Source organism: Shewanella sairae (assembly GCF_023283535.1).
Classification (GTDB): domain Bacteria; phylum Pseudomonadota; class Gammaproteobacteria; order Enterobacterales; family Shewanellaceae; genus Shewanella; species Shewanella sairae.
On sequence record NZ_JAKILT010000010.1, the window covers coordinates 57,672 to 115,342 of the forward strand.

At 43.1% G+C, this 57,671-nt stretch carries 47 protein-coding genes and 1 pseudogene (2 of these 48 cut by a window edge); 19 read left to right on the top strand and 29 right to left on the bottom strand.

Annotated elements, in window-relative coordinates:
- From L2748_RS06070 to L2748_RS06080, 3 genes are all read left to right on the top strand, one after another.
- Positions 1-1,445, top strand: the 3' portion of a protein-coding gene (locus L2748_RS06070; protein WP_220781123.1) for a 6-hydroxymethylpterin diphosphokinase MptE-like protein. Its footprint begins 1,027 nt before the window's first position; only the last 1,445 of its 2,472 coding nucleotides appear in the window; its start codon lies off the left edge, out of view; it ends in the stop codon at positions 1,443-1,445.
- Positions 1,446-1,569: 124 nt separating this feature from the next.
- On the top strand, positions 1,570-2,049 hold the full coding sequence (locus L2748_RS06075) for a DUF2947 domain-containing protein (protein ID WP_220781124.1): 480 nt from the start codon (positions 1,570-1,572) through the stop codon (positions 2,047-2,049).
- A gap of 42 nt (positions 2,050-2,091) precedes the next feature.
- The gene (locus L2748_RS06080; RefSeq protein ID WP_220781125.1) at positions 2,092-2,652 is read left to right on the top strand and encodes a chalcone isomerase family protein; all 561 of its coding nucleotides are present in this window, start codon (positions 2,092-2,094) and stop codon (positions 2,650-2,652) included.
- A gap of 19 nt (positions 2,653-2,671) precedes the next feature.
- Here L2748_RS06080 and L2748_RS06085 read toward each other — a convergent pair whose 3' ends face one another.
- On the bottom strand, positions 2,672-3,568 hold the full coding sequence (locus L2748_RS06085) for a DUF6268 family outer membrane beta-barrel protein (protein ID WP_220781126.1): 897 nt from the start codon (positions 3,566-3,568) through the stop codon (positions 2,672-2,674).
- Positions 3,569-3,878: 310 nt separating this feature from the next.
- Positions 3,879-4,493 carry a TetR/AcrR family transcriptional regulator gene (locus L2748_RS06090; protein WP_220781127.1) on the bottom strand — a complete coding sequence of 205 codons (615 nt, stop codon included), beginning with the start codon at positions 4,491-4,493 and terminating at the stop codon, positions 3,879-3,881.
- A gap of 202 nt (positions 4,494-4,695) precedes the next feature.
- Here L2748_RS06090 and L2748_RS06095 point away from each other — a divergent pair, with 202 nt between their 5' ends.
- Positions 4,696-5,820 carry an efflux RND transporter periplasmic adaptor subunit gene (locus L2748_RS06095; RefSeq protein WP_220781128.1) on the top strand — a complete coding sequence of 375 codons (1,125 nt, stop codon included), beginning with the start codon at positions 4,696-4,698 and terminating at the stop codon, positions 5,818-5,820.
- A 6-nt stretch (positions 5,821-5,826) separates the two neighbouring features.
- Positions 5,827-8,922 (top strand): efflux RND transporter permease subunit, encoded by a 3,096-nt coding sequence (locus L2748_RS06100; RefSeq protein ID WP_220781129.1) that lies wholly within the window; start codon positions 5,827-5,829, stop codon positions 8,920-8,922.
- Between the two features lie 2 nt (positions 8,923-8,924).
- On the opposite strand, the gene L2748_RS06105 is transcribed toward L2748_RS06100, so the two are convergent.
- Positions 8,925-9,176 (bottom strand): HP1242/YdcH family protein, encoded by a 252-nt coding sequence (locus tag L2748_RS06105; RefSeq protein WP_220781130.1) that lies wholly within the window; start codon positions 9,174-9,176, stop codon positions 8,925-8,927.
- A 228-nt stretch (positions 9,177-9,404) separates the two neighbouring features.
- Here L2748_RS06105 and L2748_RS06110 point away from each other — a divergent pair, with 228 nt between their 5' ends.
- Positions 9,405-11,408 (top strand): methyl-accepting chemotaxis protein, encoded by a 2,004-nt coding sequence (locus tag L2748_RS06110; RefSeq protein WP_220781131.1) that lies wholly within the window; start codon positions 9,405-9,407, stop codon positions 11,406-11,408.
- 163 nt (positions 11,409-11,571) lie between these two features.
- Positions 11,572-12,147 carry a hypothetical protein gene (locus L2748_RS06115; protein ID WP_220781132.1) on the top strand — a complete coding sequence of 192 codons (576 nt, stop codon included), beginning with the start codon at positions 11,572-11,574 and terminating at the stop codon, positions 12,145-12,147.
- 121 nt (positions 12,148-12,268) lie between these two features.
- Here the strand turns inward: L2748_RS06115 and L2748_RS06120 are convergent, their stop codons facing one another.
- The 5 genes from L2748_RS06120 to purL form a co-directional block, all read right to left on the bottom strand.
- The gene (locus L2748_RS06120; protein ID WP_220781133.1) at positions 12,269-13,522 is read right to left on the bottom strand and encodes a dicarboxylate/amino acid:cation symporter; all 1,254 of its coding nucleotides are present in this window, start codon (positions 13,520-13,522) and stop codon (positions 12,269-12,271) included.
- A 253-nt stretch (positions 13,523-13,775) separates the two neighbouring features.
- Positions 13,776-13,892, bottom strand: coding sequence for a cytochrome bd-I oxidase subunit CydX (gene cydX / locus L2748_RS06125; protein WP_220781134.1), 117 nt, complete (start codon positions 13,890-13,892; stop codon positions 13,776-13,778).
- Positions 13,893-13,907: 15 nt separating this feature from the next.
- Positions 13,908-15,047, bottom strand: a complete 1,140-nt coding sequence (gene cydB, locus L2748_RS06130; protein WP_220781135.1) for a cytochrome d ubiquinol oxidase subunit II — start codon at positions 15,045-15,047, stop codon at positions 13,908-13,910.
- A 15-nt stretch (positions 15,048-15,062) separates the two neighbouring features.
- Positions 15,063-16,619 (bottom strand): cytochrome ubiquinol oxidase subunit I, encoded by a 1,557-nt coding sequence (locus L2748_RS06135; RefSeq protein WP_220781136.1) that lies wholly within the window; start codon positions 16,617-16,619, stop codon positions 15,063-15,065.
- Between the two features lie 1,223 nt (positions 16,620-17,842).
- Positions 17,843-21,724, bottom strand: a complete 3,882-nt coding sequence (gene purL, locus L2748_RS06140) for a phosphoribosylformylglycinamidine synthase (protein WP_220781158.1) — start codon at positions 21,722-21,724, stop codon at positions 17,843-17,845.
- A gap of 306 nt (positions 21,725-22,030) precedes the next feature.
- Between purL and mltF the strand changes: the two genes are divergently transcribed.
- Positions 22,031-23,470 (top strand): membrane-bound lytic murein transglycosylase MltF, encoded by a 1,440-nt coding sequence (gene mltF, locus L2748_RS06145; protein ID WP_220781137.1) that lies wholly within the window; start codon positions 22,031-22,033, stop codon positions 23,468-23,470.
- A gap of 138 nt (positions 23,471-23,608) precedes the next feature.
- Here the strand turns inward: mltF and L2748_RS24425 are convergent, their stop codons facing one another.
- Positions 23,609-23,731, bottom strand: a complete 123-nt coding sequence (locus L2748_RS24425) for a hypothetical protein (protein ID WP_276516289.1) — start codon at positions 23,729-23,731, stop codon at positions 23,609-23,611.
- A 148-nt stretch (positions 23,732-23,879) separates the two neighbouring features.
- On the opposite strand from L2748_RS24425, the gene L2748_RS06150 reads away from it, so the two are divergent.
- Positions 23,880-24,017: a hypothetical protein gene (locus L2748_RS06150; RefSeq protein ID WP_220781138.1), complete on the top strand. Its 138-nt coding sequence runs from the start codon at positions 23,880-23,882 to the stop codon at positions 24,015-24,017.
- Between the two features lie 16 nt (positions 24,018-24,033).
- Here the strand turns inward: L2748_RS06150 and tadA are convergent, their stop codons facing one another.
- The 4 genes from tadA to guaB form a co-directional block, all read right to left on the bottom strand.
- A complete protein-coding gene (gene tadA / locus L2748_RS06155; RefSeq protein ID WP_220781139.1) occupies positions 24,034-24,561 on the bottom strand; it encodes a tRNA adenosine(34) deaminase TadA in 528 nt (175 codons plus the stop codon).
- A 155-nt stretch (positions 24,562-24,716) separates the two neighbouring features.
- Positions 24,717-26,648, bottom strand: coding sequence for an acyltransferase family protein (locus L2748_RS06160; protein WP_220781140.1), 1,932 nt, complete (start codon positions 26,646-26,648; stop codon positions 24,717-24,719).
- A 174-nt stretch (positions 26,649-26,822) separates the two neighbouring features.
- On the bottom strand, positions 26,823-28,400 hold the full coding sequence (gene guaA / locus L2748_RS06165; RefSeq protein ID WP_220781141.1) for a glutamine-hydrolyzing GMP synthase: 1,578 nt from the start codon (positions 28,398-28,400) through the stop codon (positions 26,823-26,825).
- Between the two features lie 122 nt (positions 28,401-28,522).
- Complete coding sequence (gene guaB / locus L2748_RS06170) at positions 28,523-29,995, bottom strand: IMP dehydrogenase (protein WP_220781142.1); 1,473 nt, start codon at positions 29,993-29,995, stop codon at positions 28,523-28,525.
- A 119-nt stretch (positions 29,996-30,114) separates the two neighbouring features.
- On the opposite strand from guaB, the gene xseA reads away from it, so the two are divergent.
- The 4 genes from xseA to L2748_RS06190 all read left to right on the top strand — a co-directional run bounded on the left by xseA (position 30,115) and on the right by L2748_RS06190 (position 34,337).
- Positions 30,115-31,461, top strand: coding sequence for an exodeoxyribonuclease VII large subunit (gene xseA, locus L2748_RS06175; protein WP_220781143.1), 1,347 nt, complete (start codon positions 30,115-30,117; stop codon positions 31,459-31,461).
- 131 nt (positions 31,462-31,592) lie between these two features.
- On the top strand, positions 31,593-32,744 hold the full coding sequence (locus L2748_RS06180) for an acyltransferase family protein (RefSeq protein ID WP_220781144.1): 1,152 nt from the start codon (positions 31,593-31,595) through the stop codon (positions 32,742-32,744).
- 79 nt (positions 32,745-32,823) lie between these two features.
- Positions 32,824-33,432: a DUF998 domain-containing protein gene (locus L2748_RS06185; protein ID WP_220781145.1), complete on the top strand. Its 609-nt coding sequence runs from the start codon at positions 32,824-32,826 to the stop codon at positions 33,430-33,432.
- 2 nt (positions 33,433-33,434) lie between these two features.
- Positions 33,435-34,337, top strand: a complete 903-nt coding sequence (locus L2748_RS06190) for a hypothetical protein (RefSeq protein WP_220781146.1) — start codon at positions 33,435-33,437, stop codon at positions 34,335-34,337.
- Between the two features lie 87 nt (positions 34,338-34,424).
- On the opposite strand, the gene L2748_RS06195 is transcribed toward L2748_RS06190, so the two are convergent.
- From L2748_RS06195 to rlmN, 9 genes are all read right to left on the bottom strand, one after another.
- Positions 34,425-34,796 carry a hypothetical protein gene (locus L2748_RS06195; protein ID WP_220781147.1) on the bottom strand — a complete coding sequence of 124 codons (372 nt, stop codon included), beginning with the start codon at positions 34,794-34,796 and terminating at the stop codon, positions 34,425-34,427.
- A gap of 468 nt (positions 34,797-35,264) precedes the next feature.
- The gene (gene der / locus L2748_RS06200; RefSeq protein ID WP_220781148.1) at positions 35,265-36,737 is read right to left on the bottom strand and encodes a ribosome biogenesis GTPase Der; all 1,473 of its coding nucleotides are present in this window, start codon (positions 36,735-36,737) and stop codon (positions 35,265-35,267) included.
- A gap of 86 nt (positions 36,738-36,823) precedes the next feature.
- Complete coding sequence (gene bamB / locus L2748_RS06205; protein ID WP_220781149.1) at positions 36,824-38,011, bottom strand: outer membrane protein assembly factor BamB; 1,188 nt, start codon at positions 38,009-38,011, stop codon at positions 36,824-36,826.
- An 11-nt stretch (positions 38,012-38,022) separates the two neighbouring features.
- The gene (locus L2748_RS06210) at positions 38,023-38,643 is read right to left on the bottom strand and encodes a YfgM family protein (RefSeq protein ID WP_220781150.1); all 621 of its coding nucleotides are present in this window, start codon (positions 38,641-38,643) and stop codon (positions 38,023-38,025) included.
- Between the two features lie 15 nt (positions 38,644-38,658).
- Complete coding sequence (gene hisS / locus L2748_RS06215; protein WP_220781151.1) at positions 38,659-39,933, bottom strand: histidine--tRNA ligase; 1,275 nt, start codon at positions 39,931-39,933, stop codon at positions 38,659-38,661.
- A gap of 138 nt (positions 39,934-40,071) precedes the next feature.
- Positions 40,072-41,187: a flavodoxin-dependent (E)-4-hydroxy-3-methylbut-2-enyl-diphosphate synthase gene (gene ispG / locus L2748_RS06220; RefSeq protein ID WP_220781152.1), complete on the bottom strand. Its 1,116-nt coding sequence runs from the start codon at positions 41,185-41,187 to the stop codon at positions 40,072-40,074.
- Positions 41,188-41,212: 25 nt separating this feature from the next.
- Positions 41,213-42,193 carry a RodZ domain-containing protein gene (locus L2748_RS06225; protein ID WP_220781153.1) on the bottom strand — a complete coding sequence of 327 codons (981 nt, stop codon included), beginning with the start codon at positions 42,191-42,193 and terminating at the stop codon, positions 41,213-41,215.
- The gene (gene pilW, locus L2748_RS06230; protein ID WP_220781154.1) at positions 42,193-42,981 is read right to left on the bottom strand and encodes a type IV pilus biogenesis/stability protein PilW; all 789 of its coding nucleotides are present in this window, start codon (positions 42,979-42,981) and stop codon (positions 42,193-42,195) included. Before pilW ends, L2748_RS06225 begins: the two co-directional genes overlap by 1 nt.
- A 32-nt stretch (positions 42,982-43,013) precedes the next feature.
- Positions 43,014-44,135, bottom strand: coding sequence for a dual-specificity RNA methyltransferase RlmN (rlmN, locus tag L2748_RS06235; protein ID WP_220781155.1), 1,122 nt, complete (start codon positions 44,133-44,135; stop codon positions 43,014-43,016).
- Between the two features lie 160 nt (positions 44,136-44,295).
- On the opposite strand from rlmN, the gene L2748_RS06240 reads away from it, so the two are divergent.
- Together L2748_RS06240 and L2748_RS06245 are read left to right on the top strand one after the other, a co-directional pair.
- On the top strand, positions 44,296-45,369 hold the full coding sequence (locus tag L2748_RS06240; RefSeq protein ID WP_220781156.1) for a CNNM domain-containing protein: 1,074 nt from the start codon (positions 44,296-44,298) through the stop codon (positions 45,367-45,369).
- A gap of 147 nt (positions 45,370-45,516) precedes the next feature.
- The gene (locus L2748_RS06245; RefSeq protein WP_220781157.1) at positions 45,517-47,292 is read left to right on the top strand and encodes a bifunctional metallophosphatase/5'-nucleotidase; all 1,776 of its coding nucleotides are present in this window, start codon (positions 45,517-45,519) and stop codon (positions 47,290-47,292) included.
- 105 nt (positions 47,293-47,397) lie between these two features.
- Here the strand turns inward: L2748_RS06245 and L2748_RS06250 are convergent, their stop codons facing one another.
- From L2748_RS06250 to L2748_RS06260, 3 genes are all read right to left on the bottom strand, one after another.
- Positions 47,398-47,904, bottom strand: coding sequence for a GNAT family N-acetyltransferase (locus L2748_RS06250; protein WP_220781159.1), 507 nt, complete (start codon positions 47,902-47,904; stop codon positions 47,398-47,400).
- Between the two features lie 129 nt (positions 47,905-48,033).
- Positions 48,034-48,336 carry an NrfJ gene (locus L2748_RS06255; RefSeq protein ID WP_220782945.1) on the bottom strand — a complete coding sequence of 101 codons (303 nt, stop codon included), beginning with the start codon at positions 48,334-48,336 and terminating at the stop codon, positions 48,034-48,036.
- 174 nt (positions 48,337-48,510) lie between these two features.
- The gene (locus tag L2748_RS06260; protein ID WP_220782946.1) at positions 48,511-48,732 is read right to left on the bottom strand and encodes a DUF3820 family protein; all 222 of its coding nucleotides are present in this window, start codon (positions 48,730-48,732) and stop codon (positions 48,511-48,513) included.
- A gap of 611 nt (positions 48,733-49,343) precedes the next feature.
- Between L2748_RS06260 and L2748_RS06265 the strand changes: the two genes are divergently transcribed.
- The 4 genes from L2748_RS06265 to L2748_RS06280 all read left to right on the top strand — a co-directional run bounded on the left by L2748_RS06265 (position 49,344) and on the right by L2748_RS06280 (position 52,046).
- Positions 49,344-50,084: a division plane positioning ATPase MipZ gene (locus tag L2748_RS06265; protein ID WP_220782947.1), complete on the top strand. Its 741-nt coding sequence runs from the start codon at positions 49,344-49,346 to the stop codon at positions 50,082-50,084.
- Positions 50,044-50,520 (top strand): CopG family transcriptional regulator, encoded by a 477-nt coding sequence (locus L2748_RS06270; RefSeq protein ID WP_220782948.1) that lies wholly within the window; start codon positions 50,044-50,046, stop codon positions 50,518-50,520. Before L2748_RS06265 ends, L2748_RS06270 begins: the two co-directional genes overlap by 41 nt.
- A 190-nt stretch (positions 50,521-50,710) precedes the next feature.
- On the top strand, positions 50,711-51,535 hold the full coding sequence (locus tag L2748_RS06275) for a M90 family metallopeptidase (protein ID WP_220782949.1): 825 nt from the start codon (positions 50,711-50,713) through the stop codon (positions 51,533-51,535).
- A 40-nt stretch (positions 51,536-51,575) separates the two neighbouring features.
- Positions 51,576-52,046, top strand: a complete 471-nt coding sequence (locus L2748_RS06280; protein WP_220782950.1) for a nuclear transport factor 2 family protein — start codon at positions 51,576-51,578, stop codon at positions 52,044-52,046.
- A gap of 296 nt (positions 52,047-52,342) precedes the next feature.
- On the opposite strand, the pseudogene L2748_RS06285 reads toward L2748_RS06280, so the two are convergent.
- The 4 genes and pseudogenes from L2748_RS06285 to L2748_RS06300 form a co-directional block, all read right to left on the bottom strand.
- A pseudogene (locus tag L2748_RS06285) lies at positions 52,343-53,599 on the bottom strand (malate synthase A); the annotation flags it as partial.
- A 1,229-nt stretch (positions 53,600-54,828) separates the two neighbouring features.
- The gene (locus L2748_RS06290; RefSeq protein WP_220782952.1) at positions 54,829-56,613 is read right to left on the bottom strand and encodes a GGDEF domain-containing protein; all 1,785 of its coding nucleotides are present in this window, start codon (positions 56,611-56,613) and stop codon (positions 54,829-54,831) included.
- A 6-nt stretch (positions 56,614-56,619) separates the two neighbouring features.
- Positions 56,620-56,832 (bottom strand): hypothetical protein, encoded by a 213-nt coding sequence (locus L2748_RS06295; protein ID WP_220782953.1) that lies wholly within the window; start codon positions 56,830-56,832, stop codon positions 56,620-56,622.
- Between the two features lie 89 nt (positions 56,833-56,921).
- A protein-coding gene (locus L2748_RS06300) for an SAM-dependent methyltransferase (RefSeq protein ID WP_220782954.1) crosses the window boundary here: on the bottom strand, positions 56,922-57,671 show its 3' portion. The gene runs 57 nt beyond the window's last position; 750 of the gene's 807 nt are visible here — the last part of the coding sequence; the start codon falls outside the window, past its right edge — the gene reads right to left on this strand; the stop codon is at positions 56,922-56,924.

Genomic DNA, 57,671 nt, shown 5'->3' on the forward strand with positions numbered 1-57,671 from the left:
ACGCTAAAGGAACGGTCGAAGCTAAGTCAGGGATAAATAATAGTTTTATAGGAGAATGGGTTGAAACCTATGCAGGAAATAATGCAGAAACACCTATACAGCTTGTTTACGCAGCAGCTGCATTATCGGAAGAGGCATTATTATTTCCTGAAGTTGAGATAATTAACCTGTCAGAAAATGCAGCAAAGCTAAAAGGGATTAGCCATAAGTGCATTGAAACTATAGAGCTCGTTCCGGCTCAAATATCTCCTTTCGAGTTGTTAAAATTAATACCTGACCATCAACAAAGTAAAGCAAGCCACCTTAAAGACATGTTTGTACAACTCGGTAAATCAATTGATGAGTTAAAAGTAATCAAAGAGCTTGCTAAAAAAGCGATTGCACTTAACCTACAAGCAAAGTCGGTTAGTACACAATCCAATAGAAATCGCAGTATTATTGCAAAAGTCGATAAAATTGAAAAAAGACTTAATGGAGAACATAACGAAGTATCCCAGGCTATAAAGTTTTATGGGTATTATGAATTTTCAAAGTTTTTAACAACTAAAGAAGCAAGTAGCTGGTCTGAAGAACATATGCACAATATGACTCATCAATATTACAATGCCTTCGAGACCTTTGCTGATGAAATGAGCCATAAGCTCCAAAAAACAATAAGCTTAGTTAAAGCCAGACAAAGCGAGCTAACTGTAGATCCAGATCTTGCGACTCTAGTTAACCATTGGCGTGACAACAATCAACCAGGCAGAGTACTTGTAGTCGAACAACTAAGAACCAAGTTAAAATTGCCATACGACAGTCATTCAGATCAACTTCAGCAAATAACCGCAGAATATCAGTCACAGCTGACTTCAATGAAGCACCCTTATTTTTCACTTGATAAGTTAAATACCTCATTACATAACACCTTTACTAAAATCTCAGACTTATATAAGAGCAAAAACAAATCGGGTTTAAGCCAGGTCGTAACCAGTATTGAACCTTTAGTTGAAGATGATTGTTTAGCACAGCGACTCTATTATTTAGCACAAAGCTACCTTGCTATCCTTAACGATGACAATCAAACAGCGCTCTCTTGTTTACAAGCAATTGAACCAGACAATCAAACAGAAGTAGAGCAAAAACAGATTTTAGTACTAGCACTAAAGCTCCACAATATTGATTTAGCTGAACAAACGTTAGAGCAAATAATTAGTTACAGCGATGAATACTTGCCACAATATGCCCATGTACTCACACTGCAAGGTAAAAACCAGCAAGCACTCAATACCTATTTAGACTTTCTAGATAAGTATCCTACTGATATTTCAGTGCTGTTGAAACTGGGTATTTTTCTCGCTGAAATGGGGCAAATTGATGGTGCCCGCGCAAGCTTTAATCAAGTATTGAGCATAGATCCAACCAACTTAACCGCGTCAGATTATCTACAACAATTGCAAGGCTAATCAGAAACCAGCCAACCAATAGCAGCGACTAATACAAAAAAGTCATCATGGCGCTGCTATTGGCGCAACTTGCAAGGTATAATGCCGGCGTTTTCCTTATTAATATCCTTGCAAGAGAGGCGCTGTGGCACATACCTATATTCCATTTGAACAATACAAACGTAAGTGGATCTTTAATCATAAAGACCTTCCTGTGACTGATGAAGACAAGGCGCTAATCATGCCGCTTGACCAAAAATCATCGATGGAAGTTTGGAATAAATGGATTAGCAACAAAAGCAGCCGTACAGAGCAGTTCACCAAAGGTGACTGGGCAGCCAAAGACAGTGCTTGGGTAATAACTGAAGACTGGCAAGCCCCATGGGACAGTGAGGAAGCCGCTCTGCCTGAAGGTTTCAGTGAGCACTTCGATTGGGCTGATGATACTCCAGTTTATTTCTGCTACGAAAAATACCAAGTGATTGAAACTCGTTGGGATGTGTTTGTCCGTAACTGGAAGTGCTTTTTGTTCTTTGACGATGGCCCATTATTGATTTCAGCTAAACAAAAACAAGCGGCTATATTCCACCAAAGTGGTCAATTCCAATTGGGTACGCGCGGCTAAATGTAGGCGCATTATTTAATAAGAGATGAATAAGATATTATGATGAAATCCGTTTCTACCCTACTACTTGCTACAAGCGTATTACTGTCATCATCACTGCAGGCTCAAGAAATTTCTGGTGTGCAGCTTGACGATTCAATTAATATCGAAAACCAAACACTATTGTTAAATGGTGCTGGTGTGCGTAGCAAATTCTTTATCGATTTATACGTCGGTAGCTTATATGTGCCGCAAGCAATTGATAACGCTCAAGCAGCACTCGCTGCCCCCAGTGTTGCAGTGCGCCTGAACATCACTTCAGGCATGATCACTGCCGATAAAATGAAAGACGCCATCAATGAAGGTTTTGATGATGCAACTGACGGCAATACCACAGCGATTGCAGCCAAAATCGAGCAGTTTATGGGGCTATTTAGCGCTGAGATTGTTGAAGGTGACCAATTTACGCTGCTTGCAGATAAAGCCACTGGCGTGACCGCTTATAAAAATGGTCAAGCTCAAGCAACAATTGCTGGTGAAGATTTCCGCCAAGCTGTACTTAAGATATGGTTAGGTAGTGAACCTGCCCAAGACAGCTTAAAAGACGCTATGTTGGGCAAGTAACAGACACTTTAGCGTCTAGTTAAAACTTAAATGTCACATCCAAGGCCGCTGCGCCTTGGTTGTCGATATCTTCCTTACTGTTCTGCGGGTTTAACTCTAATTCGCCATTAAAGAAATAGCCTACATAAGCATTAACGCTTACCGAACGGGAAATATCCCAGCCGACTCTAGCAAAACTGACCCACTCATCAATTTCTGCGGTATCTTTTTCATCTGCAATTAAAAAGCGGCTGGTTCTCTTAGAAGTACCAAAACCCACATTCCAATCAGAACTCAATTGATAACTCAGCTCTAGACCTGCCGGGCCGCTAAAGCCTGCTGAAAAAGGGTTACCTAATTTCAAATTTTCAGTGATCTGCCAGTTTACCGCCAAAAATGGCACGGTTCTGACTTCATCGATATCATTTAAGTAAGCGACGCCGAAACCTAACATATCACCTGAATTAAAACGGTACATACCCGATAACACCGCACCATAACTGGCCGCATTACTGGCTGACGCCGTATCGGCATAAGCATATTGCAGCTTAGGCGCTAACATAAACATCCAGTTTTTATTGGGGCGATAGGACAAAGATAAACTGGCGCGGTAACGCTCAATTTTATCCCAGGTTTGAGTGTTGTCTTTTAAACTCGGCGAACGCCAGTCGTAATCTAGGTTGTCGTAACCAACACCTGCACCGATAAACCATTTTTTTCCAAGTGGCATACCGGTTTTAAAATCAAACATCCATTGGTCACGCTGCAGTTCATTACCTTGATAGCCGACATCAGCTGTACCGGTCGTGATCCGCGAGGCACTAAAAGTAAATGGACTCGGTCGATAAGAAGATTTTTGCTGCTCTTGCGCTAACAAAGTTGGCGAAGCCACCAAACTTGAAACGGCAAGCACACTCAATGCCAAAGGCTTATTCATATTGCTAACTCCATTAGCTAATCATTATTAAAATCGGGAACGCTTAACGATTCAGTAAAGCTCAGTTAAGTACTTTACTCTACGCTGACGTCAAGCTGTAGGATCATTTTGTATCCAACTATTTTTACACGCCTTTCTTATTATAAGAAGGTCGCTAAACCTGACTTCTAATTCAGTGATCGACTATCGTATTAAAAGGCGCGCTTACAACAAGTCTAGTGACAAAAAACAACAAAGGAGCACTAAGCTCCTTTAATAACATTGCCGCTAATTGGTGCTACAGCCCAAAACAAGCTTGGGGAAAAACCAGTTAAACCGTTTTATAAGCCTTTAAAAACATCTCTACCGTGTCATTGATATATTGCTCACGCTCGGCCAGTAAATCGCTCACATCTAACCCCAAATCGAGTCGCATGCGTACTTCACCAAATACCATCAAACACAAACGCACGGCGCAGTGATGCGGATTGTTAAACTGGTAGTCACCGATCACTGAGACCTTAGCCAAATACTCCGCTAACAAGCCTAAAATATGTTTTGGACCCGCACTATAAAAGAGCTCTGAGATCTTAGGGTGTGAATCTGACTGCGACACACACGCTTTAAAAACAGTGACGGCTTCAGGACTTGTGATCACCTCACCAAAGTGCTTGGCAAACAAGGCTAAACTGACTTCTGGCGTTAATGGATCAGACAATAACTCTTGATTAACACCATGCACTAAACACTTTGATTCTATCGATGCGACAAACAAATCATCTTTACAACCAAAGTGCGAATAAACAGTTTGTTTAGAGACGCCTGCGAGCTTGGCAACTTCATCCATACTGGTATTTGGAAAGCCCTGCTCACAAAATAGCTCTTTAGCAGCTTGTAAGATCTGCTCGCGCTTTTGCTCACTTCGGCTCATTGATGGTGCATTCATAAAGGGCTTCACTCCCGCGATTAGCCTCAGGTAAATCTATATTGCTATTTAAGCACAGACTAGACTATTCAGTCCATTTTGCGAACTAATAGACCACAATTAGACTAGACAGTCTAGTTTTAACGATCTAGACTACATAGTCTAGTTTAACAATTTTTATACTTATCGCTTACCGTGGCGTTAACAAAATAGGCTTAGTGTCATGAATACTCAAAGTGTGCTAATACATCGCAAAATGGTTATGTTACTAGCAGCAGTCTCTCTTCTATCAGCCTGCCAAGACAGCGATATGCCATTATCAGTCGCACCAAGCTACCAAACTGTTAATGCGCAAGAGCTGCATATTGATGATAACTATCAATTTAACCAAGAGTTTTCAGGGAGTATTCGTTCAGGCAATACCACGGGAGTAGGCTTCGAGTTAGCCGGTAAGATTAATGCGTTAACGGTCGATAGCGGCGACAGCGTTAAGCAAGGCCAGCGACTTGCCAAACTCGATACCCGTCTTTTGTTAGCCGAAAAAAATGAGTTAACCGCTAGCATTTCACAAAACCAAGCAGATTTAGATTTAGCCCAAACCACACTTAATCGAAGCTTGGGTTTACAACAGCAAGGCTATGTCTCTGAGCAACAATTAGATGAGCAGCGCGGTCAGTTAAACAGCCTTAAAGCCGCCAGTAATCGTCTTAATGCCGCATTACTGGCCAATCAATTGAAAATTGAAAAATCCGATCTGCTCGCCCCTTTTGACGGTGTCATCAGTAAACGTACCCATAACTTAGGCGAAGTAGTCAGCCTAGGCAGCCCGGTCTATACCCTAATCGAAGACAATAACATCCAAGCTTATATCGGCGTGCCAGTAGACATTGCTAATCAACTCAGTACAGGGCAAAGCGTCGATGTCCGTGTGAGAAACCAGCACTACCAAGGCAAAATTGCCGGTATTAGCGCCGAGCTAAACCCGGTTACCCGCACAGTAGAATTAAGAGTCACCTTGCCCCCTAGCGCCGATGTGATTAATGGTGAACTGAGTTACTTAAGCTATCAGCAAACCATTGCCTCTCAAGGTTACTGGGTGCCATTAAGTGCACTCACAGATGGTGTGCGAGGTCTGTGGAATATCTATGTACTTAGCCCAGTTGCTAACCCAGCCGACGGTGAGCTTTACCAAGTTGAGCGCCGTGATGTCGAAATTATTTATACCGTAAAAGATAAAGCCTTCATTAATGGCGCGATTAATTCCAATGAGCAATATGTCTCCCAAGGTTTACATAAGCTAGTGGCGGGTCAGCTGGTGACTCAACAAGCTCAACTCGCGACGAGGTAATCACAGATGGTTAAGTCATTAGTAGAGAACGGCCGTCTTATCAGCCTAGTGATAGCCTTATTAGTGGTCGCCGGGTTTGGCGCTATATCTAGCCTCCCGCGTATGGAAGATCCAGAAATCACCAACCGTTTTGCGTCAGTGATCACTCACTATCCGGGCGCATCAGCAGAGCGAGTAGAAGCCTTAGTCACCGAAGAACTTGAGAGCGAATTAAGACGCCTTGAAGAACTCAAGTTAGTGCAATCTACCTCTCGCCCTGGGATCTCGGTTATTCAGCTTGAGCTCAAAGATGATGTATTAGAAACCGCCCCGGTGTGGTCTAGAGCCCGCGACTTAATTGCCGACGCCAAAGGTAAACTGCCCACATCGGCACAAAACTCGACCTTGGACGATCAGCTCGGCTATGCCAATACTGCCATATTAGGCATTGCTTGGCGTGGCGGCGGTGAAGTGCGCACTGATATGCTCAATCGTTACGGCAAAGAGTTACAAAGCCGATTACGCCTACTGAGCGGCACCGACTTTGTTAATCTTTATGGTCAGCCAACCGAAGAGATTTTAGTTCAACTCGACGGTAATAAGGTTAATCAACTTGAGCTCTCCCCTGCTGCGATTGCGCAGATTCTGCAAAATGCCGATTCCAAAGTCTCGGCCGGTGAGGTCAACAACGACTATTTTAAAGCCTTAATCGAAGTCTCTGGCGAGCTTGATTCTATTGCGCGTATTGGCCAAGTCCCCTTAAAAGTCACTCAAAATGGCCAAATAATTCGTCTCGCCGATATTGCTAGCATCAGCCGCCAACCTAAAGAACCAGCCAACAGCATTGCCTTAATCGATCAGCAACAGGGCGTAATGGTTGCGGCGCGAATGCTCAGCAATACCCGCGTCGATTTATGGCTAGCCCAAGTACGCCAAACCGTTGATGAACTGCAAAGCAGCATTCCGGCTAATATTGAAATTGAGTGGTTATTCGACCAAGAGGGGTATACCACTGAACGACTTGGCGATCTGATCGCCAGCTTATTACTCGGCTTCGTGATTATTCTTGCGGTGCTAATGCTGACTTTAGGCCTTAGAAATGCCGTCATCGTGTCATTATCCTTGCCGCTTACCGCCCTATTTACCTTAGCCTGCATGAAATATATCGGTCTGCCTATTCATCAAATGTCGGTCACGGGTCTGGTTGTCGCACTCGGTATTATGGTGGATAACGCCATTGTGATTGTTGACGCTATCTCTCAGCGCCGCCAAAGCGGCATGGATAGGATTAATGCGGTTAAACAAACTCTGCAACACCTTTGGTTACCCCTTGCAGGCTCAACCATCACCACCATGCTCGCCTTCGCGCCAATTGTATTAATGCCTGGCGCTGCCGGCGAATTTGTTGGTGGCATTCCCATTTCGGTTATATTTGCCTTACTCGGCTCTTTTATTATCTCGCATACCATTATTGCTGGCCTAGCGGGTCGATTCGGCGTTGACGGTAAAGGCACGCATTGGTATCAGCACGGCATTAATTTGCCATTTATGAGTAACGCCTTTAGACGCACATTATCATTAGCTCTATCGCGGCCATTACTTGCCGCGTTGGTGATCGGTGTTTTACCGGTAATGGGCTTTATTGCCGCCGGAAAGATGACTGAGCAGTTCTTTCCGCCATCAGATAGAGACATGTTTCAGATTGAAGTCTATTTGGCGCCGCACGCCAGCATTGACCACACTCGCTTACAAGTAGAAGAAATCGATGACCAGTTGCGCCAAACTCAAGGTATTAGTCGCATCGATTGGGTGATTGGCGGCAATACGCCCTCTTTCTATTACAACTTATTGCAACGCCAACAAGGTGCCAGTAATTACGCGCAGGCCATGGTAAAGGCGACCGACTTTGCTACCGCTAATAAGCTCATACCTACATTGCAAAAGTCGCTCGATAAGCGTTACCCTCAGGCGCAAATTATTGTGCGTAAACTCGAACAAGGCCCGCCTTTTAACGCGCCGGTTGAAGTGCGTATATTTGGCCCTAATTTAGACCAACTAAAACTGCTCGGTGAACAGGTCCGTAAAGTGTTGTCAGACACCACGGATGTTATCCATACCCGCGCCACCTTAAGTGCTGGCGCACCGAAGGTTTGGCTGCAAATCGATGAAGACGCCAGCTTGATGAGCGGCCTGTCGTTAACCGATATAGCCGAACAAGTTGAGATGGCTACCACCGGCATTAATGGCGGCAGTATTTTAGAGCAAACAGAGTCTTTACCTGTACGCGTGCGGTTAAGCGATAGCACCCGTGAAGACCAAACAAGACTGTCTGAAATTACCTTAGTGTCCGGCAGCGGCAAAGGCATTCCACTATCAGCCATTTCAACAAGTGAAATAGAGGTCAGCCGCGGCGCAATTCCAAGACGAGACGGTCAGCGGGTCAATACTATCGAAGCCTACTTAACCTCTGGCGTGCTGCCACAAACCGTGGTCGACAGTGCCAGCGAGGCACTTAGCCAAATTGCACTACCAAGTGGTTACCACATTGAGCTAGGTGGTGAGAGCGCGGGTCGTAATGAAGCGGTCGGTAACTTGATGTCTAACTTGGTGTTAGTGGTCACTTTGCTGCTTACCACTGTGGTGCTGTCGTTTAATTCATTTAGACTCACCGCGATCATCTTGTTCAGCGCGATGCAGTCGGCAGGACTTGGGCTACTGGCGGTATATACCTTTGGTTATCCGTTTGGCTTTACGGTGATCATCGGCTTATTAGGTTTGATGGGACTGGCGATTAACGCCGCTATTGTAATTTTGGCTGAGCTTGAAGAGGCGCCCGAGACACGCGCAGGTGACAAACAAACCATTGTTGATTTGGTCACTAGCTGTGGTCGTCATATCGGCTCCACCACCATTACCACTATAGGGGGCTTCTTGCCGCTGATTATTGCTGGCGGTGGTTTTTGGCCGCCCTTCGCGATTGCCATTGCTGGCGGCACATTACTGACGACATTATTATCTTTAGTCTGGGTACCGACTATGTATCACTTAATTATGCGACCTAAAAAAGCCAGAACAAGCGATACCAAATCCAATGCAGCCAGTAAGCATTTGGTAACTGAATAAAGCTAACCCTGATTAGCGTGAGCAAGCAATAACCGATAAAGCTGGTCTTTAAGCGTCACTCGCTCAGCTTTCAATTCAATAAAGTGCTCGTCAGTGATGGGCACTTCGTTTTTTTCAAAACCACGTATTTGGTGATCGAGTTGATGATAACGTTTTGCTAATTGGCAGAAATGACGATTAGTCGATTTAAGCTCAATAATCGCCGACAGGTATTCTGGAAACTCGTGGGTTAGCAGATGGTTTTCGCCCAACATACCACTCTCCTCTTGCTACTTTTGCTACTTTTGCTACTTTTGCTACTTTTGCTACTTTTGCACCCATTATCTCCACTCTCATAAACCCGATCTAGTAAAAGTGGCGTTTTAATCTCCCAACTACCGTAAAGAATTCTTTAGTAGACCGAACACTTATAGACCTAGGTCAACTCTTTCAGATTAAAAATCAATTACATTAGCTAAAATCTCAGCAAATTTGACCCTAAAATGAATTATAAAAATTGGCCAATTGCTAAACAAATTGGCATGCTCGCTTTATTACTCACAATCGTTATTTTTGGTTTTCTCGGTTGTGTATCCTATTTAACAGCCTCCGACGTCCTAAAAGATAAAGGCGTAAGCGCAATGCAAGCGCAGACACAAGGCACAGCAGATCTCATTGAGCTTCAATACGACAGTTTATTGTCACTTGCTAGACGTAATGCCGATGTTTTTCGCACCATGTACCCAGGGACGTTTTATAAACCCAATAACACCGTTAAAGTCATGGGTAAAGAAACACCTGCACTTAAACATCGTAACGAGCAAATTAATGCCTCTAAAAGTAAAGTTGACCGTTTCCATAAGCTAACAGGCGGAAATGCCACAGTATTTGTCCGAGACGGTGACAATTTTATCCGTATATCAACATCATTGAAAAATGCCGAAGGTAAACGCGTACTCACCACTTCCCTTGATAAAGATCACCCAGCCTACGCTGCTGTAATAAAAGGCAATGAGTTTGAAGGCTATGCCCAGTTATTCGGCAAAGACTACATGACGATTTACCGCCCAATAAAAGATACCAGTGGTCAAGTGATCGGCATTTTATATACAGGCTTTGATATTAGTGGCTCTATTGTGCAGCTGAGAAAAGCCATTAATAGCTTACAGCTGGAAGAGTCTGGCTCTTATTTACTGGCACGCAAATTAGATTTATCGCTGATTTATCACAAAGAACGCCAACCAGGAGAAAAACTTTCTGATTCAATGCTTAATGGCATGAGTATTGAGCAAGCACTTAGCCATAAAGGTTCATGGGAGTACAGCAACAAGCAAGGGAAAAAAATGTACGCCTATACCGTTAATATCCCTGGCTGGGACTGGATATTAGTGGGTCAAGTTAACTATGCAGAGCTTAAAGAAGAAAGTGTCACGCTTCTAAAAATCAATGTTGCCGTGTCATTAATAGGCATGATTGTGATTACTCTACTCTTATCGCAAGTACTCGTTAGAACACTTAAGCCATTAACATCATTGCAAAATCAGTTAGAAAGACTGGGAGAAGGTGATTTATCTCAGCAATTTGCATCAACCAACCTGCAAAGTAAAAACGAAGTGGACTTAATCACTGCAAGCACTTCTAAAATGGCCACTAATCTTCGAGAATTAATCTTAGCGCTGCAAAACTCTGTCACGGCATTACAAGCTCACTCGAGCCACACTCAAGAGACGGCACGCTTAAATGGTGAAGAAGCCCAATCTTTAATGGCGCAAACAGATCAGATCGCAACCGCGATTGAAGAAATGTCAGCCTCGGTACGAGATGTGGCCAACCATGCTAGTGAAGGCGCCAATATGAGCCTAAGAGTGGACAATGCAGCTAAAGGCGGACAAGAAAACCTAAATGATTTAGTTTCAGGGCTACAAAACTTAAGCCTACAGCTATCACAAAGCCACACCAGTGTTGAAGTAGTTGCTGAAAATAGTCAAGCTATTAGCCAGGTTACCGAAGTCATTAACAGCATTGCCGAGCAAACTAATTTACTCGCGCTAAATGCTGCCATCGAAGCGGCTAGAGCCGGCGAGCAAGGCCGCGGCTTTGCCGTTGTTGCTGATGAAGTTCGAACCCTTGCTCAGCGCACCCAAACCTCGATTGCACAAATATCTGAAACCATCACCCAGCTGCAGTCACAAGTAAAATTAACTGCAGAGCAAATGAATCAAAGTAACGAGCTCGGCGACGCCTCTGCGGCACAAGGTAATGATGCGATGAACCAGTTAGTTGAAATCACATCAAGTATTGGCGAGCTAGCGACGGCAGCGAGCAGTATTGCCAGCGCAACCGAGCAACAAAGCGCAGTTGCCGAAGAGATCACTCGTAATCTACATCAAATCACTGAGCTTGCTAGAGATGGTGAGCAACGTGCAGGCGAAAGTGTTGACTCGGCAGAAAGCCTTGCTGCACTGGCCGACGAAATTAACACAAAGATCAGCGTGTTTAAGGCGTAAGCGTTGACGTAACTAAAGCGATTACTAAATAAATAATCTAAAGCAACAGTACGCTGTTGCTTTTTTTATTGTTGATTTTGAGCAGATTTGTCATTACCGTCCTCAACAATTCTTAGGCGTCACACTTTTATTGGCCACCATTAGAGTGCATAGAGAGAAAAGCATGTTTAGAAAAGTATTAATAGTCTCGTTAATCGTCATTTTGGCTGGCTGTGCAAGCAGCCCACAAAATAATACTGTTGAAGGCAAGAAATTGCTGATTATTGCAGGTGAAGGGCTCAATACCACTTATGAGAGTAGCCCTGCGGCTAACGGCTTTCTATTTGAGGTTGGTAACACTTTTGCCACCGATCTTGGTCTACAACTTGAAGAGCTTGGTTTTGATTCTTATCTATTTGTTAGTAAAGACTCAACGACCTATAAACAGCAATATCAACGCGCAGTAAACCGCTTAATGACCGATGAAACCATTGATGGCGTTGCTGAAATAAAAGTGCTGCACACCAAAAATGATAAGGTCAATGAAATTGCACTATATGCGACCTATTTTACCACTGACCTAATGGTGAAAGGCTGTGATCTACGCACCTCTAAAAATTGCTATAGCGTCAAAGAACTCGACAAAATAGGTGATAAAACCTATCAAATTGTTGACCAAAAAACAGAGCAATTTAATACCACGCCGGTATCGGAGATGGTGATGGATACAGCGCTATTTATCTATCGCGCCGAACTGTAATAGCCAGAAAATGTAATAAAACTAACCGTTACCAACTTGGCTGCGGTTAGTTCGACATTACCTAACCTTTCCAGTGCACTAACCATCTGTGCATTTATCAGTACATTTGCCTCTCTATGTACTAGCTACGCTGCCACTTATCGACCACCAAGGCAGCAATAATATCGCCCTCAACATTCACCGCTGTGCGGAAGGTATCGAGCGGTCTTTCGATAATCAATAAGATCGCAATAGCTTCTAATGGAATGCCGGCAGCAAGTAACACTAACTGCATCCCGGACATTGAGCCAGATGGCATGCCTGGCGCGCCAATAGACGATACCATTGCCATCAAAAAAATCATGATTAGCCCTGTTGTAGTTAAATCTACACCAAATAACTGCGCTAAAAAAATAGCTGCCACACCTTCAAACAACGCCGTGCCATCCATATTCATTACTGAACCTAACGGCAACACCACACTACTGGTTGCCGGCTTCACACCCAGTTCTTCAGCGCTTTTCATCGACAAAGGTAATGTTGCGGCACTGGATGAGGTGGCAAATGCCATGGCGAGCGGCGCACTAATCCCTTTAAACAAGGTGCGGATTTTTATGCCGGTAAGCAATTTTGCCAAGCTAGGTAAAACCACCAAACCATGCAGCATGGTTAAACCAAACACTAATAGTGCAAACATCGCCAACTGACTAAACAAGGCTTCACTGCCGCCAATCGAAAACTCGAGAATAATCGCGAAAATAGCCAGTGGAGAAAGTCGAATAATGCCACCAACTAAGGTATTAATGCCTTTATTCATACCGCGAATAACTTCAAATAACACATGTTCTTGCGGCAATGCGATAAGCAGCGAAATACCTATCATAAAAGAGAACACTACCACCGCCAGCAGATTACCCTCTGCAATTGCAGCTACAGGGTTAACTAGTGCCATCTGTAGCATCTTGGTCGCTATCGCGCCGCCACTTGCGGCTTCCGCTTCAATCAAATGTGTGCCAGCCGCTAACGGCACAGCTTGTGTGAGTGGCTGCCAAGCAGGCATTAACAAGGATGCGCCTAAACCAAGGCTCACGGCAATCGTCGTCGTAAATATATAAAAGCCTACGGTGCGCCTACCAAGCGTTTTTAACTTAGTTATCGCGCCAATATTACTTATGCCCTCTACCAAAGAGAGCATAACCATGACCCCAACCACCATTTTTAGCAAACCGATATAAACCGTCTTACCTAGCATTAAGAACTGATACCAGCTCTGCTGATTAATCGTGGCCACTTCACTTGGTGCTGTGAATTCAGTGATCCCGGTTGCTAATAACCAAGCCGCTAATGCTGCAATGATTAGTTGTAGTGGCAGAGAACTGCGAATTTTATTCCACATAAAAGTTTCCAAAATAATCAGCAGGTACTAAACAGTCCTGCCTTTGGCCATTGAGTTAAGCTGCTAAGAAGCGTAAGCGCGAGTGGGCATAAATACATAAAGCGGCGGATTATAACGTCAAATTACAAAATGATAATTAGTCATTTCTGCAAATAACAATTACCTACTGGTAATAGTGAATTGTACAAAGCCAGAAAACAAAAAGCCCCGCATTTGCGGGGCTCTTACTTAACCATTTAACGATTGCAGAAGATTAATCTTCGCTCTCCGCATCACGGTCCATGTTCTCAGTATTTTCAAGCCAAAGCGCGTTGATAATACCAAAAGAACAGGCTAACAATACGCCTAAAATCCAAGCGAAATACCACATAATCTAGGCTCCTTATTAGTAAAGTGAGGTCTTGTTCTTTTCGATGAAGTCACGAGTTAAGCGACCAAACATCTTCAAGTAAGTCCAAACCGTGTAGCTAAGTACAATCGGTACAAAGATGATTGCAGCCCAAGTCATTACAGTCAATGACATTTCACTTGCAGTCGAATCCCACATAGTCAAACTTACGTTTGGCTCTAGTGAAGATGGCATAACGAATGGGAACATTGCTGCACCACACGTTAGAATTACCGCTGCAATACCTAGTGAGCTAAAGAAGAACGCAAAACCAGAGCGGTTCATACGGCTAGATAGCAATACTAAGATAGGCATAAGCAGACCAATTACAGGGAACGCCATAGTCAGTGGGTACTTATCGTAGTTCACTAACCAAGCGCCTGCTTCAACGCTAACAGTTTTAAGCGTTGGGTCAGATACACCGTATGTGTCGATAGCAGAAGTAATCACGTAACCGTCAATACCATTCACTAACCATACACCCGCTGCGCCGAAGAACACGAATAGTGCTACTGATAGCAACTGCGACATCTTAGCAGCGCGAACACGTAGCTCGCCTTCAGTCTTCATTTGTAGCCAAGTAGAACCCTGAAGCATAAACATGCTCACGCTCACTAGGCCAGCTAGAATACCAAAGCCGTTAAGTAGACCGAAGAAACCACCGTGGTAAGTTGCACGTAGGTATTCGTCAAAGTTAAACGGAACACCTTGTAACAAGTTACCAAACGCAACACCGATAATTAGCGGCGGAACAAAACCACCCGCAAACAGTGCCCAGTCCCAAGACTTACGCCATCTTGGATCTTCAATCTTTGAACGGTAGTCAAAACCTACTGGACGCATAAACAATGCAAACAACGTCAGCATCATCGCCACGTAGAAACCAGAGAAAGACACACCGTATACCATAGGCCAAGCTGCGAACAATGCACCACCAGCGGTGATTAACCAAACTTGGTTACCATCCCAGTGCGGGGCAATTGAGTTAATCATAATACGGCGGTCAGTGTCGTCTTTACCGATAATCGGTAATAAAGCACCTACGCCCATATCAAAGCCGTCTGTGACAGCGAATCCGATGAAAAGCACACCAATCAGTGCCCACCAGATGAATCTTAACATTTCATAATCAAACATAATCAGATCTCCAGTTTAGGCATCAAGCTTTTCAAAGTGATAGCGACCCGTCTTTAAACAGCTAGGACCGATACGCGCGAACTTAATCATTAGATAAAGCTCAATCACTAACAAGATGGTATAGAACAACGTGATAGAGATGATACTGAACATTAGGTCGCCTACTGACAAGCTAGACGCTGACATAAATGTTGGTAGCACTTCAGAAATTGTCCAAGGTTGACGACCGTATTCAGCCACAAACCAACCACACTCAATAGCAATCCACGGTAGTGGTAAGCTGTAAAGTGCCGCTTTAAGAACCCATGGTTTCTCTTCGATTTGATGACGTGTGCTCTGCCAGAATGCTGCAGCAAACACAAGTAACATCACCATACCCGCACCAACCATGACACGGAAAGACCAGAACATAGGCGCTACGTTTGGAATAGAATCATCAGCTGCTGCTTTGATTTGCTCATCTGTCGCATCAACCACTTTGTCAGTGTAACGCTTCAGCAGTAGACCATAACCTAGGTCAACTTTCGCTTCTTCAAATGCTGCACGGATTTCAGGCGTTTCTTCACCATTACGTAATTGCTCAAGTAGACCGTAAGCGACCATACCGTTGCGAATACGCACTTCGTGCTCTGCAATCAGATCTTTAATACCGGTAACTTGCTCATCAAGTGAACGAGTTGCAATGATACCCATTGCATAAGGAATCTTAACCGCGAAGTCAGTTTCTTGAGTTTCTTGATTTGGGAAACCCACTGCAGTAAATGCAGCTGGTGCTGGCTCAGTGTGCCATTCAGCTTCAATTGCCGCTAGCTTAACGCGTTGTACTTCACCCACCTTGTAGCCTGACTCGTCACCAAGAACGATTACAGACAAGATAGACGCCATACCGAAACTCGCTGCAATCGCAAATGAACGACGTGCAAACGGTAAGTCACGCTTTTTAAGGATGTAGTAAGCACTGATAGCAAGAACGAACATCGCACCAGCAACATAACCAGACGCAACAGTGTGAACAAACTTCACCTGTGCAACTGGGTTAAATAACACTTCACCCCAGCTAGTCATTTCCATACGCATGGTTTCGTAGTTAAATGTGCTACCTACTGGGTTTTGCATCCAACCGTTCGCAACCAGAATCCAAAGCGCAGACATGTTAGAGCCTAGGGCTACTAACCAAGTTACCGCTAAATGCTGACGTTTGCTGAAACGATCCCAACCAAAGAAGAACATACCCACAAGAGTAGATTCTAGGAAGAATGCCATTAGGCCTTCAATAGCAAGTGGTGCACCAAAGATGTCACCAACGTAATGCGAGTAGTATGACCAGTTAGTTCCGAATTGGAACTCCATTGCCAGACCAGTTGCAACGCCAAGTGCAAAGTTGATACCGAATAACTTACCCCAGAACTTGGTCATATCTTTATAGATTTGCTTATTGGTCATCACATAAAGTGATTCCATAATGGCTAGCAAGAATGCTAACCCCAAGGTCAAGGGAACAAATAGGAAGTGATACATGGCCGTCATCGCAAATTGGAAACGCGACAGGTCAACAACCTCTTCTAAAATCATTTGTGACTCCTTAGGTGGTACGTCAAATCACTTTCGTTAGATCCCCATCAACGAAAATGATTGCCTATATAGGAATATTAATGCAGTAAATAATGTCGAATATTTTTAACAAATAGTCGGCTAAACCGCGCTGTTTTGTTTAGTTCATAAATTTTGTTATTAAAAGCTTAAAAAACTGCTAGAGAAACACTCACGATCACACTTCACTAAGCTTTTGAGACATTTACCACGAAAATGCAGTTAGAAATTAAACAATTTAGTTAATATCAGCAACTTGCAATACGAAGTAAGCTTATCCTCAGGGTTTTTATAACATCCGAAATTGATTCAAATCAATCAATGCATTTGGTTTCAATGGGTTTTGGGGGGCAGCACACAGTTCCAATCTGTGGGTGATTGACAGCATAAAACAACCGTGTTAGGGGTGCGCATTTTTTAAACAGGAATACTTTTATTAACAATTACACCATAAATTGACACTGTAGCGACCGCAATACTATTTTTTAACAATTGAAGGGTTAGCTGTTGTATTGCAAAAACATGAGATCGAAATCACAAAAAATATATTAACAATTAAAATACAGTAACTTAAAAACACATTAAAAAACAAAAACGAAAATAAAATAAGAAAAATCATTAGAAATACTAATGGCAAAATACAATTTTTCTAGTTTGATGATTCCCCTTAACTAGCCTAGAATAGCCACCAAGTTGAGGAGACAGTCTTACTAACCCGGTGACGTAGCCCGGAAAGACTCACTCCGCTTAAATCATCAATCTATGTGGAGAAACCATCATGACAAAATTATTCGAGCGTCTAGTTGTTAGCTATCAGCGTGTTTTCGTTGAACTTTATACTTCTAGAGAGCTATAAGCACGATTTTCTAATGCAAGATTATTCTTGAAGTTTTGTTAGCGCAAAGCGGCCCTCCTTAGTAATAAGGGGGGCTTTTTTATGGCTGAAGGATTATTGATACGCTGTTCTGTAACCTAAACACTGTTTGTAAAGAGTATGGATAACTATAGCTTATCGATAAACTTACTCTCACTGCCGTAAAACAATTTAATTAGCATTACGTTCAGCTGCAGTCTTCCTCTAATCTATTGTTTAGAGAAGCTTCTTTAGTATGTTAAACCACCATCAAATATTTCATGCAAAAAAAAGCCCCTATATTTAGGGGCTTTTTATTAGCAAGCGATTGTTTACATCAGCAAACAGTATATTAGCCGACTGACTTTCTCACATTGCGGAACATTCTCATCCAAGGGCTATCTTCACCCCAAGATTCTGGGTGCCATGAGTTAGCAACCGTTCTAAATACACGTTCAGGATGCGGCATCATGATCGTCACGCGACCGTCAGTTGAGCTCAATGCGGTAATCGCATTTGGCGAGCCATTCGGGTTTTGCGGATACTGAGTAGCAATTTGACCATTACCGTCAACATAACGCAGTGCAATGGTACCTGACGCTTCAGCAGCGGCTAACGCTTCAGGCGATGCAAACTCAGCACGTCCTTCACCGTGTGATACGGCAATCGGCATACGTGAACCTTCCATGCCTTGGAAGAACAATGACGGACTCTTCTGCACTTCAACCAAACTGAAACGCGCTTCAAAACGCTCAGAGCGGTTACGTACGAAGTGTGGCCATAGCTCGGTGCCAGGAATAATGTCTTTAAGGTTAGACAACATCTGACAACCATTACACACACCAAGCGAGAAGCTATCGTTACGTTCAAAGAATTGGCTAAACTGCTCACGAGCACGCTCGTTAAACAAAATTGATTTAGCCCAACCTTCACCCGCGCCTAGGACGTCACCGTAAGAGAAACCACCACACGCCACTAAACCTTGGAACTGCTCAAGACTAATACGGCCGCTTAGGATGTCACTCATGTGTACGTCCATCGCTTCGAAACCGGCGCGGTCAAATGCAGCCGCCATTTCAATATGCGAGTTAACGCCTTGCTCACGTAAGATAGCCATCTTAGGTGCAGCGCCTTTTAAGATAAATGGCGCTGCAACGTCTTCACTCGGATCAAAACTTAAATCAACGGTTAGACCTAAGTCCTTGGTGTCTTGCTTAAGCTCAAACTCTTCTTTAGCACATTCAGGGTTGTCACGTAACGCCTGCATGCGATATGTGGTTTCAGCCCAAATAGTACGTAGTGAAGTACGCGTTTCAGTGAGTACTTCACGGGCGCTATCAAAGATAGCAATGCTGTCAGTGTCAGTCAGTTCAGCAACTTTGTGGCAAGGCACGCCTGCTGCGGCAAACTTTTCAGTGATAATCGCGGCGTCTTGACGACGAACCTGAATCACCGCGCCTAGCTCTTCGTTAAACAAGCGTTCAACGTCAGTACCAGTCAGTGCACTTAAATCAACATTTAGACCTGTGTGACCGGCAAACGCCATTTCAACCAATGTGGTATATAGACCGCCATCGCTTCTATCGTGATACGCAATAATCGACTTATCAGCAATCATTGGCTGAATGGTTTCGAAGAAGCCTTTCAGGGTTGCTGAGTTATCAAGATCTGGGGCGATATCACCTAGCTCGCTGTAAACCTGCGCTAAACAAGAACCACCTAAGCGGTTCTGGCCAAGACCAAGGTCAAGCAGTAACAAGTCTGTGTCACCTTTATCGGTGCGCAGCTCTGGGGTTACTGTATTGCGAACATCTTGCACCACACCAAATGCAGTGATAACTAATGACATAGGCGAGGTCACAGCCTTTTGAACGCCGTTTTCTTCCCAAGCCGTTTTCATCGACATTGAGTCTTTACCTACTGGGATTGTCAGCGACAAATCAGGGCATAACTCTTCACCGATGGCTTTAACTGCTTGGTAAAGACCCGCGTCTTCACCTGGGTGACCCGCTGGCGACATCCAGTTCGCAGATAGCTTAACGCGCTTGAACGAGCCGATATCGGTACCCGCAATGTTCATAATGGATTCAGCTACCGCCATACGCGCCGATGCGCCAAAGTCTAGTAATGCAAGCGGTGTACGCTCGCCAATAGACATGGCTTCACCCGTGTATGAGTCGTAGCTTGATGCGGTAACCGCGCAATCGGCTACCGGTACCTGCCATGGGCCCACCATTTGGTCACGGTTAACTAAGCCTGTTACTGTTCTGTCACCAATGGTGATAAGGAAGGTTTTCTCGGCAATCGTTGGCAAACGCAGTAAACGGTGCGCCGCTTCTTTCACTTCAATACCTGATTGGTCAAGTGCTGCAGAGTTAGCTTTTGCGCTCACCACATCGCGGCTCATCTTAGGCGCTTTGCCTAATAGCACTTCAAGTGGCAAATCGATTGGATGGTTTTCAAAGTGCTCATCACTTAGAACAAGCTCTTTTTCTGCTGTAGCCACACCCACAACCGCAAACGGCGCGCGCTCACGCTGACAAATTTGAGTAAATAGCTCGATGTTCTCTGGTGCAATTGACATCACATAACGCTCTTGTGACTCGTTACACCAAATCTCTAATGGGCTCATACCTGGCTCATCAGATGGTACTTTACGTAGCTCAAACTTACCGCCACGCTCACCGTCATTCACAAGCTCAGGGAAAGCGTTTGATAATCCGCCTGCGCCCACATCGTGAATAAACTGGATTGGGTTGTCATCACCCATCTGCCAGCAGCGGTCGATAACCTCTTGGCAACGACGCTCCATTTCTGGGTTCTCACGCTGCACAGAAGCAAAGTCCAAATCTTCACTCGACTGACCCGATGTCATTGATGACGCCGCGCCGCCGCCCAAACCGATATTCATCGCTGGGCCGCCAAGTACCACTAGCTTAGCGCCAACGGTGATCTCGCCTTTTTGTACATGCTCTTCGCGGATATTACCTAAACCACCAGCAAGCATGATTGGCTTATGGTAACCGCGCACTTCAACACCGTTATGGCTGTTAACTTCTTGCTCGTAAGTACGGAAGTAACCCACCAACGCCGGACGACCAAACTCGTTATTAAATGCCGCGCCGCCTAATGGGCCTTCGGTCATAATATCAAGCGCTGTAACAATGCGATCTGGCTTACCGTAATCCGCTTCCCATGGCTGCACAAAGCCCGGGATCTTAAGGTTTGATACGCTAAAGCCTGTAAGGCCCGCTTTTGGCTTAGAGCCACGACCAGTTGCGCCTTCGTCACGAATTTCACCACCGCTGCCTGTCGCTGCACCTGGGTACGGGCTAATAGCAGTTGGGTGGTTGTGAGTTTCAACCTTCATTAAGATATGCATTGGCTCAGTGTGGTAGCCGTATACACCATCTTGTTTCGGGAAGAAGCGACCTGCTGTAGAGCCTGTCATCACCGCAGCGTTATCTTTATAGGCAGATAGCACGTTATCAGGTGTCTTCTCGAAGGTATTTTTGATCATCTTGAACAATGATTTTGGCTGAACTTCACCATCGATTGTCCAATCTGCATTAAAGATTTTATGACGACAATGCTCTGAGTTTGCCTGAGCAAACATCATTAGCTCGATGTCATTAGGGTTACGACCTAATCGAGTAAAGTTCTCAACTAGGTAGTCTATTTCGTCTTCAGCAAGCGCTAAACCAAGCTTAATGTTAGCTTGCTCTAGTGCCACTCGGCCTTGGGTAAGCACATCAACGCTAGTGAACTTTGTCGGCTCTGTGCGCGCAAACAATACGCTTGCTTCATCAAAGCTTGTTAAAATCACTTCAACCATACGGTCATGCAGTAATGCCGTTAATGCTTTAGTTTGTTCGCCGCTTAGTTCATCGCTCTCAACATAATAGGCAATACCACGCTCTAGGCGCTTTACCTTATTCAGACCACAATTGTGGGCAATGTCTGTTGCTTTTGATGACCAAGGAGAAATGGTGCCGGGACGGGGTGTAACGAAGTGGAGATGACCTTCTGGCGTGTGCGCTTCAATAGCGGGGCCGTAGGTTAGGATTTTTTCAAGCTGTTGACTTTCTTCTTCATTTAACGATTCATTTAAATCAGCTAAATGGACAAACTCAGCATAGATTTGGCGCACTGGCAGTGCTGCCGATTCACAAGCTTGCATCAGCTTCTGGACTCTAAACGCCGAAAGTGCAGGGGCTCCGCGGATGATCTCCATCACGTCTTTTCACCTTATATATTATAATTGCAGGGTCAGATCTGGGCGCTATTATAGGGAAATGTTTGTCACAAATCATCAGTAGTCGCTATAGAAAACAGTGTTTCCTGTACAGGAAAAAGACCCGAGCTATTTATTCAAATTGAAGGGGCTGTTCCTCTGCAAATATTGAAATTGAGTTCATACTCAAACTAAGGCTCACCGACTCACTTGCCATTTTTTTACGCCAACCAAGATTGTGGTATAATCAGCGGCTATTTCTTCTATTCTTAATAATTTAAGTTAAGCGCTAACAAAAAATAATCCATGAAAAAACTCTTACTGACTCTATGTTGTATCACTTTACTGGCCGCTTGCCAGAAAGTTGTCGTGGAGCCAGAACAGCCAGCTTACATTGCTGAGCCAACTGAATTAGTTGTTGGTACCTTATATGGTCCACAGATCTTCTTTACCTCAGGGCAAGGAGATTCGGGTTACGACTATGAAATGGCACAGCGCTTTGCCAAATACCTTGATCTTGATTTGCAGATGAAGCCGTTTGCCAATATTGGTGAGCTTTATGCAGCCTTGAAAAAAGGCGAGATTGATATTATTGCTGCAGGCTTAGGTGATACCCCTGCCAGACGAGAGCAATTTAGAGTGGGTCCACCACTTTACCGAGTCAATCAAGTATTGGTGTATCGCCAAGGCACCCCTATCCCGAAAAACATCAATAACCTTGATGGCGAGATCACAGTTATTACCGATTCAGCATTTGTTGATACGTTAACCGAATTGCAAAAGTCCAACCCAGATTTAGTGTGGAATCAGGAAAAAGACAAAGATGCTGAAGAACTCCTTGCCATGATTGCTACCGGTGATATTCCATATACTATTGCCGACTCTACCAGCTTAGACATTAATCGCCGCTTTATGCCTGAACTACGTGAAGGCATAGTACTAAGAGAAAAACAGCCTGTTGTATGGTTATTGCCAGCCAATAATAGTGACAAGCTGATGAGCCAATTATTGGCTTTTTGGCATACAGAAAAACGCAGTGGTACTCTGGCTCACCTTAATGAAAAGTATTTTGCCCATGTAAAGCGCTTTGATTATGTTGATACTCGCGCCTTTATTCGTGCTATCGATAATAAACTACCAAAGTATCAAGCGACCTTTGAAAAATACGCCGGAGATATCGACTGGCGCAAACTCGCGGCAACGGCATATCAAGAATCTCATTGGAATCCCAATGCACGCTCGCCTACTGGTGTACGCGGCTTAATGATGCTGACCTTGCCTACCGCTAAGCAGATGGGGATTAAAAACCGACTCGACCCATACCAAAGCATTCAAGGCGGCGCAAAATACTTAAACAGTATGCTTGAGCGTTTGCCTGAGTCGATCCCTGCCAGCCAACGCATGTGGTTTGCCCTCGCCTCTTATAATATAGGCTTAGGTCATGTGGAAGATGCCCGCAAACTGGCACAAGCTCAAGGTTTAAACCCGAGTGCATGGCGCGATGTAAAATCAGTATTACCGCTGCTACAAAAGCGCAAATATTACAAAAAGACACGTTACGGTTATGCCCGTGGCAATGAAGCGGTGCATTATGTCGATAGTATTCGCCGTTATTACGACACGCTTGTGTGGATCGACAATCAAAATAAATTGATTGAGCTTGAGAAAGCGCCATTTCAAACCGCAGAAAATACCGAAGCAGAATCAATACAACCTGCAGACCTTACTCAGCCACAACAGCCCTGAGCTAATAAACAGCCCTGAGCGAATAAACAACCTTGAGCCCGTTAACAACCCTGAGCTAATAAACAGCTTTGAGATCATAAACAGCTTGAGCCTATGATTAGCCGCGAGTAGCTAAACAGCCATTAGCATAGATAATGGCTATGCCTCACAAAGTAACTCACTGCGACTAATACCGTAATGAAAGCCTAGCATTGTTAGGCTTTCATTATCCGCGACTTTCCACGAGGTTACACCAATCAGTAAAATATTCGGTAATTTCATCAAAGATTAATAACACTCACGTAGACTTTCCTCATCTAACTTGATACATAGAAGTTGATAAATAACTAAAAATATCGAATAGAACAAAATAAAGCGCACTCTGACATGAGTGTTAAGACGGATACAGCGTCAAATAAGTGAGGTCAATATGAGAAAAAAAGCGATTAATAATGTTGCGGCACGTCGTCGTAGCCAATTGAAAACCCGCCATCAAAAAGTACTCAGTCGTCAAAAGCAGTTCTTCGTTTTTATTAAGCCAGCTGAAGATGCTTTCTTTAATCCATAACTATTAGCAGAGAAACCTATTTAGCAGCATTCCCCTCTTCTTCTAACGCTTGTTGCTTTGCTAACGCTTTTGCTGCCTTTATCTCTTTTCTGCGGCGTCTAAAAAAGGCACTTAGCTGCTCAGCGCATTCTTGCTCTAACACGCCAGAGCTGACTTCAACTAAATGGTTAAAGGCACTGTGGCGTACAATATCGATTACGGTTCCAGCTGCGCCGGTTTTCAGATCTTTTGCGCCAAACACTAAGCGGTTAACCCGTGAATGCACAATCGCTCCGGCACACATAGCGCAAGGCTCAAGCGTCACATATAAAGTCGTATCGAGCAGGCGGTAGTTTTGCATTATCTTTCCAGCTTGACGTAAACACTGCATTTCAGCGTGGGCACTTGGGTCATGCAAACCTATACTGAAATTAAAACCAGCACTAACCACTTCACCGTCTTTCACCAGCACGGCGCCAACAGGTACTTCGCCCCTTGCTTCAGCCTTTGTCGCCATCTCCATTGCCATTTTCATGAAATGGATATCCTGTTGCTCTTGTGACAATTTACGCCTCTAACTTTTAATCAAATAACCAATAATATTATTAACCAAACTATTGGCACTCAGAGCACTCAGCTTGGATTAATTAGGCTGCTATTATAACAAGCTTTAATCACTAGCGAGTCACCTATTGCTGAAATTGATCATGCCTATACATATTAAATATTCCCTAACCACTTTACTTCATCCACTCGTGTGCCAAAAAAACTCGCCCCAGCCACCGTATGGTGACCATAATCATAAAAGTATTTCTGATAATCATCATCTATGGCGTAGCACACCTGCTCTTGCTGATTGCAAACATAGTCCATTCTATCAAGCAGCATGACACCAGCATGTTTTTCAGCAACCCTAGCTAAGGTACTATTGGCTTTTTGGGTAAAAAGCTTGAATTCGCGATGCGAGAATTGTTCGAAATGCTTTTGGTTAATTTTAGTTATCTCAACACTCGAAATATTGTTTGCTCCCCGCTCTTGGGCTAACAGATGAAAAAGAAAGTCGGCATAAGTTCGTTGACCAAACTCTTCAAACTCATAAATGTTCTTAACCAGTATCGGTCTTTTATTGTCAGCTAATAAACGTGATACCAATGCTTCAATTTTCAGTAAATCCTGTGGCTTATATTGCGACGCAAGCATAATCGCATCGGCTAATTTGTAGTTTGGTGAGCTAAAGAAAGTCTCATCGATTTGTCCTATTTCACTGCCAAAACGGGCTAATTGAAATTGAGCTAATGTTGCTTTGCTGCTTGAGAGGACATTGAATAGGTCTTTGGAATGAGAGTTACCGACTATTAACAAGCGCCCTCTATTATCAGCGGTATCAAACCACTGGGTTCGGTCAAATTGGTTCTGGTCGACACCGTAATTTTGATCGCCACTTAAGCTACGCAAGTGTCGCCAGCTATCAGCGCCAAGCTCCCGATTATCCGGCTGATAAGATTTCACCATCAGCTCCAAATAAGCATCGTTTGATTTATAAAGCTGCTGAGTATCAACCCAAAGCCCACCTGCAATAAATAGCGCCGTGAATAATCCACCACCAGTAAAAATAAATTGCCTACTGTAAGCTTGTCTATTTCTAAAAGGCATTTCCACAAAGCGCCAACTAAGGTAAGACAGCAGCGCAATGCCCGCACACAGCAATAGCATTAGCAACAAAGATGGCTCTGTAAAGCTGCGGTACTTCACAAAGGCAAACACGGGCTGATGCCATAAATACGCGCTATAACTGATTAAGCCTACCCCAACAAACAACTTATAACTAAGCAGCTTATGTACCCAGGTACCCTGCTGGGCAAACAATATAATCAATACGGTTCCAGTTGTGGGCAGCAAGGCATAAACACTGGGAAAAGGGATTGCGGCATCGAAAATAAAGATAGAAATTAAAATCAGCAACAAACCTAGAACGCTGCAAGCATTCTTTCGCTTTAATGACATCCAATTAGGTGTATTTTTACTGAGAAAAAACGCTGCAAACACACCAATGAGTAGCTCCCAGCCTCGGGTCGGTAACAGATAAAAATTGGCAGTCGGAGCATTAAAAGCCGCCCATTGAGCTAAAGATAAACTCAGCAGGAAAATAACCGCTAAGGTGATTAAAATAATTCGTTTCCCCCTGCCCCACAGCAGCATCAATAACAAAGGGAAAAAGATATAGTACTGCTCTTCAACCGCTAAACTCCATGTGTGTAAAAGTGGCTTGAGTTCTGCTGCAGTATCAAAATAATCACTTTCTAGCCAGAATAGAATATTGGATGAAAAGGTCGCAACGGCGACGATACTTTGAAAGAAATCTTGCAGATCCAGTGGCATTAACCATAACCATGCAAAAGGGATACAAGCAACCACCACAAAGAAAAGTACTGGTAAGATCCGTCTGGCACGACGTTCATAAAAATTAAGAATGCTAAATTTGTCTTGTTCAAGCTCACCAAGAATAATACTAGTGATTAAATAGCCGCTTATCACGAAAAAAACATCCACCCCAACAAAGCCACCGCTAAACAAGCTAAAACCAGCATGAAACAAGATCACCGGGATCACCGCTAACGCTCTTAATCCATCTATTTCAGCTCTGTACTGCATAGGTAAACTCCCTGTAAACAATAGAATCCCTTTGATTATTTATAGTTGAATAAACATGCCCCTACTAATTTAGGCCCATAAAAAAACGCGTTCATATGGCTATGAACGCGTTTTTATTATCGATATCATTCAGACCTATGTAGGTCTCAACGTTAATGGGTTAGGCGTGAGCCATTATTCCCACTCAATCGTTGCTGGTGGTTTACCTGAAATGTCGTAAACAACACGTGAAATACCATCAACTTCGTTAATAATACGGTTAGATACACGACCTAGGAAATCATAAGGTAAGTGTGCCCAATGCGCTGTCATAAAGTCGATAGTTTCAACTGCACGTAGTGAAACAACCCAGTCGTACTTACGACCGTCGCCCATTACACCTACAGAACGAACAGGTAAGAATACAGTAAATGCTTGGCTTACTTTATTATAAAGATCAGCTTTGTGTAGCTCTTCGATGAAAATCGCGTCAGCTAGACGTAGCAAGTCACAGTATTCTTTCTTTACTTCGCCAAGAACACGTACGCCAAGACCTGGTCCTGGGAACGGGTGACGATAAAGCATGTCGTATGGAAGACCTAGCTCTAGACCAATCTTACGCACTTCATCTTTAAACAGTTCACGTAATGGCTCAACCAGGCCCATTGCCATATCATCTGGCAAACCGCCAACGTTATGGTGTGACTTAATGCAGTGTGCCTTACCTGTTGCGCTACCAGCAGACTCGATAACGTCTGGGTAGATAGTGCCTTGAGCAAGCCATTTAGCGTTAACGCATTTCTTTGATTCTTCATCGAAGATCTCAACGAATACACGGCCAATGATCTTACGCTTAGCTTCAGGTTCAGCTTCGCCAGCCATTGCATCTAGGAAACGGTTTTCAGCATCAACATGGACGATGTTCAGACCGAAGTGGTCACCAAACATATCCATAACTTGCTGCGCTTCGTTTAGACGTAGTAGACCGTTATCAACAAATACACATGTTAGCTTGTCACCAATTGCGCGGTGTAAAAGCATAGCAACTACTGATGAATCAACACCACCAGATAGACCTAAGATAACTTCGTCATCACCGATCTGCTCTTTTAAGCGCTCTACCGCATCTTCAATAATTGAAGCAGGTTTCCAGTTTGCTGGACAAGCACAGATCTCAAGGGCGAAATGCTCAAGCATACGCTTACCTTGACGAGTGTGAGTCACTTCAGGGTGGAACTGCACGCCGTAGAACTGCTTGTCTTCATTTGCCATAGCTGCAAATGGGCAAGTTTCAGTCTTAGCAACTGCAACGAAACCTTCTGGGATTTCAGATACTTTGTCACCGTGGCTCATCCATACGTCAAGTAGTGGCTTGCCAGTTTCGCTAACTGCATCTTCAATCGCTTTAAATAGCGCTGATTCAGCTTGTAGTTCTACTTGCGCATAACCAAACTCGCCTTCACCCACACCTTGAATAACTTTACCACCAAGCTGCTCAGACATGGTTTGCATGCCGTAACAAATACCTAGTACAGGTACGCCAGCGTTAAACACATATTCAGGTGCACGTGGTGAGTTCTCAGCGGTAACACTTTCAGGGCCACCGGCTAAGATAATGCCGTTTGGAGCGAATTCACGAATTTGCTCTTCAGAAACATCCCAAGCCCAAAGTTCACAATACACACCGATTTCACGAATGCGACGGGCGATCAGTTGAGTGTATTGCGATCCAAAATCTAAAATGAGGATCTTATGCTCATGAATGTTGCTCATGGGGTACCTTATCTCTATATTCAACATTGTTAACTAACCAAACAGCAACACTCTTTGAGTTGTCTATTTGGCTTAATTTAAAGGCGACTCTATATGTCGCCTTTAATATCTAAAACACTAAATTAAGAACGAGTGCTATAGTTCGGTGCTTCTTTGCTAATTGTCACGTCGTGAACATGAGACTCGCCCATTCCCGCTGCAGTGATTTTCACAAATTCAGCTTTCTCATTTAGCTCTTTAATCGTTGCACAACCTGTTAGGCCCATGCATGAACGTAGGCCGCCCATGTGCTGGTGAATGATCTCTTTTAACTTACCTTTGTAAGCTACGCGACCTTCAATACCTTCTGGTACTAGCTTGTCTGCTGCGTTATCGCTTTGGAAATAACGGTCAGACGAACCTTGAGTTTGGGTCATGGCGCCTAGTGAGCCCATACCACGGTATGACTTATAAGCACGGCCGTTATAAAGTTCAGTTTCACCTGGCGCTTCATCAGTACCAGCGAACATAGAACCCGCCATGATGCACGATGCGCCAGCAGCTAATGCTTTAGCAAGGTCACCAGAGAAACGAATACCACCGTCAGCAATAACAGGAATGTCTAAGTGCTTAACCGCTGCAGCCGCATCAGATACAGCTGTAATTTGCGGTACACCAACACCAGTAACAATACGTGTAGTACAGATAGAGCCAGGACCAATACCGACTTTAACTGCGTTAACGCCCGCTTCAACAAGTGCTAACGCACCTTCTGCTGTTGCTACGTTACCGCCAACGATTTGTAAGTCAGGGTATTTAGCGCGAGTATCACGAATGCGCTGTAACACGCCTTCTGAATGTCCATGTGAAGAGTCGATAAGCAAGATATCAACGCCAGCTAATACTAGGGCATCAACACGTTCTTCGTTACCAGGACCAGCGCCAACAGCTGCACCAACACGTAAACGACCTAACTCGTCTTTACATGCATTTGGCTTACGCTCTGCTTTTTGGAAATCTTTAACAGTGATAAGACCTTTAAGCTTGAAGTTGTCATCAACAACTAATACTTTCTCAACGCGGTGAGAATGCATAAGCTTTTGAACTTCATCTAACTTAGTGCCTTCAGGAACGGTTACTAGACGCTCTTTAGGGGTCATCACTTTATCGACAGTACGAGACCAATCAGTGATAAAACGTACGTCTCGACCAGTAATAATACCAACAAGCTCATTTGCATCGTTTACAACAGGGTAACCTGCGAAACCGTTTCTTTCGGTCAATGCCTTAAGATCTGCTAATGTGGTTGATGGTGTCACTGTTACTGGCTGCTGAACGATACCCGCTTCGTAAATCTTTACTTTGCGAACTTCTTCAGCTTGCTGCTCAATCGTCATGTTTTTATGGATAAAACCAAGGCCACCTTCTTGCGCGATAGCAATAGCTAAACGAGCTTCGGTAACGGTATCCATAGCAGCAGACACGATTGGAGTGTTCAACTCAATCTTATTCGTCAGGCGTGTTTTTAAAACAGCTGTATTTGGGAGGACGGTAGAGTGCGCTGGAACCAGCAACACATCATCAAAAGTAAGCGCTTCTTTTTTCAATCTTAACATGCAACATCTCCCCAAGAGAGTAGGAATTAGAGGTGAAATATTGCGGCGAGATTATACCTTGCATATATGGGTTGGTAAATGGAAAATAGACATTAAATCGCATTTGTGTGTAAAAAATTATGAAAACCCCAAAAAATGATGTTTATACCGTCTCTCGCCTTAATGGCGAAGTAAGACAACTTTTAGAGGGTCAGCTTGGCCGAATTTGGCTTAATGCTGAAATTTCAAACTTTGCGGCGCCGGGCTCTGGTCATTGGTATTTAACGCTTAAAGACAATTTCTCACAAATACGCTGCGCTATGTTTAAAGGCCGCAATCAGGCGGTGACCTTTCGCCCTGCCAACGGTCAACAAGTATTAGTTAAAGGTAATATCAGCGTTTATGAACCTCGCGGTGATTACCAATTAATTATTGAATCTATGCTCCCCGCAGGTGACGGTTTACTCGCGCAGCAATATGAAGCGTTAAAGATGAAGCTGGCGGCAGAAGGTTTATTTGCCACTGACACCAAACGCCCGCTTCCCGCTAACATTCAAAAAATTGGCGTAGTGACATCGCCGACTGGCGCTGCTATTCGCGATATTTTGCATGTGCTTGCTCGCCGAGATTCATCGATTGAAGTCATCATCTACCCTACCCCGGTGCAAGGCACTGACGCAGCAAAAAGTATTTGTGATGCCATTCATCTAGCGAACTCACGAGCCGAAGTTGACGTATTGCTGGTGACTCGTGGTGGCGGTTCTCTCGAAGATTTATGGAGCTTTAACGACGAGGGGTTAGCCCACACTATTTATAACAGTGGTATTCCTGTTGTATCTGCCGTTGGTCATGAAGTGGATATGACCATCAGTGATTATGTCGCTGACCTGCGCGCGCCAACGCCATCAGCAGGTGCAGAGCTGTTATCAAAAGATGCTGACAATAAAGCGCAAAAATTGTTGGCTCAGCTTTCTCGTCTCAAACAGGCTTGGCAACATTATCAATTAAAGAAACAAAGCCAAGTGCAAACTGTTGAGCATCGCCTACAAAAGCAAGATCCACAGCGTCGCCTGCAGATGTATGAGCAAACCTTTGATGAAATGCAGCTACGTTTACAACAAGCCATGCAAACTAAGTTACATGCACATACTTTAAAGCAGCAAAATTTAAGTAACCGTCTAGCTAATCAATCACCGCAGCATCGCCTTACTCTTGAAACGCAGCGGTTGAGCTATTTAAGCGCAAAGCTCAATGATGCCATGGATGATAAATTAAAGATGAGTGAGCAGCGCCTTGCTCACCGCGCACAACAATTAGAAACCGTTAGCCCGTTGGCTACCCTAAGCCGTGGTTACAGCATAACTCTTACGGGTGAAGGTAAAGTCGTACAAGAAGCTTCGGATACGAATATTGGCGATACATTAACAACACGCCTGCGTGATGGCAATGTGACTTCTACTGTGATTGAAGTGAGTAAATACTCTTAGCTTAAAACTATATCTTTAGACTAAGGGTAAGTGTGTCAGCTGCTTAGCAAGTATTTGAAAAACAATGTATGATTGGTACAAACATTTAACATATTTTTAGATAAAGATGACCACGGAAGGTATTTGTGTGAATGGAACGATATAGATATTCTGAATTAGATTGGCTGCGAGTTATTTTGATCCTAGCAGTATTCACTCACCACGTGTTAATGCCATTTAATGGCGATGACTGGCATATAATGAATACAGAGTCGAGTAAACTACTTGATGACATTATGGTGTATTTTGAACAGTTACGTTTACCGACACTGTTCTTTATTGCCGGTGCAGGTAGCTTAATCCTTTTACAGAGAACAACCATCAGTGCTTTTATCAAGAGCAAATTCCACCGATTATTTGTCCCATTCATTATTGGTATGGTATTTGTCGTACCGCCCCAAATTTACTATGAAAATATCAGTGATTATCAAAGTCTGTTCGATGCATATAAACACCTAGTATTTTCTTTTGAGGCTAACCACCTGTGGTTTATTGAATTCCTAATCACATTCATGCTTTTAGCCCCGGCCATACATTATGCCTTAAATAGCAAAGTTGGCTCCAAAACCATCAAAGTATTACAGAGAGTTACAAGTAATAAACATGGTCTTTTCTCTCTCGTACTCCCACTATTAATACTTAGGCTTAGCTTGTCATATCTTATGCCATCACAGAGCCACAGTATTGACAACTTAACAGTGTCTTTATTCTATCTATTCTTCTTTCTTGCCGGTATGTGCTTTATAAGAGATTCTCTTATATGGGAAAATCTAGTTCACAATAGAGCGACTAATTTAAAGTGGTTCCTTTTCAGCTCTTTACTCTTGTATTGTTATTACTATAAGCCTGACATCAGCATGTACATCCCTTTAGATATACGCTGGCAATTATGGTGGTTAGTTTGCACACTTGTTTCTTGGTCTGGTTTATTAGTGCTAATTGGATATGCCAGTGCTTTATGCACAAGCACACCAAATTGGCTCCTCACCGCAAACAACTTAATTTACCCTTTTTATATCCTGCACCAAACTGTGATAGTTGTACTTGCCTATTATATTATTCAATGGGAAGCAGGGATCTTCGTTAAAATTTGCAGCCTACTTATCAGTTCCATTTTTGTCTGTTCAACTATTTGTTACTTCTTAATCAAGCCATTCAAAACAACGCGTTATTTATTCGGCTTAAAAACATTATCGAGTGATACTACCTATAGAGGCCTCTCGAGGTCACCAAATATTGAGTAGCTGCTAAGTAACAAAGCGTAGCCCCCCCGTTTAACCTGAAATTTATTCAGTAGTTAATCATCTATACAAGGAAATAATGATGTTTACCAGTTTAGCGTCTTACTCAGGGGGAATTGCAACAATATGGATTGTTGTCGGCGTGTATATCGCAGGGCTGTTTTACCCCGGCTATAGCCACGCTAAACAGTTTTGCAGTGAGTTAGGCGCGAGCGGTAGTCCCACCCAAAAGCTGTCACCAATCATCAATAACTATCCACTCGGCATACTGTTCTGCTTATTTGGCTGGTATCTAGTACAGCTGCCTAATGCTGATATTTTAGTGAGTATCAGCGGTGGATTAATCATCTTACATGGGATTACAACATGGGTTGCAGGCTACTTCCCCATGGATGCAGACCCTTTCACTAACCACCCCACATTTAACTGCAAAGTACATTCTTGGGCAGGGTTTATTATGCTACTTACGTTGCTCATAGCCCCGATATTAATCGTTTTTGTCCCTAGCTCAGCAATCATCCCTTTGTACTTTCGAATCTTTTCCGCTATCTCAGTTATCCTGGCTATCTACTACTTATTAGCAATGGCCAGAGCCGTGAAACAGCAAACTAACCCTGGTATCTATCAGCGTCTATCTTATGGCGTACAGCTAGCATGGTTAAGTCTATTTTCACTCATTGTCGGAGTCTAATCATGGATGACGTACTCACTAGAATTGCAGCGATTCACCAACAACATGCACTAAAATGCTATCTCGCTATTGAATCGCTAAAAGCGCAATTTGATTGGCCTGAAAATGACTGGCAAAAAATTCACAAACTGATCGAGTTAGAGGAGCCTAACTTTGACTTAGCAATCCTTAAACCCGACTCAATGCCCTTTGAACCCATCTCACGCCGACGCCACTGGGTTTTAGCCCATGCTATCTATCCCTATGCCTACTTCACCATGCAAAACTGGTTTAATCAAAGCGATGCTAATGAGATATTTAGTTATTACTTTGAGCAATGTACCGAGCAAAATGAATACCTCAGCCATAACGTCTCTGTACTCATTGCCTTTAAGCAAGCTTGGCAGCTTATTAACACTGAAAGTCAAAAGCTAAGGTTCATTGAACGTTTCTGTGAGTTTGTAACAGCAACTTTCTACGGCAATAACCATCAGTCATATCCTGTCGCAGATAACTACCACAAACCTGTACACATTAACGCCCAAACAGTAATGCAAAACGCACTGCAACAACCTGGATTTTGGGGGCATAACCTGATTGCTCTAGCGTCAATTTTACGAGTAGAAGACCAAATACCTGTTGCGACTTTCCAGCAACTGCTAATAAATCTAGATGAGCAGTGTCACTGGAAATTTGAAGATAACGCAGATAAGCCTGAAATTAACTATCACGCGTCAAATAGTGCAACAGAACAAACATTAGAGTCAGCCTGCTTTAGGCTATTAACCGGCTTTGAATCGAATCTGCATCAAATTACTTTAGCTGAATCCATTTGCTATTTATTCAACCGTGATTGGGTATCAGGCAAGCAGCAATCACAGCTGATAACTGTTATTGAACATTTTACAAAAAGTACAGTTATCTAGCTGTAAGAGGCATCCTTGTCCCCCGAAAACTGTCGTTTTAGAAACAACAGTCAGTCACTTGATTCTAGCGACGTAGAAGATATTAATTTAATACTCATCTTCACTGTCAATCTCACTATTTTCGTCCTCTTCAAGTTCATCAGCACATAAAAGCATCTGCTCTTCAGATACACCGAGTTCAGCGGCATATTTAGATAAAAGGCAAGCGGTAAGCTGATCGTCGTTCTCAGCACCATTATCAAGTTTCAAGCATACAGCCATCACATCACCAAAGGCTGCTTCAGCTTTTATCTCTGATGTGTTTAAGCAACTCGACATCTCTTTAAAGGTTCCGTCAGCCTTCATGCTATTAACTGAAAACTCAACAGTCATATCAATTTGTTGCTGCGTGAGGGGCTCTGCTGATAACGTTAAAGAGGTGGAAATAAGTAAAGCTGGGAGGAAAATAGCTGTTTTCATATATTAATCCGTTAATCTATGTTCAGTAGTGCCGAATGCTAGCATCATTCATGATAACAATACCAATTAGTATAAAGATTTGGTCACTCAGCGAGAGTTTAGCGGCACTGAGACAAGGCAACGAGTGAAGAGCATAGTTTTTCTACGTTTAAGCTTGTTAACGCAGTATCAGAGTCGCTAAAACTCGCCATTCTGGAGCGTTTTTGGCTGCCTACTTCTGCGTTGAATAACTTCACAAGGGAGCAACCATTCTTTCAGTTACCCGCCTTGAATTAGTTTGCCAAAAATGCTCTGAGTAGATCAACTTCTTATACTAATTGGTATAAAGCCAACATCATCAAACGCTAACCTACGGCGCACTTGAACTAGCGAACAACGCCCTCAAAGCCGAGACAACAAAAAAGGAACCCTAAGGTTCCTTTTAAATATCATTTGGCTAGTTCAAGCAAGCTCAAACTAAAACACAAATTAATCTTTGTTCTTATCGCGAATATGACCAACCATACGCTTACGGCGACGCTCTTGGCTCACAGTAAGTTTCTTGCTGTTCATGCCTTCAAACGGGTTACCGCCCTCTTGGAAGCGCAACTGGATTGGCGTACCAATCACTTTCAGTGAACGACGGAAGTAGTTCATCATATAACGCTTGTAAGAGTCTGGAAGCTTCTTAACCTGGTTACCGTGTACAACCACGATTGGTGGGTTGTAACCACCGGCGTGAGCGTACTTAAGCTTAACACGGCGACCGTTAACCAATGGTGGCTGGTGATCGTCTTGTGACATCTGCATGATACGCGTCAGCATAGAAGTACTTACGCGGCGCGTGGCACTGTCATACGCTTCTTCGATAGACTCAAACAAGTGACCCACACCCGTACCGTGAAGTGCTGAAATAAAGTGGATACGGGCGAAATCGATAAAGCCTAAACGACGGTCAAGCTCGCTCTTAACGCGATCTTTAACGTTTTGATCAATACCATCCCACTTGTTTACTGCAATCACTAATGCGCGGCCAGCGTTAAGCACAAAGCCTAATAGGCCTAAGTCTTGCTCAGCAATACCTTCACGAGCATCGATAACCAATAACACTACGTTACTGTCTTCAACTGCTTTTAGGGTTTTGATCACTGAGAACTTCTCAACGGTTTCATGTACCTTACTACGACGACGCACACCAGCGGTGTCAATCAATACGTATTCACGGCCTTGACGCTCCATTGGAATGTAAATACTGTCACGAGTAGTACCTGGCTCGTCATAAACAACAACGCGTTCTTCACCTAAAATACGGTTAGTTAGCGTTGATTTACCTACGTTTGGCTTACCGATAATAGCAAGCTTAATTGGCAAGTCTTGTAGACGTTTTTGCTCAGCTTCTGCTTGTTCTTCGGTGTATTCACGCTCTTCTTCGTCATCATCACCGTCTTCTTCTTTAGTAATGCCCATTGCTTCTGCATATGGCGCTAAAGAATATTCGATCATGTTGGTGACACCACGGCCTTGGGCAGCAGCCATTTGGTAAACTTCACCCAGACCTAATGACCAGAACTCAGCACAGGCAGAGTCTGCATCGATACCGTCAACTTTGTTAGCCACAACGAAAGTTGTCTTTTCACGGCTACGTAAATGTTGAGCAATCGCAAGATCGGCAGCGGTTAAACCGGCGCGAGCGTCGGTCAAAAATAGCACTACGTCTGCTTCTTCAATCGCAGCTAGAGATTGCTCGGCCATGCGAGTTTCAATCCCTTCTTCCGTGCCATCAATACCGCCGGTATCAACCACGATGAACTCATAACCTGCAAGATGTGCTCGGCCGTATTTACGATCCCGAGTTAGCCCAGGAAAGTCAGCGACAAGCGCATCTCTGGTACGGGTAAGTCGGTTAAAAAGGGTCGACTTACCAACGTTTGGTCGCCCAACTAGGGCCACAACAGGAATCATTTAATTGCCTCTATTACTCATTTTCTAATAACTAAAAAGCCCCCGGATACACATCCAGGGGCCTTATCATCGCTTATCGACTTGGCTTACGGAAGTGTTACTCGAACCACTTTTCCACCACGCGTCTGCACATATAGGTTGTCGTTAACAACTAATGGCTGACTGTATAAACCAGAACTATCCACTTCTACGCGTCCAACGATTTGACCGTCTGACTTATTTAAGAAGTGAAGATAGCCTTCAAAATCACCCACTACCACGTAGTCTTTAAAAGACACTGGAGCGGTTAAATCACGGTTAGCTAATTCTGCATTATTCCATAACTCTAGACCATTTCGTCTATCAACAGAATAAACACGGCTATGATCATCAACTACAAACAGGCTTGCACCTGAATAAGCTAACTCATGGAAGCTTGAGTAACTACGTGACCAAACAACACGGCCAGTTCGCATTTCCATTGAGACCAAGTTACCGTTATAGCTAACAGCGTATAGGTTTTCACCCACTAATAGCGGCTTCATATCTACATCAGCCATACGCGAGAACTCATTGCCTCCCGTTGGGGTGTAGATCGCTTGTTCCCAAGCAGCCTGACCATTATTTTTAATCACTACTGCTATTTTACCATCAGCAGTACCAACAAAGAATCCACCTGCTTCGTACGAAGCTGCACCTGTACCACGTAGCGTTAAGGTTGGCAGTTGATTTTCATAAACCCACTGCTGAGTACCATCGTCTACGTCAAATGCTTCAAGTGTGCCGGCACCGGTATTGACCACAACAACATCTTCACCCACTGTTGGTGCAGATAATAGCTCGCCGCCAGCAATCACATGCCAAACCGCTTCGCCAGTTGCTTCGTCAAATGCCGCTAACAGGCCACTTTCACCACCCACAAAAATCTTGTTACGCGCTGCAGTTACTCCACCGGATAAACGTGCACCTTTGTTTTTAGCTAGCGCATTTTCTCTAAACGCTGAACTAAAGTCATTTTGCCAAACGCGCTCGCCAGTTACTTCATCGAATGCTTCTACTTTACCGTAACGGTCAGCAACAAACAGTTTGTCGTAACGTGCTGCAGGACGTAGACGTGAATAGTAATCACCTACGCCATCACCAACATTTGCGCTCCAGCTTACTTCTGGAAACACACTTGCTTCAATTTCGCTAAGCGGTGTTACCGGCTCTTCTTCTACATCACTAGATGAGCACGCCGATAGCATACCTAAGCTCATGCCGCATGCGAGCAGCGTTTTGCACCAAGACTTCATGGGCAGATTCCTTATGCCTTATTCAGATTATCAAGCTTCATTTGCAATGTTGGACTTGTCATAGTGCCACCATTTTCTACCGCAGTTTGATAGGCAATCTTTGCCTTCTCTGTTTCACCTTGGCGAACTAAGAAATCACCTTTTAGTTCATCACGCTGCGCAGCTGATGCAACATCTGTCACTTGATCTAATGTTGCAATTGCTGTGGCGTATTGACCTTGCTCAGCTTGTACTCGTGCAAGGCGCATAGTTGCGATAAGGACAATGCTGCTGTCAACATTGGTCGCAATAATTGTCTTCAACGTCGCTTCTGCTTTAGCCAGATCGCCAGTTTCAACTGCTGATTTCGCTACTAATAGCTCAAGCAATGATTGATAACCTTTTTGACCGTGCTCTTTAGCAAAGCTTTCAGCTGCGCTTAGCATTGCCGCATCAGCAGTGTTTTGGCTGCTTAATGCTTGGAATGACTCAGACGCGGCTTCAGCTTGAGCCACTTGGTGGTCAGAATAATAGTTCCAACCAAATAATCCACCTAAACCGACAACAGCACCAATAACTACTGATGTGCCGTAATCTTTCCAGAACTGTTTGATAGCATCTACTTGTTGCTCTTCTGTGCTATAGATTTCCACTTAAGTCTTCCCCTTTTAAATCAGTTCTGCAATATAAGCCGCCAATGCATCACGGGCAACCAATTCTTGTGCTTTATCTTCGCGAAGATGTTTCACTGCAACTTGGTTATTAGCGACTTCATCTTCACCAATAACTAGCGCCACTGAAGCACCACTCTTATCAGCTCGCTTCATTTGCTTTTTAAAGTTACCACCACCGCAATGACTCATCACTTTAGCATTTGGCAAGCTTCCTCTTAATTCTTGAGCGATCTTAATCGCTTCAACTCGGCAGTTATCGCCCATTGCTGTTACGTATACATCAACCTCAGGGCCGATGTCTTTATCAAGCTCAAGGGTTTGCAGTAGTAATACAATGCGCTCTAGGCCCATTGCAAAACCAACAGCAGGTGTCGGCTTACCACCAAGTTGACCAACAAGACCGTCATAGCGACCACCGGCTAATACAGTACCTTGCGAGCCTAGGCTTGATGTGACCCACTCAAAAACCGTGCGATTATAATAATCTAAACCGCGCACTAGGCGAGGATTGATTGTGTATTGGATGCCGACAGCCTCTAAGAGTTCACATAAATGTGAAAAATGTGAACGTGTATCTTCACCGAAGTAATCCATTAATACTGGCGCATCCGCTAAGAGTGCCTGTACGTCAGCGTTTTTAGAATCTAAAACACGCAGTGGATTAGAGTACATACGACGTTGGCTATCTTCATCTAAGACGTCTTTGTGCTGCTCTAAGAAAGCAATCAGTGCGTCACGGTATGCCGCGCGCTCTTCTGTATCACCTAAAGTATTTAACTCAAGTGTTACGTGTTCTGTAATACCTAATTTTTCCCATAGCTTGGCAGATAGCATCAATACTTCTGCGTCGATATCAGCAGTTGGGATCCCATATACTTCAACACCAAACTGGTGGAATTGACGGTAACGGCCTTTTTGTGGACGTTCATGACGGAACATAGGTCCCATGTACCACAAGCGTTGCTCTTGGTTATATAGCAAACCGTGCTCGTTACCCGCACGAACGGTAGAGGCAGTGCCTTCAGGACGTAGGGTTAAGCTATCACCGTTTCTGTCTTCAAAGGTATACATCTCTTTTTCAACGATATCAGTTACTTCACCGATAGAGCGCTTAAAGAGATCTGTACTTTCAACGATAGGAGTACGAATTTCGCTGTAACCGTATGAACCTACTGTTTCACGTAATACGGTTTCAAGTTTTTGCCATAAAGGACTTTGGGTCGGCAGAATGTCGTTCATTCCGCGAATCGCTTGGATCTGTTTTGCCACTATTCGACTCGTCAAATTTGCTATATAAAAATTAAAAAACGCCTCGCATTATAGGCGTTTCGGGACTAAACGTACAACTGCTGGATTCAGCCATAAAAAATCACAAGCCTGCAGAGCAGGCTTGTGATGCAATTGTACTTACTTATTTAAATCTTGAGCCGGAATACGACCTGCCACAATGGCGGCTTTGGCGCGAATTTTAGCTTCTAGCGAGTCAACGATATTGTTATTGTCAAAGCGCTCTTTTTGGCGCACACCGTCATCGTAGTAACCACTCATACGATTACCGCCAGTGAGGCCAATATCTGAAACTAATGCTTCACCAGGACCGTTAACCACACAACCAATGATTGATACATCCATTGGTGTGACGATATCTTCAAGGCGCTGCTCAAGCTCGTTAACGGTTGAGATCACATCAAACTCTTGGCGTGAACATGATGGACACGCAATAAAGTTAATCCCACGTGAGCGAATACGTAACGACTTTAAGATATCAAAACCGACTTTAATCTCTTCAACTGGGTCGGCCGCAAGCGAAATACGCAATGTGTCGCCGATACCGTCAGCAAGCAGCATACCTAGCCCCACGGCTGATTTCACTGAACCTGCACGTGCGCCGCCAGCCTCGGTAATACCTAAGTGCAGCGGTTGTATGATTTGCTTCGCTAACAATCGGTATGACTCAACCGCTAAGAATACATCTGACGCTTTAACACTGACTTTAAACTGGTCGAAGTTCAAACGGTCAAGAATGTCCACGTGACGCATGGCTGACTCAAGCAAGGCTTCAGGTGTTGGCTCTTTATATTTATCCATTAGATCTTTTTCTAATGAACCGCCGTTAACCCCGATACGAATAGGAATATTCTTATCGCGGGCACACTCCACCACACTACGAATACGCTCTTCGTTACCGATGTTACCTGGGTTAATACGTAAGCAATCCACACCGTACTCAGCCACTTTAAGGGCGATACGGTAATCAAAATGGATATCAGCGACCAAAGGCACATTGGTTTGCTGTTTAATTAATTTAAACGCTTCAGCTGCGTCCATTGTTGGTACTGAAACACGCACAATGTCAGCACCGACATTTTCTAACGCTCTAATTTGAGCTACGGTCGCTTCGACATCGGTAGTGCGTGTATTGGTCATTGACTGCACCGCAATTGGCGCACCATCACCAATAGGGACATTACCGACATAGATACGGCTCGATTTACGTCTGATAATAGGAGATTCGTTATACATCGTCTTTGTGCTCTGTGATCTGATATTACCCAGCGAATGGCAAGCTTAGCTTGGCAACTTTTCCGCTAGGATACTTCTGTGCATCCAACTTAATTGCTGCGCCATTTAGTTGAATATTGACTACCTGAGGGGCGCCTAGGGTCACAGCAAAAGGCTCTGCCCCCACTAGGTTAAGTTGATTGCCCGACTTTTTTAGATCGCTTACCAGCACATTGCCGTCAGCGTCGGTCACTTTAATCCAGCAGTCACCTGTTAAGTTTAGCGTTAAAGTCGAGGCGTCGCTGTCGTTTGTATCAACAGCCGTGATGGCAGTGCTACTGTCGGCAGCCGCTGGAGTCGACTCTGACACGATAACAACTGGAGTTGCATCGACTTTAGGCGCTTCTGATACTGTTTCAGTAACCACCTCTTGTGCAGCCGGTACTGAACCGTCTAATTCATTTATTGCAGTCGACACATCAGCTTGCTCAGCTTCGCTACCTTGCAACACTTCAATTGGGCTAGGTAGACCGCTTTCAACCGAGGCTGCAACCTCCTCAACCGTAGGCTGAGAATAATCAACTGTTGTTTCCATTGATGACTTTTGGAACCACCACAATACCATTAGAGCCAGTAACACAAACACTATGATATAGGTCAGGGCCATTAAACGACCATCGCGGGCTTGGCGAGTCGTCTTACGTGAAAAGCTTTGCATTGACGGCTTTTCGTCATCTTCAAGCTGCTTGTCTAAGCATTCTTGTACGCTAAATGGGTCTGCTTGCACCGCACGAGCATAGTTTTTGACATAACCACGCACATAAGTCGCTGCGCCAACCCCTTTTAGGTTATCAGCCTCAATCTCTTCAATGATTGCTGGGCGCAAGTGCAACTGTGATGCAATCGCCTCTACCGACAAGCCCTTATTTTCACGGGCTGCTTTTAGCAAAACGCCCAGTGTGAGCGTTGGCTCATCCACTAGGCTTTCATTTTCTAAGCTGGGCTCTTGATTTTGTTCATTTTTCATTAATGCATGCTAGCCCGATATTCTTTGGCTTGAACTGACTGTGGAAACTTTGCCAGTAGTAAGATACCAAATCGTCTTACGGCTTCGTCGTCGCTCAAACCTTGTTCAATTTTAATCCCAAGTGCCAGACTGGTCGCTGACTCGGCTGCAACTCTGTGGTAGCGAGATAACTGACTTTTCGCATCAATATATCTGCCTTCTTCATAATCGATTTCAGTTAATTCGATTAATGAGGTGCGTCTTCTAGGATCGTACTTTAATGCCATCGCAAAATATTGCTGTGCTTGACTAATCTGACTTGCTTTTCGGCTACAAATTCCCAAATTTTCATAGGTCGAAGCCGAACGAGTGTATAAGGGTTGATCGACTGCCGCTAAAAACATCTTTTCAGACTCAGTGTATTTTTCTTGCTGACACAAGAATGCACCGAAATTATTGTAGGCGTCACCCGTTACGTTACTTGAATTGATTGCTTGTCTGTAGGCTTGCTCAGTCTTTTCGAGCTCGCCTACTGACTGATAGTAATACGCAAAGGCAATATGCACCTCTTCGAGATCAGGTGCAAATGCCAAAGCTCGATCTAGATTTGCTTTGGCTTGCTCGCTATTGCCTTTTTGTAAATAAGTTAAGCCAAGTTGCACCCGCTGACGCGCTGCAGCTTCTTTATTAATTTTTCGCTCAGAAACCGGTGTATTAGTACCTGTATAAGTATCTTGAGTAACACAGCCTGTTGTCACCATTGATGACAATATCAATACTATGGGTACAATCACCTTACTCTGTTTCATTGCTTAGCCTATCTACCATTAGATACAAAGAGTTAGTTCATTGTGACTGAAATTTGACTCTGTTGCATTTGTTTTTTTGCTAAACGTTTTGTTCTATCGCGAATATCACCCGCTAATTGACCACATGCCGCATCAATATCATCACCACGAGTCTTACGCACAATAACGGTTAGACCGTATTCCATCAACACTTTCGAGAATCTATCGATACGCGAGTTAGATGAACGTCCATAAGGCGAACCTGGGTATGGGTTAAACGGAATTAAGTTAACCTTACAAGGCGTATCTTTCATCAATTTAGCTAATTCGTGCGCTTGATCTGTGCTGTCATTGATATGGTCAAGCATCACATACTCAACGGTAACACGGCCGCGGTTAGCATTTGATTTAGCAATATAACGACGAATACCCGCTAAGAACTCTTCTAATGGGTACTTCTTGTTAACTGGTACTAATACGTCACGTAGCTCATCATTTGGCGCGTGAATGCTCACAGCCAATGCAACGTCTAATGCATCGCCTAGCTTATCAAGCGCTGGAACGACACCAGATGTAGATAACGTTACTCGGCGCTTAGATAGACTAAAACCGAAGTCATCAAGCATGATGTCCATTGCAGGGATGACGTTCTTAAGGTTAAGCAGTGGTTCACCCATGCCCATCATAACAACGTTAGTAATTGGACGCTCGCCGGTGTCTTTAACAAAACCGATAAAGTCAGCAACGCGCCAAATTTGGCCAACAATTTCAGCAACAGTAAGGTTACGGTTGAAGCCTTGTTGGGCTGTTGAGCAGAATGTGCACTCTAGTGCACAACCCACTTGAGAAGACACACATAAGGTTGCGCGGTCATCTTCAGGGATATAAACGGTTTCAACTTCTTGACCGTCACCCACATTAATCGCGAACTTAATCGTACCGTCTGCTGACTTTTGATAGCTTGAAATGGCAGGTGCAACGATTTCACATTTAGCAGCCAATTTAGCGCGCAATGCTTTGTTAATGTTCGTCATTTCTTCGAAGTCACTAACGCCAAAATGATAAATCCATTTCATCAATTGATCAGCACGGAATGGCTTTTCACCCATTTCGGTAAATAGCGCTCTTAATGCTTTACGATCAAGATCCAATAAATTGATCTTCTTTTCACTCATTTTGTCTAACCTCAAAAAAACCTAAAACCTGCTCGCGGGCGGCGAATTATACAGATCTTAACAAATATTAGCCAGCAGGCTATCACCAAAGATCTAAACCTGTGCTAGAATCCGCGCAGACTAATTTTGGTCTGCCATGTGGAGGTGTAATTTCACCTTTATGATAACTCTTATCATTATAATATTTGTCGCGATTACTGTCTCTTTTCTTTGTAGTGTATTTGAAGCAGTATTGCTTTCAGTTACGCCAAGTTACATTGCCTCGTTGTCGAGCACAAACCCAGCTGCAGCTAACCGACTACGTAAGCAAAAAGAGAACGTGGAATCTCCTCTCGTTTCGATCCTAACGCTAAACACTATCGCGCACACCGTTGGTGCTGCTGTTGCTGGTGCACAAGCGGCCAAGGTATTCGGCGATGAGATGCTAGGCGTATTTTCTGGTGTTCTTACCTTCTTAATTCTCTTCTTCTCAGAGATCATTCCTAAAACCTTAGGTGCAAACTACTGGCGCTCACTCGCTCCTGCAGTTTCTATCGCGTTGGTTTGGATGGAGCGTAGTACTTTACCTCTCATTTGGATGTCTAAGCAGGTTACTCAGTTAATGGGTAAAGGCGATGAGGGTCAGTATATTCGTCAAGAGATGAGCGCTATGGCTGAGATTGGTCGTGCATCAGGTGAGCTTGATGAGCAAGAGTCAAAAATTTTGACTCAAATGCTATCAGTTAAAGAGATGCCTGTAACCGCTATCATGACACCAAGAACCGTAATGTTCCGCTTGCCAACTGATTTGACGCAAGATCAATTCACCCGTCAATTTATGGCCAAGCCATTTACTCGAATTCCAGTCTATGACGAAGAGCCGGATAACATTATTGGCTACGTTAATAGAAACGATATTCTGCTTGCAGAGCGCAATACACCTAAAGAGTCTATTGCCGTGCTTAAAAAGAATTTATTGGTGATCCCTGAGACCGCAAAAATCTTACCTCTATTTGAGCTAATGATTAAGCGTAATACTAAGATCGCAATGGTCGTTGATGAATATGGTTCTAACGAAGGTATTGTTACCCTAGAAGATATCGTGGAATCGCTTTTAGGTCTTGAAATTGTCGACTCAAATGACCCAGTAACTGATATGCAACAGTTTGCACGCAAGTTATGGAGCCGCCGTATGAAGCACAAAGGTATTGTGTTATCAGACGATGGTGATTTCGAAAAAGAAAAAAGCGAATAATTCTTGGTAGTTGTATAAAAAGGGAGCTTAGCTCCCTTTTTTGATCGCTCTCGCTGACCAAGTAGCTCAACCCTACTTAGTTTAAATTCCATTTGTTATTTATTGACCTCGCCGTGTTATACTCCTCGTTTGGTCCAGAGGAATAAGATGACAACCACCCTATCTAAATCAGCACCTACAGAGGTGCAGTACAAGTTAAAACTTGCTCATATCAATGACACACACTCTCATTTCGATGCTAACCGTATTCAATTTACAATTAGTCATCCGCAAAAAGAACTGACACTTTATAGCCATACAGGTGGTTATGCTCGTATCGCCTATCAGCTTGAACAAGCAAGGCAAAAAGCTAAAGCTGCGCAACAAGCATTCCTATTTTTGCACGGCGGTGACAGTTTCCAAGGCACGCTTTACTTCAATGAGTTTAAAGGCAAAGCCAACTCAGACTTGCTCAATATGCTTAAGCCCGATGCAATGGTGCTAGGAAATCATGAAATAGATGCTGGCAACGAGCCCGTGCTTGATTTTCTGAATGATATTCAGTTTCCCCTAATGGCCGGCAACATGGATCTTAGCCATGAATGCCCAGAAAAAAGTGCCCGCCTGGCTAATCATCGAAATTTACTCGATTTTGCTGCAGACACCCAAACGGCCAAAGTGCTGCTCAAACCCCTCGCAGATAAGCAAATAGCAATATTTGGCATAACACTGGATCAAATGAGCGAAATTGCTGGGCCTGATGAAGACACGCATTTTGTTAATGCGATTGCGACAACAAAGCGCACTGTCGCTCTGTTAAAGGATGCAGGGATTGAGCACATCATCGTTTTAAGTCATTTAGGCGTCGATCAAGATAGAGTGCTAGCAACTGAAGTTGATGGCATTAGCCTTATTGTTGGTGGGCACTCACATACACTGCAAGGTGATTTTAGCGAGCTAGGCTTATCTAATATGCCCTATGGCGAACGCATTAATCACACCGCAATTTTACATGCGGGAAAATATGCTGAAACCTTAGGTATGGCCGATATTACCTTTGATGCTGCAGGTAAAGTCACTCAGTTATCTGGCGGTAATTTTTTTATGCTGGATCAGCAGTTCATCCTACAAGCGTCAGACGATGTCAGCCCACAAGACTATGCTAAGGTGCGTGAGCAACTGCAAACACACCCACTGATTTTATGGGACGAAGAAGATAGCCAAGTTCAAGCTAGGATTTCACACAAATATCGCCCAAGCTTAGATGCACTTAACCATAAGATATTAGCTTTTGTGCCAAAGAACCTAGTCCACACTCGCTTACCGAGTAAAGCCTTACCCCACGGCAGTGAAATAGCACCTTGGGTCAGCCGCAGTATGTATCAAGAAACCCGTGAGCTGGGTATTAATGTCGACTTTGCTCTGCATAATGCAGGCGGTGTACGTCAATCTCTTGATAAAGGTGATGTCAGTTTAGCGGAAGTATTAGGCCGGATCTTACCTTTTGATATTCCGCTGGTTGCTTATGAAATCCAAGGTATATATCTGTTTCAAATGCTTGAGTCTGCTATCAATGCAGCCACCAATAACAGTGTCATTGGCACAGGTGCAGGCAGTTTCCCATACACTTATGGTTTAAAATATTTCTATGATGGAAAGCAGCCATTAGGTGAACGTATTATTAAGCTTGAAGTTCTGACACAGATTGATGGCACAGATTGCTGGCTAGCAGTCAATCCTGAGATGTTTTATAAAGGTGTGTCCTCTTCGTACACAGCGGCGGGTAAAGAAGGTTATTACCCCATTTTACAAGCTAAGTGGCATAAGGATATTGATGGGATCAGTCTGCCGCTAGCATTTACCCGCTTTATCAGTAAAGTGCACACCTTAGATGAAATGATTGAGCCGCAGGTTCATTATACTAGCCATCACCCACAGCTGTAGTGTTATGGCTTACTTAGTTGGCTAGAATGGTATGACAATGTTTCAACATCAGCTAAACACGATTTCATCATTTGGATTATTACAAAGCTGATCAGCCAAGTGCTATTAGCTTTGTGATAACGTCTTTTCCATGTAATAGCCCATAATAATGACTGCGCGCTTTTCTTGGTAACTACGGTGCCTTAGCTTAAAACCTTGTGATTCAAACAGAGGTTTTGATAATTTAGAGGCATCGACCAGCAAACTCGGGTAGCCCTGCGCTAGCGCCCATTCTTCAATAGCTAAATATAAACGTTTTGCTATCCCTTGCCCTTGGTAGTCTGGATGGACATATAAGCTATCGATATAGCCTTTGCTCGCAAACCCTGTTTCAATATTAATAAAGCCACAACATACAGGCTTACCAGCATATTCAATACGCTCATCGATCATCAACCAGGTCTTTGACTGCGATAAACGCTTATGCCAATGATAGGAAGATCTAGGCGCAAAAGACCATGCAGATGTTTCTTCAACACTATATTGGTCATCGGCGATATTTCTGATAGCAAGGTGGCTCAAAACAGCGATATCCGCCGCGTAGTCTTTTTGATACGGGATCAGTTTATACATTACGCATACTCTTTCAGCCCAATTAAAAATTGTATTAGACTAATACAAAATAAAATGGCGCAGACTGAGTCTGCGCCATTGAAATTTAGCAAATAATAACTCTCACGCCATAAGCGCTAACAGTTAACATTATTTCTTATCGATACGACCAACAAAAAGTAACTTATCAAAAGTGCGATTTAGCGTTTTGCTGTTAAAATCGCTCATCCACATTTGCTCTTGAACGACAACTGTGTCGCCTTTTTTCACTTCAATTTGTGGACCAGCAGCCCAAAAAGTTTTGTCGGCTTCTTCAATTTGAACGTAAGTGTAACCACCACCATTCATGGTATCTACAACAGTACCCTCATGCATAACACCTTGTGCCCATGCGCTTGAGATACCTAGTGCTAGCGTTGCAGCCGCTGCCAATTTAACTAATTTAGCTATCATCGGACATTTCCTTTAAAAGTTTTTAATTCATCAATATTAAAGCACGCTATAGATTATAAATCTCTAATTCGTAGCAACTATTAGATCCAACTCTCAGAACCGAATATTTATCTACCTATCACGGAACTTTGTAAATTACAGCTAATTTATGCCACAAATAATCATAACTTGTTATCAACGTTTTGCTTGCACTAATATGGGCTGTAGCATGCCTTCTAATCCATTGAGCTTAACTTCGTACATTAGTGCCAATTGCTGCCCCAACTTCCCTTCAGGGAAGCCCTTAGAGTGAAACCACACCAAGTATGGCTCTGGCAGTTCCAGTAAGTAGCGTCCAGCATACTTACCAAATGGCATTTTTTGAGTAACCGCCTCAATTAAGAGTTTTTCATCCATTCCCACATACCTCTATGCTCGTCATTGCACAGACCGAAGCAATAGCTAAACCATTAGGCTGTTATTTTAAGCTTGAAACTTATGAATTAATACTACTAGTAATCAGTATTATTGCATCACACACTGCAGAGCTTGTATCGGCATGAAAGGTAAAGCAGCCTAATAATACTGCATTTCATATATACCGTTTATGTATTAAGAAAATAACCAATATAGCATTAAGTAATACTTGTGCTATTTCAACCTAAAAAAGTGACGTTCCTTTGGTTAAGTTTAGTCCCAAAGAGTACAAATCACTTACTCTAAAAAAGACTAAGCACCTAATATAACAGTAGTTGTTAATGCAATCAGATTTTCAGCTAGGCCATTGTCAAAAAAGCGCCAAAAACACCTTACCCGCCAAATTAATGACTAAAGGCAAATTACCCTAATAGTGTCAAAAATCATACAGTTGACCAAGTAAACATATCAACCTAGATTAAATTTATCAGTAACAGAAAATCGCATTAAATATTTGGGATCATTAACTGCAGCTAAGCCGTACGCAAACTGTTACTTACCTTACTCTCGACTATAAAAATAACAATCAACCGCGTACAAAAGGACAAGATATGATCATACTCATTGGTGGAGAAAAAGGCGGAAGCGGTAAAAGCTGTTTAGCGCAAAACATCTCTGTATTTTTAACTACAGAATGCCAAGCTTCTGTCATTATGGTTGATTGCGACCCTCAACGAACGACTTCTGATTGGATTCAAGCCCGTAATAATACAGATTTATCAGGTATTAACTGCGTGCAACTCTATGGAAAAATACGCAATGACTTGCTAAGTCTAGAGCAGCACTATGACTTTGTTATTGTCGACTGTGGTGGTCAAGATAACTTGGCTTTACGTGCAACCATGTCGGTAGCATCCTATGTGCTTATGCCATTGAGACCCAAACGTAGAGATTTAAAAACCGTCAGCCATATGGATGATATCGTAGCGACTTGTATGATGATAAATCCCAAAATGCATGCAAGTTTTGTTATCACCCAATGCCCTAGCCTGCCAAACCAAGCTAACCGTATACTTGAAGCAAAAGAAGTGTGTCGAACCTACGACATTAATGTGCTTGATGCCGTGACTTATAGTCGTAATATTTATGATGACAGTGAAGAGTCCGGTTTATCCGTATTTGAAATTGACGCTAGTGGTAAAGCCGCGACAGAGATCCGAACTATCGCCTGCGAAATGCTGCAAATAGAAAATGCGATGGAGCTACGTAACCGACTAGCAGATAAAAATAATAACAGAAGACGAGGTGATTATGGGTCTGGCCGATCTCAAGAAAAACTCTACGCAGTCTAAGACCGCATATCAGTCACCCATAAAATTAAGCCATCAAAGCGCAGAAGAAAAACACTGGCAGGTTGACGAATTAGTCGAAGATTTTATTAACGATGCCAATCGTTATGCCTTCGGACAAAATCTGAAAACAAGCAGCCTAAATAAAGAGGCTCATGAGCATATTGCAGCCTCCACTTTAAAAGAGGCGCTAGGCGATAGCGTCATTTGCAACCTAAAGCAACATCAAGATACAGCCGTTGTCAGAGTAAAAAAAGGCTGCGTGCCGGTGCGAAAAGCGACATTCACATTAACTGAGTCAGCCATTGCTCATTTGGCTACGCTGGCAGAGGATTGCGATATTGCTAAATCAAAATTACTGCGATTTTTGATTGAACATTATTTTAATTTAACCCCAGAGCAAAAAAAACAAGCCCAAAATAGCATCATCGTAGAATAACCATTTCCCTTCCATTTGCTGGCAGTAGCAGGGCAACTCCCACCCTAATGTATTGCTCTGCTGGCATTTTTCTTACTATACCAATTGTATTAATCAAACTTCCTCCAAAAGAAACATAAAGGTTGATTTTTGTCCTTTGCATCCGCATATCAGAATTATCTAAATTTAAATAAATAGCGAAAGGAGAACTATGCTAGCAATTATACTTACACTTGCCGTGAGTATTGCAGCTATTAGCTGGATAGCGAGCACATCATGGCGAACTAAACGTAGACGGTTAGCTATTACCCAGCATCCTTTTCCCCGAGAATGGCGTGACATCCTAAAACGACGTATTCCTTTTTTTAGAGCGTTACCAACCGATCTGCAACTACAACTCAAAAAACATATTCAAATCTTTATCGCTGAAAAGCATTTCATCGGTTGTGATGGGCTCAAGATCGACGACGATATACGCGTTACCGTTGCAGCTCAAGCTTGCTTGTTGTTGCTTAATCGCAACACAAACTTTTACCCCAATTTAAAAGAAATTCTTATCTACCCATCAGTGTTTATTGTTGAAGGGCAACAGCAGCATAGCGGTGGGGTTATTTATGAACAGCGCCGAGTCCTATCTGGTGAGTCATGGCAACATGGTCGGGTGATATTATCTTGGCAGACAACAAAACATGACGCAGCTGTTCCCGATGATGGACATAATGTTGTTATCCACGAGTTTGCCCACCAATTAGATCAAGAAGATGGCAATGCTAATGGTGCACCAATACTAAAAAACACCGCTGACTACCAATCATGGTCAAAAGTGTTAATGGAGGAATATCAGTCGTTAGTCAGTGCAGCACAACATGGAGGCTATTCACTATTTAGCTACTATGGTGCAACTAATCCAGCTGAGTTTTTTGCGGTGATCAGTGAAGTGTTTTTTGAGCAGCCCCATGAGTTTATTCGCCAACACACTGCGCTTTATAATGAACTCAGCTCTTTCTATCAGCTTGATCCGGTAAACTGGCATTAATAACAATAAAAGCCAACTCCATATTGGCACAAGGATAACCATGTTTAAAAATAAGATGTTATGCAGCACTCTACTGCTATTGAGTGCACTCTCAACGCCACTTATGGCTACAGAAACGACTGATGATAAACAACAAGGCGCGGCAGTTTTAGACGCCTTAAATCAATATTCATCAACTGCCGATTGGGATAACTATTTTGCGCTATATGACGATAAAGGGATTTTTATTGGTACAGACGTCAGCGAACACTGGAGCAAAGCAGAGTTTGAATCCTACGCGAGGCCAACTAAAGGCTGGCGCTATGATTTAACCAGTCGAAAGATGACGCTTCACGGAGATGTTATCTGGTTTGACGAAATCCTGCACAGTCCATCTTACGGAGTTAGTAGAGGGACTGGCACATTAATAAAAACTGATCTCGGATGGAAAATTGCCCAGTATCATCTCAGTTTTCCTATCCCCAACTCGATAGCCAAATCGATAACAAAGCAAATAAAAGCTAGCCAATAACGCTTTTATTGGTTGTAAAAGTAACTGGGAAATTGATTTTAATAGATTGGGCTTAGGTTTGCTTAAACCTAAAAAAACGCGACTCCGAAGAGTCGCTAATCACAAGCAAGTAAGTGGTAGGAAAACCAAACGTAAATAAAAACCCGCACGGCACGTAGGGATACCGTGCGGGGGACACAAGCTACAAAATGTAGCCAAACTTTCACTTTCTATAAACAACTAACGTTAATAATTAGTAGCGTCTAATCACGCTCTAAACTGACACATGAGTTAAGCTAATCACCTTAAACGACAGCCAATAACTCTTGGGCACGAATGGGTGCATCAACGTCTCGGGTTATATGCAATTGATTAGTATTGCCTTCACCTATGTAGCGGTTAAATACCGACATTGCGGTATCTACAAGCTGCGCATAATTAACATTGATACCATCAAAACCGCTACGAGCTTTTAATTCCATAACAGGATTGATGCTAAGGCATTCTGCATTTTTAACCGCTGTCATCTGAGTGAGATCATCTGTGGATGTTCCGGCTAGCGCCAATGCGCCACGCTTATGACAGGTTTTAATTAATAAACGTTCATATGCATCTAAACTCGAACTATCAGTATTTAAGCGGCTAACAGATTTGCCTGCTTGTGTTTCAACCGCTTCAGCATCGCTCATAACACTTGATAAATTACCGCTATTTAACGCCACAATATTTGCTCTTAACTCGAACAAGATCTCTTCCATTTCAAATACCGCGGGTAAAGTCTCAATTAAGCAGGTGCATTTTATTGTACCTGGCTGCAAGCAAAAACGTTCTTCAACAAACGCAAACACTTCTGCCCACCACCTTGCCTCCAAATGGCTTTCAATCTTTGGAATATAAAAATAAGGTGCGCTATTTTTACTTAATAACTTCCGATAGTTATTGTAAAAATAAACACAGAAATCAAAAAGTGAAGCCGGAATAGCCTTGTTAGAGTACTGCACATGCTTTTCAAGCATATGCAAACCACGTACCCGACAGATAAGCACTGCAGGGTTGTCTTTTAAGCCGCAGAACTTCCCGGTGTCAGGGTCGGTATAATTAATATCACCATTCACCGTATCTTTTAAATTTAGCTGCCCCTGTATAAGTTGATCCCAGGTCGGTGATAGTGAGTCTGCAAAATCAGCCATAAATACCTTGGCGTTAGCATTAAGGGCATTAATAACTGTTTTCCGTTCTGTAGGGGCTGTAATCTCAACTCGTCTATCTTGTAAATCCAGAGGGATCCCGCGGATCTGCCAATCTTGCTTACGAACATCCTCAGTTTCAGGTAGAAAGTCAGGTAGCTCACCTAAATCGGTACGCAGCTGCTTTTGCTTACGCTTTTCAAGTAATACGGGTACTTTGGCAGCAAATTGCTTGCACAGTGCTTTTAGTAAACACTTAACACCATCAGACAGAACCTCATTCTGGCCCGCAACGCTATTAGGCAAAATCTGCATACATGCAGACTCAGTCATAGTTACTACAGCCCGTGTTGCAGGTTCTTGTAATCTTGCTATTTGCTCTGTCATCTTGGCTCTCCTAATCACTGAACCGACATCCATCATGCTGGATAGCACTGCAAACACACTTGCTAATTGGCGTGCCCACGAATGAGTAAAGTCATTCTAATCGTGCTTTAGTTAATGTTGATTTACTACAAAAGCTACGGATTAACCGTTTCAGTTGCAAGCAATCGCCTAGAATGCAGCGCCAAGAAATACCGTAGTTCTGTTACAAAAAAACCATAAACAAACCCCGTCTAAAAACCAGCATACAATTGATATATATAGGTAAATAATATTAAGCGCACCCAAGGGAGCGACATTTTTTCAATTAGTCAGACAAATTGACCAAGCTATTGAGCGGTGATTTAGCTTCGTTAGTTTACAACTAGATGTAACAAATTGATTACATCAAACCGTTATGGGCAAGAAAAGTAGATTTTAGAACAACGTTTAGCAGTGACGGAAAGGGAATAGATAAAAGTATATTAAAAACATAAGCTTAATAAATTATGCTTACAAACAAGAATCAAACAAGCGTTTAAATATTACGTTAACGTAAAAGTAAAAAAGCAAAAAGTAAGCTTCGCTGCTCACTCAATGATAAATGATGACAAACATTGCAAAAAACATTGGTTAAATAGCATTTTATTTGCTTATAGCGCTAATCTAACCACTTAAATAAGACGATGTTGTGATGCATAGCTGTTTATTAGGTAAGTTAATAGGAAATGTCCGTGCTCAGTGAAGCAGGTTTAGCCTGCACACAACAGAAAAATCCTCAGTTTGATGAATTTAACCCCTTGCGATTCACTGTAAACGAGTTTAAACCTCGTTCAGTATTTTCTGTATTCGTTAAAAGCCACATGGCTTTGTATGCGCCAGGCATTAAATGTATCCTTCCCTGACCATAGGAACATGGGAAATGTCCTCAAAGCGCAGGAACGTTTATAGCCCCGGAGATTAGATGTGTGAGTGCTATTTAAAGCGCCCGGCTAATGATTATACGAGACGAAGAATTACCGAAGATAGGATGACCCAAGAGCTGTTACCGACGTGTACTAAATGTACCTTGCCTAAAATCGCTAAGCTTTCAGAAGAGCGCTAAGTCTTTATCCTGATTTATATTAGTATGAAGCTAATAAATATGACCAGAATGAATAAAGCCAATTAAACAATCTTGCACCCAAGCAATGAGCATGTGGCTTCACTAAAGCTCTCCCACACACTCACCTAAAATGTGTCTTGCGTGATAATTAGCTAAACTTTAAACCATTATCAAGCCCGTTAAGAGGATCCTTGTGCTCAAGCTCTTCACTATAAACTGTGACACAATTACGGCCACTGCCTTTAGACTTATACAATGCAATATCGGCACGTTTAAGGATTGGATCTAAGCTCAAGTCCTCTTCAATATTACTCGATATGCCAAAACTGGCATTGATAGTAAAAGTATGGCCTGAGTACTTGGTATCAATATTTTCTATCGCAGTTTTACAGCGTTCAGCAATCTCAATTGCAGCGCGTTGATTTGAATAAGGCAAAAACAGTGCAAACTCTTCTCCGCCCATACGACAAAAGATATCGCTATCCCTTATTAGGGGTTTAACAACAGCAACAACATGCTTTAATGCCCAATCACCTGTTGCATGACCGAACCTGTCATTGAGTGTTTTGAAAAAATCTAAATCAAATAATACCACCGAAAAGTTAGCATTACGCATACTAATCTGGATAAATTCGTTCTCAGCAAAATCCTGCCCTGCGCCACGATTGTAAACACCCGTCAACCTGTCAGTCAGCGCAAGCTTCCGGTAACGTATTTTCTGTCGGTGGCTAGAAAGTAAGAACAATGATAGGAAAAAAATACTGCCAATCAGCATAGTGACTAACATTAAGCTATTAGTTTGATCTGACTGATCCAGCTCCTTTTGGGTCTGCATTAATTGCCGTTCTTGATTTAAAAGTGCAATTTCGCGAGCCTGTTCTTGATGCTTAAATTTCGCCATTTGATAGGCATTGGCCTTAGCTTTAGTGTCATCGAGAATTAAAGTGTTATATTGCTGGTGAGACTCTAAATAGTCATAGGCAAGCTCAAATTGCTCTGACTCTAGATAGAGTTGAGACAGTACTCTACTTGCAATAGCTTTATAGTTAATATGGCTGGGCTCGTCACTTAAACCCATCACCTTATTGGCAAACTCTTCCGCTTGGGCGTAATCACCTAAACCGAGATAAGTTTGACTCAATAATGCATTTACATGATTGATTTCGGTTTGAAAATTAAACTCTTGATAGCCTTTTAGTACATGCTCCAACAGCTTTCTTGAGCCCTTAAATTCTTCTGTTTCTATGGCGACTAAAGCTAAACCCGTTCGTGACATTAACCCTATTAAAGGAAACTGGTTTCCTTCACAAAAAACTTTACTACGTTGAAAAGCATTTTTCGCTTTTTCATATTCTTGTTGTTTCAAATCGGCGACAGCGACAAATAACTGGGCAAAACAATGCTGTTTAGTATCCAAATTCTGACTAAGCACCATGGCCTCTACGGCATATGCCTTCATATCTTGGTAAGCACTAAGTTCCATTGCGAGATTAGCCAAACGTACATATGAGGCTACCTTGATGCTCACATCGCTAATTTCGCTGATACGTTCTAGATTTTTCTCCATTAGCTCCAGTGCAGCAGGATAATTCTTTAAGGCAATATAATTTGTAGCCAAATATTGGGAAATTTGATTAAGACTTACATCACTTGAATTTAGCTGTTCTGCTTCCCTCAATAATTGTATAGATGCTTGATACTCAGCATCATAAGTTTTGAGGATCGCTTGATACACTTTAACCCGCGACTTTTGCTCTGCAGAAAGAGCTGACCAACGACTCAACATATCATCAATCAGAATCGTCGATTTTTGGGGAGAAACAGTCAAAGAGTAAACTATCTCATCTAAAATTGTATCAAAGTCGTTTTCCTCTGCATTCACATATGCTGAAGACAAAGCTAAACAAAAGAAAGCGACAATGATAAAATGCATAATTAGTTACTTGTCGTTGATAAAAACAACTAAGAATTCTTTGATTTTATTTTCGCCCGATAAGCGCTTAAGCTCTGCGCCATCACCAGAAAGCACCGCCTGAACTTCATTATCATTTAGGCCATTAGCCTGCATCACACCTTGAGGATCTTGCTTATACTCCTCTAGCAGCTTGGCATCAGAACCTAACTTCTCGAAAAACTGATTAAACTTTGACATTTTTATTCCCTTAATTAAATGAACATTATTGGTTGGTTATATTTATCCACATGCTGGCGGTAATTTTTGTTTAACGGTTAGCAGCTCTGTTAACCTAAATCTTCAGCTGTTATCCCAAGTTTAGCCAATATCTCATGGTTAAACTCAAGCTCCCGCGACGGCGGAATGAGCAAGGTAGTGATAGATGAAAGCTGCGCAAATGGTAATTTTTTCAACGCAATCCTCTCTATTCTTGGAGTTTGAGTCGGTAAATTTGGCGCTTCATAAAGCACTATTTCATGTTCAAGCGGATACCACTCATTAAGTTGCTCCACTAACACCTGCAACCTGTCTGATGAAGTATGAAATTCAGTTAAAGTGTGCTCACCGGCGATACCTATTTGCCACAACAAGAGATGTGTTGTTGGATCTGGCGTATGTTTATAAAACATAAACTGGCTAGCTTCGAAGCTTTGATGACCAGAAGCACCGGGATCAATACCAACATCGGCCCAAAGGCACGCTTCTGCTGAAATACCTGGCTCCATCTGGGCGGCATAGCCTTCTTCTTTCGCTTGCGCAATAGCAAAATGCGAAACACATGCAAACACACCTGGGTGACCATAAAGTGCACAAACCACTTTTTTACCTAAACGCACTTGGTCCAAGATTGCCGCAACCATCTGTTTATAAGTGTCACGGCGGTTTTTCACTTCGCCCTCTTGCGCGTAATAAGGCTGAAGGCTACGCACATCTTGATTGAGTGACTCCAGCCAGTGTTGAGCAAATCCGTCTGGCACTAACGAAAAAACCACATCAGCATGTTCGATATAACTTTTGCTTAATACACTAATTTGTCC

Coding starts and splice junctions, on each gene's coding strand:
- L2748_RS06080 (WP_220781125.1), top strand. CDS start 2,092: ATGAAATCCGTTTCTACCCTACTACTTGCTACAAGCGTATTACTGTCA.
- L2748_RS06085 (WP_220781126.1), bottom strand. CDS start 3,568: ATGAATAAGCCTTTGGCATTGAGTGTGCTTGCCGTTTCAAGTTTGGTG.
- L2748_RS06090 (WP_220781127.1), bottom strand. CDS start 4,493: ATGAATGCACCATCAATGAGCCGAAGTGAGCAAAAGCGCGAGCAGATC.
- L2748_RS06095 (WP_220781128.1), top strand. CDS start 4,696: ATGAATACTCAAAGTGTGCTAATACATCGCAAAATGGTTATGTTACTA.
- L2748_RS06100 (WP_220781129.1), top strand. CDS start 5,827: ATGGTTAAGTCATTAGTAGAGAACGGCCGTCTTATCAGCCTAGTGATA.
- L2748_RS06105 (WP_220781130.1), bottom strand. CDS start 9,176: ATGTTGGGCGAAAACCATCTGCTAACCCACGAGTTTCCAGAATACCTG.
- L2748_RS06110 (WP_220781131.1), top strand. CDS start 9,405: ATGAATTATAAAAATTGGCCAATTGCTAAACAAATTGGCATGCTCGCT.
- L2748_RS06115 (WP_220781132.1), top strand. CDS start 11,572: ATGTTTAGAAAAGTATTAATAGTCTCGTTAATCGTCATTTTGGCTGGC.
- L2748_RS06120 (WP_220781133.1), bottom strand. CDS start 13,522: ATGTGGAATAAAATTCGCAGTTCTCTGCCACTACAACTAATCATTGCA.
- cydX (WP_220781134.1), bottom strand. CDS start 13,892: ATGTGGTATTTCGCTTGGATTTTAGGCGTATTGTTAGCCTGTTCTTTT.
- cydB (WP_220781135.1), bottom strand. CDS start 15,047: ATGTTTGATTATGAAATGTTAAGATTCATCTGGTGGGCACTGATTGGT.
- L2748_RS06135 (WP_220781136.1), bottom strand. CDS start 16,619: ATGATTTTAGAAGAGGTTGTTGACCTGTCGCGTTTCCAATTTGCGATG.
- purL (WP_220781158.1), bottom strand. CDS start 21,724: ATGGAGATCATCCGCGGAGCCCCTGCACTTTCGGCGTTTAGAGTCCAG.
- mltF (WP_220781137.1), top strand. CDS start 22,031: ATGAAAAAACTCTTACTGACTCTATGTTGTATCACTTTACTGGCCGCT.
- L2748_RS24425 (WP_276516289.1), bottom strand. CDS start 23,731: ATGAAATTACCGAATATTTTACTGATTGGTGTAACCTCGTGGAAAGTC.
- L2748_RS06150 (WP_220781138.1), top strand. CDS start 23,880: ATGAGAAAAAAAGCGATTAATAATGTTGCGGCACGTCGTCGTAGCCAA.
- L2748_RS06160 (WP_220781140.1), bottom strand. CDS start 26,648: ATGCAGTACAGAGCTGAAATAGATGGATTAAGAGCGTTAGCGGTGATC.
- guaA (WP_220781141.1), bottom strand. CDS start 28,400: ATGAGCAACATTCATGAGCATAAGATCCTCATTTTAGATTTTGGATCG.
- guaB (WP_220781142.1), bottom strand. CDS start 29,995: ATGTTAAGATTGAAAAAAGAAGCGCTTACTTTTGATGATGTGTTGCTG.
- xseA (WP_220781143.1), top strand. CDS start 30,115: ATGAAAACCCCAAAAAATGATGTTTATACCGTCTCTCGCCTTAATGGC.
- L2748_RS06180 (WP_220781144.1), top strand. CDS start 31,593: ATGGAACGATATAGATATTCTGAATTAGATTGGCTGCGAGTTATTTTG.
- L2748_RS06185 (WP_220781145.1), top strand. CDS start 32,824: ATGTTTACCAGTTTAGCGTCTTACTCAGGGGGAATTGCAACAATATGG.
- L2748_RS06190 (WP_220781146.1), top strand. CDS start 33,435: ATGGATGACGTACTCACTAGAATTGCAGCGATTCACCAACAACATGCA.
- L2748_RS06195 (WP_220781147.1), bottom strand. CDS start 34,796: ATGAAAACAGCTATTTTCCTCCCAGCTTTACTTATTTCCACCTCTTTA.
- der (WP_220781148.1), bottom strand. CDS start 36,737: ATGATTCCTGTTGTGGCCCTAGTTGGGCGACCAAACGTTGGTAAGTCG.
- bamB (WP_220781149.1), bottom strand. CDS start 38,011: ATGAAGTCTTGGTGCAAAACGCTGCTCGCATGCGGCATGAGCTTAGGT.
- ispG (WP_220781152.1), bottom strand. CDS start 41,187: ATGTATAACGAATCTCCTATTATCAGACGTAAATCGAGCCGTATCTAT.
- L2748_RS06225 (WP_220781153.1), bottom strand. CDS start 42,193: ATGAAAAATGAACAAAATCAAGAGCCCAGCTTAGAAAATGAAAGCCTA.
- pilW (WP_220781154.1), bottom strand. CDS start 42,981: ATGAAACAGAGTAAGGTGATTGTACCCATAGTATTGATATTGTCATCA.
- rlmN (WP_220781155.1), bottom strand. CDS start 44,135: ATGAGTGAAAAGAAGATCAATTTATTGGATCTTGATCGTAAAGCATTA.
- L2748_RS06240 (WP_220781156.1), top strand. CDS start 44,296: ATGATAACTCTTATCATTATAATATTTGTCGCGATTACTGTCTCTTTT.
- L2748_RS06245 (WP_220781157.1), top strand. CDS start 45,517: ATGACAACCACCCTATCTAAATCAGCACCTACAGAGGTGCAGTACAAG.
- L2748_RS06250 (WP_220781159.1), bottom strand. CDS start 47,904: ATGTATAAACTGATCCCGTATCAAAAAGACTACGCGGCGGATATCGCT.
- L2748_RS06255 (WP_220782945.1), bottom strand. CDS start 48,336: ATGATAGCTAAATTAGTTAAATTGGCAGCGGCTGCAACGCTAGCACTA.
- L2748_RS06260 (WP_220782946.1), bottom strand. CDS start 48,732: ATGGATGAAAAACTCTTAATTGAGGCGGTTACTCAAAAAATGCCATTT.
- L2748_RS06265 (WP_220782947.1), top strand. CDS start 49,344: ATGATCATACTCATTGGTGGAGAAAAAGGCGGAAGCGGTAAAAGCTGT.
- L2748_RS06270 (WP_220782948.1), top strand. CDS start 50,044: ATGGGTCTGGCCGATCTCAAGAAAAACTCTACGCAGTCTAAGACCGCA.
- L2748_RS06275 (WP_220782949.1), top strand. CDS start 50,711: ATGCTAGCAATTATACTTACACTTGCCGTGAGTATTGCAGCTATTAGC.
- L2748_RS06280 (WP_220782950.1), top strand. CDS start 51,576: ATGTTTAAAAATAAGATGTTATGCAGCACTCTACTGCTATTGAGTGCA.
- L2748_RS06290 (WP_220782952.1), bottom strand. CDS start 56,613: ATGCATTTTATCATTGTCGCTTTCTTTTGTTTAGCTTTGTCTTCAGCA.
- L2748_RS06295 (WP_220782953.1), bottom strand. CDS start 56,832: ATGTCAAAGTTTAATCAGTTTTTCGAGAAGTTAGGTTCTGATGCCAAG.